Here is a 57,671-nt window from a genome sequence, read left to right on the forward strand (position 1 = left end):
AGTAAATCCCATATTATGAATCCTCACGATCTAAGATCCATTCATGCGCTGGATCATTATAGAATTTCCATGTCCGTTTAGGACCTGCCATAACATTTAAATAGTAAGACGTATAGCCGTCTGGAACGCCAACTGGATGATAGCCTGCTGGTACAAGCACAACGTCTCCATGCTCAACGGTCATCGTTTCATCAAGGCTACGATCATCGGTATAAACCCGTTGAAAGACAAACCCTTGAGGCGGATCTTGTTCATGATAGTACGTTTCTTCTAAAAATGATTCATGCGGTAAATTGTCTTGGTCATGTTTATGGGGCGGATAGCTTGAGAAGTTGCCGCTCTCTGTATACACTTCAACAACTAAGAGTGAGTCCGCCACATCCAATGAATCAGGCAAAATATTGTGCACAGATCGTTGATTCATCTTTATGCCTCGATGTTCCGGATGAATGTCTTTACCAGAAAGCAGACGATTTTGTCGCTTTGTCAGTCCAGGTGCATAACAGAGCGCAATTCGTGCATCCGTTTCTGCTTGGACGCGATACGTTTCTTCTTTAGTGATGTATACACTATCCGTTGGTACTTTTTCAAACACACTCTTTCGTGTGCCAAGAGATTCAAACGTTTGCTCACCGGCTACCACCGTTGCTTTTCCTGTTAAAATAACTGCACAACACTCTTGGTTGGTTAGAGTCTCTTCAAAAACAGCTCCTTCTTCTAAGTCAATAACAGCAAAGCCTACATACTCTAGAGGTGTGTTTCCCTCTTTTACATCATGAACGATGCGTACCCCTTTTGATAACGCTCTTTGCTCTGGTTTTCGTAATAATTTGGCCATACGTACCTCCTAATCTTCAAAAACAGGATCTACAAGACGAGCTGTTACGACTTTTTTACGTGTATAGAAATCAACACTGTCTTTTCCATTCGCGTGGAGTGTTCCAAAAAAGGACGACTTCCAGCCAGAGAATGGGAAAAATGCCATCGGAGCTGGAACACCAAGGTTTACACCTAACATACCTGCATCAATGTTTTCACGGAAATAGCGAATCGCTTGCGCATCCTTTGTAAAAATACACGCACCGTTCGCAAATTCTGATTGATTGGCCGTCGCAATTGCTTCTTTAAGGTGCTTCACACGGACAACCGACAGAACAGGAGCAAAAATCTCCTCTTTCCAAATTTTCATATCCGTCGTAACGTGGTCAAAAATGGTTGGACCAACAAAGTAGCCTTCGTCACTTACTCGTTCTCTCCCATCTGTAAGGAGTGTCGCACCTTCTTCAACCCCAGATTCGATATAGGAGAGGGTTCGTTTCTTATTCTCTTCACGAATGACCGGGCCAAGAAAAACGCCATCATCCATGCCATTTCCAATTTGCAAGTTGTCTGTTTTTTCCTTTAAACGCGCAATAAATTCATCCGCTATGGCATCTTCTACTGTCACAACTGCACATGCCATACAACGTTCACCAGCAGAACCAAAAGCCGCTCCAATGATATCATTTACTGCTGTATCAAGATCCGCATCTCTTAAAACCACCGTGTGATTATTAGCACCTGTTAATGCTTGCACGCGCTTTAAATTTTCGCTCCCTCGCTTGTATACATACTCACCAACAGGCTTGGAACCAACAAACGAAATTGCTTTAATCTCCGGATGATCAAGAATCCCATTCACCACATCATGAGCACCATAAACGATATTGAACACACCATCAGGGAGTCCTGCTTCTTTTAGCAAGTCTGCAAATTTTTCGACAAGTAAAGGTGTACGCTCTGACGGTTTAAGAATAAATGTATTTCCAAGTGCGATTGCCATTGGAAACATCCAGCAAGGAACCATCATCGGGAAGTTGAACGGTGTGATCCCACCAACAACGCCAATTGGATAGCGATAGTTGCTCGCCTCTACATTTGTTGCAATGGCAGGCAAAGAATCCCCCATCATTAGTGAAGGTGCACTAGCGGCAAATTCAACGTTCTCGATGCCACGCTGTACTTCACCACGTGCTTCTGTTAAATTTTTTCCATTTTCCATTGTAATAAGTTGAGCTAATTCTTCTTTATGTTGTTGCAATAATTGTTGGAAGGCAAATAGCACCCGTGCACGACGCGGAACAGCGACATTTGACCACGTCTTAAAAGCTTCCGCCGCTATCTCAGTTGCATATTGAAGTTCTTCTTTTGTTGAGAGCGGAACCCGACAAAGCACTTCCTTCGTGGCCGGATTAACCACTTCCTCATACTCTGCGGTCTTACTATCGATCCACTCCCCATTTATGTAGTTTTTTAATGTACGAACTTTACTCACTGTTTCTGCCACCACAATCCCTCCATCTATAAAAAATTAATCGTAATCGCTTTCATTAAAACGACTGCAAAAAACTCAATTGATCACTTATTGGTTATATATTAATTAACTTTTGGGTATGTGTCAATGATTTAGAGAGATATTTTTTTGTTAATTCGTTTTTAAATATAGGTGTTGATTATGTTTTGGGTATAATGGTATAGTATGAGTTAAGAATTTGCGAAGTAGGGAGTAAAACGATGAAGGTAGTAAGAATTCAAGAAATGGAGAACTATATTTTGGCAAACGGTACCGTTTCCATAGACGATCTATGCGAACGTTTTGGTGTATCGAAAAACACCGTTCGTCGTGATATTAATCGTTTATCAGAAAAAGGTGTCATTGAAAAAGTGTATGGTGGTGTGACTGCAACGGAAAAGCAGTTAATCCCGTTTGAAAATCGTCATCACGTCTATAATGATGAAAAAGTTCGGATTGCTTTACATGCAGCATCTTTTATTGAAGATCAAGACTTTGTCTATATCGATTCAGGCACGACAACGAAATGGATGTTTGATGATTTCCCTGAAGATAAATCGATTACAATCTTAACCAATAATTTGGATGTGATTAATGCTGTATCTGAAAAAGAGAATATTGAACTGTTTGTATTAGGAAATCACTATCAAGTAAAGACCCGCTCCTTTGTTAGCATTAGCGGGTTATCCTTACTCAACAAATACAATGTGGACAAAGCCTTTATGGCTTGTACCGGGGCTAGTATAACAAAAGGGTTAACGAACGCAGATCTTCACGAATACGAAGTGAAAAAGAGCATTGTTCAGAAAGAAAATGAACTCTTTTTACTGGCAGATGCTTCAAAGTTCGGTCAATCAACGATGCTCACGTATGCCCCATTATCTCGAGCAGATCACATTATCACGTCTGCTCCTTTAGATGAAGCGTATGAAGCGTACTGCAAAACAGAGAACATCACATTACACATTGTTTAATCAAGCGTTTAATTAATGACGAAAGCGGCGAACATTAACGGTTCACCGCTTTTATCATGTAATCCTAAATATCAATACTAATTGATATCGTTGTTGATAATGCTGGCTGGACAACCAATGTTTGAATCGCGAAAACCGCAAGAATACGTGTACCGAGAATAATGTTTTGATTTGGTTCCACAGTCGTTTCAATAATCTGTCCCTCAACCACGGAACCTAATAATGCAAATAAGGCACCGCTTCCCGGAATCAATTCAAATGTGTACTGATCCGTTGTCGACCGATATAAACCAAAGAAAAAATTCCCATTGTACGGCGTTGCATTCTCAATGATTGCAGAATAATAAGCTGAATTTAGAAAACTATTCCGTGCCGCAACAAATGAATTGCGGACTAACGATTCATTTCCACCAGCTAACGAGATTGTTTGGGGAAGCCCGTCATCCGAAACACCTGGCTGTTCAAGTGAGTTTGAATTACCTAATCCAATAAATTGAAGTTCACTATTGTCACCTGGCGCTGTAAGTGGGCCGCCTGACGATACTAAAAGCAAAGCACCTGGACCCGTTGCTCCTGTTATTCCTGTGCTTCCGGCTATCCCTGTTGCTCCTGTTGTTCCTGTGTTTCCTGCTATCCCAGTTGCTCCTGTTATTCCCGTGTTTCCGGCTATCCCTGTTGCTCCTGTTATCCCCGTGCTTCCTGCTATACCCGTTGCTCCTGTTATCCCCGTGTTTCCCGCTATACCCGTTGCTCCTGTTATCCCTGTGTTTCCCGCTATACCCGTTGCTCCTGTTGTTCCTGTGCTTCCTGCTACACCCGTTGCTCCTGTTGTTCCTGTTATCCCCGTGTTTCCTGCTATCCCTGTTGCTCCTGTTGTTCCTGTGCTTCCTGCTACACCCGTTGCTCCTGTTATTCCTGTGTTTCCTGCTGTACCCGTTGCTCCTGTTGTTCCTGTGTTTCCTGCTATCCCAGTTGCTCCTGTTATTCCCGTGCTTCCTGCTATCCCAGTTGCTCCTGTTATCCCTGTGTTTCCTGCTATACCCGTTGCGCCTGTTATTCCCGTGCTTCCGGCTATACCCGTTGCTCCTGTTATCCCTGTGTTTCCTGCTACACCCGTTGCTCCTGTTATCCCCGTGCTTCCTGCTATCCCCGTGTTTCCGGCTATACCCGTTGCTCCTGTTGTTCCTGTGTTTCCGGCTATACCCGTTGCTCCTGTTGTTCCTGTGTTTCCCGCTATACCCGTTGCTCCTGTTTCTCCTGTGCTTCCTGTTGGTCCAATTGGTCCTCTTGCTCCTGTTTCAGCGGTTGGACAAACATAGGATGGCTTTCGATTTTGTAGATTACGATCAAAGTATTGAATCGGAGAACAACCACAATTTATTTTGCTATTCTTACATCGCTTGCACGACAATTCCTTCACTCCTTTTGAGTCTTTAGAATCAATCTATGCGTTTATCATAAAATTTCTACAGATCAAGAACCAAATTTAAGATTATTCAAACGAACCATCTGTTTTTTACAAATCATGCAAAGAAAAAAAGCGGCAACCATAGTTGGTTCGCCGCTTTTTCACTTACTCTAATTGACTTGATTCAAACACCATTTCCCATTCATCGTCCATGGAAAAGACCACAACAAACTCTTCCCATTCGGTGGTTAAAGTCCAAGTACCTATTGCCTCCAAATCAAGGGATGCCCCATTTGATGATATGGATGAATGACTATTCAGCTCTTCCCATTCCAAATTAGGTACTGATCCACTTAAATAAGAATTTTCTTCAGACACATCTGTAAAAGCTGCCACTGTGGATGAACCGACCTCTGCGTCCGTATCGTAAGCGAAGCTAATATGTTTATTAATATTGTCGTAGTCAACGTCTGGGTTAAAACTGTCCCCAGATTCGTAGGCAAATGTATAGGTTTCTGTAGCAGTGCCCGATTCTGCTATTCCGGCAGGCTCACTTTCTTCAGCATGCCAATTTTCTTCATGAATCATCGCATCCATTAAATGTGCTTGATCCTCCAAAACATCTAAAAACTCCTCAAACGTTAAATCGGTATCCGCAGAAGTTTCTACTTCTTCTACTGTGTATTTCACGCCATATTCCTCTTCAAGCTGCGCTAGATGTTGCTCCAATTCATCCACTGATCCACTGCTACATCCTGACATCATTACCATCGCCGCAAAACCACTAGACATCCAAATAAATTTTCTCAAAACAACCTCCATTAAAAAAGATGGTAATTTTCAGATACCCTTTATTTACATAAATAAACATATGTAGAATCAAAAGGAATTTTTAGACTTTTACAATAACCTCTTTTTATTTTAGCTGCTTTATAGTATGCTATTCCTTGTTTATAAATGGGAGGGATTATAGTGAAACGAGTTGATGTAGTCTATTCGTTGCTTCTAGATGAAACAAAGAAACAAGTACTCATGGTCTATAATGTTAGTGGAAGATGGTCTCTACCAGGCGGTGCCGTTGAGCAAGGCGAACATTTAAAAGAAGCAGCTACCCGTGAAGCAAAAGAAGAAACGGGCTTATCCGTTACAGTCGATGACCTCGTCGCAGTGAACGAAGCCTTTTTCACTGAAAAAGGCCATCACGCTGTATTCTTCACGTTTGCTGCACAAATTGTAAAGGGTACCCCCGCTATTCAAGATGAAGAGGAAATCTCCAAAGTTGAGTGGGTTGATTTTGCTACAGCAAACGAACGCATGCCATATTATAAAGACGGGATCGACAAGTTGCTTCAATCTGCTGCTCCCTATACGTTGCAGAAAGAACACGAAGCAGTAAAAAAGCGCTAAAACAAAACGTTTCAGCGTTTTTCCATCGTCAATCGCGCGGAATGAATTTACATATAAGGTAGCGATATCGCTAGCCGACGTTCGATGCACACCAATAGGTATGAACAAGGACAGTTAATAAAATTCGGTCAATCATGCGATCATCTAGCATGTTGATGACAATTTTTCTATTGAAAAACATCCCGCTCGTAAACGTTTCTCCTAACCATCCACCATTAAAGTAAATGTCTGCTTTAGAACGATTGTGAAAACGTATATCTACGTTTTTCTCAACATCCTGATTTGTTAGTCGTACTTCAAGTCGGTGATGAGATGGAATGACAGTCCTCGGCATAAACACCTCACCGATACATTCTCCATTCTTTTCAATTGCCCAATGTTGACCGTTGCGAAAACTTTCTTTCGTTTGCCTAATCGTATATTGGCCTCTTGCGTCTTCTATTGTGAGATAGACATTACTCGTTGCTACACGAGGTCTTGAAGTAGCGGCGTCTTGGGTTTCAGGAAACCAGCGATACTTTTTGGCGATAACACGGCCTGCTTCTTTTACCTTTCTTGATCCTGTCGAAGCATAAAACAAAGGACGTGGATACTCCATTACAATCATCTGTTTCCCTCCTATTACACATATATGTACCCCCACGCTAGATTGCTTACACGCAAAAAAAGCTCCCTTAGCGGAAGCTCTAAATCATTGATTTGCTATGCGTTCATTCCAATCTTTTTCCACTGTGGGAATGTGGAGCACATGAGATTTACTACACCCCCTGTACTGGCAACGGCCTCCCGCATGCTAATAATTGATAGAAGCTCTTCTTTTCGACTTCTACGTTCTACTTCTGTTTCATCATGCGGGAAAGCTCCAATATAGTAGTGGCTTATACCTTCATACAGTGAAACGTGCTTCGCTTCTTCCATTTCGCTTTCTAGATGCAATAGCCAACCTTCTTTACTTTTTACAGGTTGGACAAAATATAAATCAAATGATTTGAAATTCCCTTGCAATCGATCGATCGGGTTTCCTTGTCTATCATCAAATCTACCAACATCAATTAACATTCAGCCTCGCCTCCGATTCTGCTTTTCTTTTTAGTATTTACGAAGTTTCTTATTTTCATACGTAAAAACCAGCACATTAGCCCGTGTGCTGGTTTGCCTTCTTATGTTTCAGAAGTAAATAGATAATAAAGATGATCACTAAACCGATGCCAAACGGAAGCAAATACTGACTTACCACTCCTTTTACTTCTGTCCAGTTTTCACCGAGCTGAACACCAAAATAAACATAGAAAAACGTGATCGGAGCCATTGCGAGAAACGTATAGAGTGAGAAAATCCATGGATTCATTTTCGCCATCCCACAAGGCACAGAAATTAAGGTTCGAACGCCTGGCAAAAACCGTGCGGTAAACGCAACAAATGCACCGTGTGATTCAAAAAAACGATCCGCTTTCTCTAAATGATCGGCGCTCATGAAAAGATATTTTCCATATTTTAAAAGTAATGGTCTCCCACCGAACCTCCCTACACAATATAGCGTTAGTGGCCCGACAACACCACCTACAGAACCTGCTGCAACTACTCCCCAAAACAACATGTCCCCTTCCGAAACCCAAAAACCAGCAAGTGGCAACACTACCTCTGCCGGAATAAATTCGATAGAAAGTGCCATAAATATGCCCAAATAAGATAAGTCTTTAAACCAATTCATCATATCTAGCAATAACTGTTCCATTTTATCCCTACCTACTCCATTTTATGCCTTCATTCCTCATCTTCTATATAGCAAGAAAAGCCTGTCTAAATCTATACTTTCAGTAATCTTCCACGAGTTTTCCGATATCTTAGCAGAGCTTTCTACAACTATATGCAGTTATAGGGTAATCATGAGTAGAAGCGCACGATTAAAAATAGGAAATTCAATTGAATCATATAACCATTTTGTTACATTATAGGTATTTTGAGTTATCTTGAAAGTTTTAGTTTACATATAGTATCTCGTAAGCAGACGAATACAAGTTTTCGCTTAGAGAGAGGGAGTTTTCAGTATGGCGATTGCACTTCCAATTCCAGGATTAGGACAAGTAACGATTTTAGTCGCTGAGGGAGACCTTGTGACGTTTGAATGCCCACAAATAAATGATCAGGCAGATTCTCTTTTACAACTTCGACCGGGAAGCTTAATTAGAGTGACATGTCCTTCTGGTGGTCAAGTTTTATGCGTGTATTTAACAAATTTTGCTGATTTGAACCTCATTAATATAATTGAACAGATTCTTGATTTAAGTATTGAAAATGTTGTACCTGAGACAGAAATTACGACAATTATTGCGTCAGGAGTTGAGGAATAATGGGTTTTAATTATTATGATGATGGAGTAGGCTTTGTTCGAGTTATAACAATGCCAAATGATGTTGTCGTCGTCAGCTGTCCACTTCATCAAAATCTTTTTAACGTAACTGTGCCACCTAATACCCGATATCGTATTACCAACTGTGGGTTCGGAGCAACTCAATTTGTTGTTTTTTTAGAATATATGGAAGGTCCACTCGACACAATCGAAATTAGAAGACGTGTAAATGCATTACCTATTACAGAATATTTCGGTAACGCAAGGAGAATCAATTTTACTGGCCCGGTTGAGGATGATTAATTCCACACAAAAACAGTCTTGCTTTTAGCGAGACTGTTTTCTTCTTATACACCCACGTGTTGTTTCAAAAATGAAAGGGCTTCTTCTGTATTTATGAAATGCGTTTCCGTATTATGCTTTGCTTCTTTAGCCGTTCGTTTTAACTGCAGTTTTGCGACATTGCTCTTTACAACGACCGCCGCTTGGACCATTCCTCTTCTCATTAACCATTCTTGGTGCGCAACGATTGCTTTTTGCGTCTCTGGTTTGAAAACCACAACATCTCTCATATTCACAATTAGGTGAAATCGGTTAAATTTATGTGTTTGCACGAGTTGATTAATTTCTTCATTTGCTTGATTAATGGCTTCTGGTGTTAAGTTTGATTCCCATTTGACGCCAATAATTCTGTGTTCTTTATCTTCTAATGTAACTTGATACATGTTTTTCCTCCTCGTATTCGCAGTAATGACATATACCACACTTAGAAGGTTATGAAACTTTTGAACCACGTCTATAGATACAAATAAAAAATCTTGTTAAGCTACAATTCAAGCAACTCAACAAGATTTCTCACAGTTATTTATTCTCTTTTTCAATTTCAACATGTGTTACATTCGATGAACGAACGAGAATTTCATGTTCATCAGTTGTTCCAAATGAAACGAAGCAATTATTTGCAAGCGCCTCATCAATCGATCGAGATACTTTTTTTCCACTTTCTTCAACTCTTGTTTCTTCAACAATTGGGGTTTCACGCCCAGTAACAAATACTTTTATTTTATGTGACAATTTATTTCCCTCCAAATCTTTCTTACTTCTCTTCTTCCCGATCTTTTTCGCTTTAACACATGAATTTTTAAGGTGAATTGACTTTTTTCTTCCAACCAGCTAAAATATGAATGACAGTCAGTCATTTAAGGATGTGTGTGAATTGGAAAAACGCGAGAGAATTATTACAGCAGCTATCGAAGCGTTTGGTGAAAAAGGGGTAGAGAAAACAACGATTTCCGATATTGTCAAACGAGCCAATATTGCTCAAGGAACTTATTATTTGTATTTCCCTTCGAAACTTTCTGTTATGCCCGATATTGCGGCTGTGTTTGTCGATTACCTTATGACCGAGTTAACAAATAACGTGACGTCATCTTCTTTTAAACAACAGTTAATCGAAATCGTCGACACCGTCTTTCGAACAACAGACGAGCACAAGAAACTTGCCGTCTTAATCTACTCTGGTTTGACGCAATCTGAACACCTTCAACAATGGGAAACGATTTATGCCCCGTTATACGATTGGCTTTCGGAACGACTGGAAACAGCAAAACAAGCTGGGACCATTCGACAGACCGTTCAAGCTGATTACACAGCTCGAATCATTGTTGGTTCCATTGAGTCAACAGCAGAACAGCTCTATTTATACAATCAAGAAGAAGATGCAAAAGCAAACGAACACAAGCAAGAGTTGATTCAATTTCTATCTTATGCTCTTGGTGCAAGTGATTAACATCGCTTGCTTTCTTTTCACACCGAAAATGACTGAATGTCATTCATTAACTAGATAGGAGAGAAACTAAATGAATAAAGGCTGGATTTTTGTCATCCTGACAAGTTTATTCGAATTGTTTTGGGTTTTCGGTTTTAATGTTGCTTCTACTTGGTGGCATTGGTTACTAATCGTCCTCATTATTATCGTTGATTTTTACTTTTTGGCTAAAGCCTGTGAAACGCTTCCAACAGGAACCGTTTACGCCATTTTCGCAGCTGCTGGAACCGTAGGAACAGCTTTGATGGACATTTATATTTTTGAAGGATCGTTTAGTTTAGTGAAAGGGTTCTTTATGAGCATGCTTGTTTTTGGCGTGATCTTATTAAAGCTGTCTGATAACGGAGCTACACAAGAGGAGGTTGCTTCATAATGGGTTGGTTTTTCGTATTTCTTGCTGCATGTTTTGAAATTGCTGGTGTTGTTGGGCTTAAATCTTTTAGTCAAAGTAAATCTTTTAAAAACGCGCTACTCTTCTTTGGCGGTTTTGGTCTTGCATTCGTGTTCTTATATTTATCTTTTCTTTACTTGCAAGTAAGTGTTGCTTACGCTGTTTGGATTGGTATTGGTACCGCCGCAGCTGTGCTAATTAATATGATCTTTTTTGGAGAATCAAAAAGTCCCACTCGCATCATTAGTTTAATTATTATAATTGTAGGTGTCACAGGCCTTAAAGCTGTCTCATAAAAAGAGCAAAGGAAAAAGAATATGAACAGAATGAAAAGACGAACGATCCAATTTTGGATTTTACGTCTTTTCATTTTTTCATCTAAATTAGCGTAAGGAGGATCCGAGATTACGGGCTTTTATAATGAGAAACATTGGCCTACGAAGCTCATCTTTGTATGCGGGATGTTGTTCAAGCAGTTTCGGATCCGGCTTTGGTTCTTCGACTCTTTCAATCGCAAAGCCAGCAAACAGTAATTCATTTATATAAGTGGAAAGCGTACGATGATATTTTACGACATCTTCAGTTAAAAACGCCGTTGAGCGTATGCACTCATCTTGATAATGATCCAGTGGCCAGTGGCTTATTTCGCCGTTCGCACGATAGATCCAGTCTTGTTCTGCTCTTGCAGTAAAGATCGGGTGCTCAACAGAAAAAAGTAACTCTCCATTTGCGACCAGTAATTCTTTCACCTTATCCACAAAGCCTTTGTAATCGTTCACATAGTGAAGCGCTAAAGAACTAAAGATAAAATCAAACGAGCTTGGCTTGAAAGAGACCTCTTCAATTGCTCCTTGTACAAAATTAATTTCTTTTGCGGATGTCATCTGTCTTGCTTTTTGAATCATGTTTTCGGAGAGATCTACGCCGGTAACGTGGGTTGCTCCTTGTTCATTAAAATAACGTGAGTGCCAACCAAACCCACATCCTAAATCTAATACTTGTTTGTCTTTAAGTTTTGGTACTAGTTCCTTTACTATATGCCATTCCCCTGCGCCTTCTAGTCCATTTAAAGAACGAGGCATCTGACTATACGCTTTGTAAAAGTTAGGGTCATCGTATTTATTTTGTCTCATAAAATAGCCTCCTAAAATTGTTTTCTTCTTAGGAGGATTTCTTCTCCGACGGACCAACCGTATCTCCTCCATTAGATTGTCTCATTTTATCGTACTGAAAATGGGCAGGCAAGTTCGTTGACTTCCCCTCCCCCCGCCTTCTACCATAGGAAGACAATGAATTGGAAGGAGATCGTTATGACATTTAATGCATTCGTACTACGCAAAGAAGATATGCTCGAAGGCCATGTTGAACAGTGGGATTTAGAGGAACTAATTGAAGGTGACGTCCTGATTGACGTTGCGTATTCAAGCGTGAACTACAAAGATGCAATGGTTGTGAAACAAGGCAATCTTGCGGAACACTCTCCACTCATTCCTGGAATTGATTTAGCAGGTACGGTTGTTGAGTCAAAAGATAGCCGCTTTACAGAGGGACAAGAAGTCATCGCAACAAGTTATAAAATCGGAACCGGTCACCATGGTGGATATGCGGAATATGCCCGTATCCCTGGCAACTGGATTGTTCCGCTTCCAGAAGGGCTGACACTTCGAGAAGCGATGGTGTTAGGAACGGCTGGCTTAACTGCAGCACTTTCTATTAATAAGCTTGAACAAAATGGCTTACACCCTGATCACGGAAAAGTTGTCGTACCAGGCGCAACCGGTGGTGTTGGCAGTCTGTCTGTTGAAATGTTAGCCAAGCTTGGCTATCACGTTGTTGCTGGCACAAATAAATTGGAAGCACACGACTGGTTAAAACAACTTGGTGCATCAGAAATTGTTAGCAGAGAAGACCTAGAAGAAGAGGAAAAAGCCCCTATCCGACAAGGAGAATGGGCTGCAGCAATTGATGCTGTTGGTGGGAAAACAACGTCTTACCTTCTCACAACACTCAAACGAGGTGGATCGATTGCCTCAAGCGGACTTACAGGCGGAATTGAAGTGGAAACGACGGTCATGCCATTTATCGGTCGCGGTATTAATTGGCTCGGCATCGACTCAGTCACTTGCTCCATGGAAGAACGGACTCACGCTTGGGAACGATTAGCAAGTGATTTAAAACCTTCTTTCTCTGACGAAGCTGTTCATGAAGTGACGCTTGATGAGCTAGACGAGGTACTTACCCAAGTCGTCGAAGGCAATGTTACTGGCCGAACAATTGTAAGACTATAATCCTTTACAAAAAGAGAGCGACTCAGTCGCTCTCTTTTTTACTTCGATAGCTGACTACATAGAGGTTGGTTACCCACGCGACCAAACTAACAACAATGATTAGTAGGAGCGCAATTTCCCAATGAAACAACGCCTCTCCGGTTCGCTCCGTTGGACTGAAAAACAGTACTAGAGAAAAAATGAGAATAAGTAAATAAAAACTACTGCCGATAAACGCCATTCGAATTGGTTGTGCCCCTCTATAGCCACGGTTCATAATCCCCCATGCCAACACACTCATAATGGTTCCAAATGCCATTGCAAACAGCGGACTCACGGCAAAATCAATCCAAACCGGTATGTATAACAAAACAACCGTAATCGTTAAGAGACTTGCATTAACCGCAAAAGTAAACAAACCCGCCTTCCAGGCATGTTGGAACCACTTTTGATTTCTTAAAAAATGAGCATAGAGATGATCTTCCAACATGTTTAAAAATGGCTTGGTAAAAAGAAGAAAAATGAGCACCCCCACTGAACCGATAAGTAAGATCATGCTCATTCAATCCCCTCCTTTTCATATTCCAAAATATCGCCAGGTTGGCATTCAAGCACATCGCATATCGCTTCGAGCGTTGAGAATCGAACCGCTTTTGCTTTCCCATTTTTCAAAATTGATAGATTCGCCATCGTCACACCAACACGCTCTGAAAGTTCCGTCATACTCATTTTTCGCTTTGCCAGCATTACATCTAGTCGAATGATTATTGCCATGCCTCACACCTCAAATCGTCAAGTCATTTTCAGATTTTAGGCGTACTGCTGAACGCAATAACTCTTGTAAAACCGATGCAAAGAACACAATGACAACCGTTATGAGCATGATGGTAAGCACAATCAGAACAAAACCAATATGTATCGCATCTAGCGCAAATAAGCTCATTAAGCCAACGCCGTACAGAATAATGATCGCCACAGCACAAAATTTAATATTGCCTAACGTTTTAATGGCCCAATCCGAAAATACATAATCATTTTCAATCAAACTTAACAATTGAAACGCTTGTTGCAAGGCGAATAAAAACGGAACAAGCGTCATATATACACCTGCTAAAACCGGAATTCGAAGGTAAGCAAAACTTGGGTTATCAAGAGCAATATAGCGCGAGAGTGGTGGTAAGACCCAAATACAACAAATAATCACGAGCACACCTATGCTAATCGTGACACCTTTTAAAAATAAAACTCTCCCTCGTTGCATAACACACCTCAGTACACTTTTTTTATCATTGTATAACATGAATTTATCGTTTATCAATAAAAAACACGAGAATCATCTAACATTTTCCCCGATCCTTCTCTATTCTGCAACCGATTTTGTTTGAAATCGTATATGGGAAATGAAGGAGGGCTAGGATGACGTACATCTGAGGAATCATTGAGATCAGAAAGGAGGTTATCATGAAGGTACTAACTGGGGTCATCAGCCTTATCTTTGCTTTTGCCTTTATTACCTACTTGTATGGGTTAAAACAAATTTATTCTGCTATGTATTCGCCTCTCCTGTTCACGTTTCCAGTCATCTTATTAGCGATTGCTAGTTACCTCCTCTATCATTCTTATATAGAAGAGTTAAAAAAATGAATTTTCTAATCATTTTTTGTATCGTTTGCTTTTTTTGGGACTATACTTAGAAGAAACCCACTGTCCTAGGTGAAAATGTTGATTTGACATTCCTCGCTCTGCTCTTTATACTAGGAATAATTCTAATAATTGATTCGATGACGAGACCGAGTACGATTGAATTCTTATCTACAGAGAGTTGACAGATATGCTGAAAGTCAACGTTAAGACCTTTCTGAAAATCTTCTCCGAGAAGCAAAGCTGAACCTCTTTTTTAAGCTTTGCCGGCTTCCTACCGATATGAAGGACGCGTATGTTGGTACGTAGTGATGATGACACGTTTTTAAACCACTACTTCTGTATGGTTTTTTCTTATGTCTACTGTTGAGTGAAGTACACCTCGATCCTGCGACCTGGATGGAGGTTTTTTTAATTTTATAAAGAAAAGGTGATGGCGCAAATGAGCGAAACGGCAAATGTTCGTGAGCAACGTGTACGCAAGCGTTGGGAAAATGACAACACATTTAAACAATCGATTGAAAAGCGCGAAGGAAAAGAGACATACGTCTTTTATGAAGGTCCTCCTACTGCAAATGGTATGCCGCACGCAGGCCACGCGTTAGGACGTACGATGAAAGATTTCGTTGCCCGCTACAAGACAATGTCTGGGTATCAAGTGTTACGGAAAGCTGGCTGGGATACACACGGGTTACCAGTAGAATTAGAAGTCCAAAAGCAGCTTGATTTAAAAGGAAAAGACGAGATTAAAGCGTATGGTGTTGAAGCGTTTATTGAGAAATGTAAAGAAAGTGTCTTTACGTATGAGCGTGAATGGCGTCAATTTACAGAAGCACTCGGTTACTGGGTCGATATGGATGATCCGTATGTGACGCTGCAAAACCCATACATCGAATCCGTCTGGAACATTCTTTCAACGATCCACCGCAACGATATGCTTTATAAAGGACATCGTGTCGTACCATATTGCCCAAACTGTGAAACATCACTGAGTTCTCACGAAGTCGCACAAGGCTATAAAGACGTTACTGATTTATCAGCGACTGCAAAGTTTCGAATTGATGGCACTGAAAATGAATACCTTCTTGGCTGGACAACAACGCCTTGGACATTACCTGCTAACGTTGCCATTGCTGTTAATCCAGAAATGACCTATGTAAAAGTGGAGCAAGATGGTGAAGTCTACGTTGTTGCCGAAGCATTAGCCGAAAAGCTACTAGGTGAATCGCCAAACGTTGTCGCTACACTTCAAGGTTCTGAACTTGTTGGTACAACATACAGCCCACCATTTGATTTTCTAACATTAAATAGAGGCCATGAAGTGATTGGCGCATCGTTTGTTACAGATTCAAGCGGTACAGGTCTCGTGCATATGGCTCCAGCTCATGGTGACGATGACTACAATGCCATCCGCGAATCTGGCCTAGACTTTGTAAATGTTGTTGATTCAAAAGGTCGTTACACGGATGAAATTGGTCCACTTGCTGGCCGTTTTGTAAAAGATTGTGACGTTGATATTGTCAAAATGCTCGCCCATAACGGACGCTTATTCTCTAAAGAAAAGTACGAGCATAGCTACCCACACTGCTGGCGTTGTGACAGTCCCCTTCTTTATTACGCAATGGAAGGTTGGTTCATCGAAACAACAAAAATGAAAGACCAGTTGATTGCGAATAACCAAGAAGTGGATTGGCACCCAAGCCATATGCGTGATGGACGATTTGGAAAGTTCCTTGAGAATGTTGTCGATTGGAATATCGGGCGTAACCGTTTCTGGGGTACACCACTTAACGTTTGGGAATGCGAGGCTTGCGATAAGCAAGAAGCCCCTGCTTCTATCGCAGAACTACGTGAGCGCGCAGACCAAGATTTAGCTGAAGATGTTGAACTTCATAAACCTTATGTTGACGGGATTACCTTTACGTGTGAATGTGGCGGGACGATGCACCGCACAAGCGAAGTCATTGATGTTTGGTTTGATAGTGGCTCCATGCCGTTCGCTCAATATCACTATCCATTTGAGAATGAAGAGCTCATGAACAAACAGTTCCCTGCTGATGTCGTCATTGAAGGCGTCGATCAGACACGTGGTTGGTTCTACAGCTTACTTGCGGTGTCTACACTATTTACAGGTAAAGCACCTTATAAACGTGTCCTTTCTCTCGGCCACATCTTAGATGAAAACGGACAGAAAATGTCTAAGAGTAAAGGAAATGCTTTAAATCCAGTAGAGTTAATTGAAGAATTTGGAGCAGATAGCTTACGTTGGGCGTTACTTGCCGATAGCGCGCCTTGGAATAACAAACGTTTCTCGAAGAAAACCGTTAGCCAAACAAAATCGAAAGTATTAGATACACTTGCAAATGTGCATTCTTTCTATAAAATGTATGCAGACATCGATGGCTTTGATCCAAACACAGTCGAAAGTGGCACGCAAACAAAACTGGATGAGTGGGTTATTTCTCGACTCAATACAGTGATTGCTGAAGTGACTCAAAGCTTAGACGCATACGATGTCACAAAGGGCGCACGTACAATTGCTTCATTCTTAGATGAAATTAGTAACTGGTACATCCGTCGTTCACGTGCACGTTTCTGGGCTAGTGGAATGGATGCGGACAAACGTGCTGCTTTCCATACACTGTATGAAGTCATCACAAAAACAACGCAGTTAATGGCCCCATTCGCTCCATTCTTATCTGACGAAGTGTATTATGACTTAGCCGGAAACAGCGTTCATCTAACGGACTATCCAACAGCTGACTCCACTAAAGTGAACGTTTCTCTTGAAGAAGAAATGGATGCAGTCCGACAAGTGGTTGAATTAACACGATCAATCCGTAACCAAACGAGCTTAAAAACGAAGCAACCTCTTGCACAATTAGCGGTTGTACCAGTCAAGCAATCGGCTGATCTTGAAGCGTATAAAGGCATTATTGCAGAAGAAACAAATGTCAAAGCAATTCTGCTTGATGCGAATCAAGACCAATACGTGTCGCAACAAGTAAAGCTGAATTTCCCTGTCGCTGGACCCAAACTCGGAAAATCGGTTGGCCTTGTTCAAAAGATGATTGCTCAGTTTGGTGACACCCAAACTCAACAATTCCTTGATGCTGGCAAAATGGTGTTAAATTTGGACAACGATCAAGTTGTTGAAATTGAAAAAGAAGACGTTCTTGTTGAAAAGAACCCATTACCAGGCTTTGAATTTGCTGAAGGCGATGACTATCTTGTTGTACTTGATACAAATGTCACTAAAGAGCTGAAAGAAGAAGGATTTGTTCGCGAAGTCATTCGTGCGGTTCAAGTCTATCGTAAAGAACTAGATCTTCCAGTTGAAAAACGCGTGCATTTAACCATTCATGCTTCTGAGCAAGTTCAAGACATCTTACAACGCTTTGAAAGCTTTATGAAGAATCACGTACTGATTGACCAGCTTTCATTTGCGAAAACAGACGACATGAAATCGTTCGATGTAGAAGGCGAAACCGTTTCGTTAAGCATTGAAAAATAAAGCGAAAACCCTTTGGACATAAAAAGTTCAAAGGGTTTTTTTAGGTAGACATCACATTTCATCTTGCGAAAATGACGTAAGTTCAACTTAAAATGGCGCACGCTTTCACCACAGGCACAAGCGCGACATCCGTTTGCGCTTTCCCTCGCAGTGTCTTCTTTGCCATGGGCACGGCCTCAACCATTTCGCAAAAAGCGCTTCATTGTCTTCGGACACGTGCTGTTCCCATAGGAGTCGTCGCCATTTAATAAGACGAATGCTTTAAAAGATATTTCTATTATTATTTGTAAAATGACGATTACTTTTCATGAGAAAATTCATTCAAATACCTGAGATTTTTCTTCCTAATCGCAATATTCTCATTAGACGTCCCTATAATCAAATGCTAGACTAAGATTAATACGAGATAGGAGTGATAGAATGGTAGATTCAATTCCAACACGCACGTTACATGACGGATTACTCGTTCCTTCCATTGGTTATGGTACAGCTCAACTCAAAGGCCATGCTTGTGTTCATGGCATTCAAAGCGCCATTGACGTTGGCTACCACTTGATCGATTCAGCCTTTAATTATGAGAATGAAGGTGCTGTCGGGGAAGCCATTCGTCGTAGTTCCGTTCCACGCGAACATCTGCGCATTACCTCTAAGCTTCCTGGCCGACACCATGCTTACGGCAAAGCCATTGAGACCATTCAAGAATCCTTGCTTCGAACAGGGCTTGATTATTTTGACCTCTATTTGATTCACTGGCCCAACCCAAAACAGGGGTTATTTGTAGAAGCGTGGCAAGCACTGATTGATGCAAAACGTTGGGGTCTAATTCGCTCTATTGGGGTTAGTAACTTTTTACCTGAACACCTTGATCAAATTATTAACGAAACAGGTGTGACACCGAGTATAAATCAGATTGAGCTTCACCCTTATTTTTCTCAAGAAGAACAGAGAGCCTACGATAAAAAATTAGGGATCGTTACGCAAAGTTGGAGTCCGCTCGGCCGCCTTCGTTCCGACAGTGTATATAGCGACCATACAATTGATGACATCGCAAATTCCTATGGAAAATCTAAAGCGCAAATTATTTTACGCTGGCAAATTCAGTTAGGAGCTCTTCCACTTGTCCGTTCCTCAAATGTGTCGAGACAATTTGAAAACCTTTCGATCTTTGATTTTGAACTGGATCAAAAGGCTATGGACAAAATTAGCAGCCTCACTCGAGTAGACGGTCGAATTGACAATCAAAACCCAAATGAATACGAGGAATTTTAATCCTTCACATTGAATTGCTCTTTCTCACCTGTTTCACGACAGGTGTTTTTTTCATGCATCTAAGACAATAGCTTGTAAAAGTCATTCTACATATATGTTCCGTATTCCTTGCTTATCACATTACGTTACCATGTATACTTCAGGTCTAGAAAAGCAAGAATGTAGTAAAATAATGATAGTAACAAATCTGTCAGATTTTCCGTTTCTATTCGCGCTATAATAGATATGAACGATCTTACTATATCAGGAGTGTTCCCCTTCATGCTTAATAAACTATGGTTTCAACTAGGGATTGGTATTCTTCTACTTATTCTTATTGTAAAGAATTTAGTAGAAATCCAATGGCTGTTTGAACCAATTCTCATTGTAGTGACAACCATCTTAATACCTGTACTACTAGCTGGCCTTTTATTTTATATCACAGAGCCTTTACAAAAACGATTAATGACACGAATGCCTCAATGGGCAAGTGCGTTAAGTATTTTAGTGCTTGTAGGAGCGGTTTTATTTGTTGGGTCCATGTTCATTTTAGACCCTCTTATTGATGAGGCAAACAAGCTAATTCAAAATGCCCCAGTTATTTTTCAACAGCTGGAACAATTCGTCATGCATTATCTTAATGATAACGGCAATGTACCGTTTGATTTTGAAGAGACAATTGGTTCATTACTTGATTCCATTGAAGACATCATTATCGTAGGGTCAGGATACATTATTTCCTTTTTAAGCGGTGCGGTTACAACCATTTTAACGTTAATTCTTGTCCCGTTTTTCTTTTTCTTTATGTTAAAAGATCACCATCGATTTGCCCCAGCAATTGTGCAATATTTTCAAGGTGAGACTAAAAAATGGGTAGCAAAGCTTTTAAATGAAGTTGATTTTGCATTAAAAAGTTATGTGCAAGGACAAGTACTAGCCGCGCTCATTTTGGCAATATTATTATTCATCGGCTATACGATCGTTGGATTAGAATATGCATTATTGCTTGCTTTGCTAGCTTTTCTTTTAAACATGATTCCGTTTTTAGGTCCTTGGCTTGCATTCTTTCCTGCTTTTATCATTGCACTTATTCAAGACCCAGTCTTGGCTATCTGGATATCCGTCATTACGTTAGCGGTGCAACAAGCAGAAAGCAATTTGATTACACCTAATATTATGGGCAAAAAATTAAGTGTGCATCCACTTACGGTTATTACTCTAGTTCTTGCGGCAGGAAATATTGCAGGATTCATCGGGATGATTATTGCAATTCCTACCTACGCCGTTGCAAAAGTAATCATCACCAATATCTATGAAATGCGGAAAAACATTAAGAAAGAAATCTTTAAAGATGTCACGTAAGTAGTAAGCGAGGGGCCTAACACGACTCTCGCTTTTTCTTATTGATTCGACAAACACTGGCTTCATTCCCTATTTTTTATTCCCCCGGAAATAATCCTTCAAATCGTGTCGATTTCTCCTTAATTTTCCTCTTCATGCATAATTTTTTTTTCACACTCACACACTATTTTTGCGAGGTGAAAAAAGATGCTTTTACAACCTATGCTCATTTTAGGCGCACAATTGCTTTATGTCCCACTAGTAGTATTACGAACATTAATGATGGTGAAAGGTGAAAAAGAGAGATCCGCATTGTTTGCAACTCTTGAAGGTGCCGTTCATGTCATTTCACTATCGATTGTGTTTAGTGACCTCTCAAATTATCTCAACATGGTCGCTTATTCCATTGGCTTTGGGCTTGGTATGTACCTCGGCTCCATCGTGGAAGAACGACTGGCGATTGGCTATGTGTCACTTCAAGTGAACACTTCCTTCCATCAGAAACCACTTATCGATCGCCTGCGAGACGCGGATTTCAGTGTAGCACTAACAACAGTCGAAGGGATTGAATCGATCAGAGTCCGTCTCGATTGCACAGCTAGAAGAGATCGAGAGCACGAATTTTTAGCCATAGTCAACGAATGCGACCCTGACGCATTTGTTGTCTCCTTTGAAACTCGAAATTTTCAAGGTGGCTATATAAAAAAGAAAGCACCCAAAAAACGATTATTTCGGCGAGAAACCCAGCCCGTTGTAGAAGAATAAAACAACTAGATGTTAACTCAAAAAAGCGTAAACGTTTGGATCTTCCTCCAACGTTTACGCTTTTTTATTCAATCCCATTTTTTAAATAATTGATCGATTTTCTTTCCGATTGTGTTTTCAGAAACCGTTTTTAATGTTCCGTTTGAAACGACTGTCTTGCCAGCAACAACAACGTCAGAGATCGCTGTTGGTTGCATCGAATAAACGACATTTGCAAAAAGCTCTCGTTTTGGAGCAAGAGACAAGTCGTTCATTTTTAAGGATACAAAATCTGCTTTTTTGCCGATTGCAAGCTCTCCGGTATTTACTCTTAATAAGTCTGCTCCAGTTTTCGTACCCATGTCAAAGACCTGTTTAGCAGTGACGCACGTACCATCTAACTTATTCACTTTTTGAAGCAACGAACACATTCGCATTTCTTCAAACACACTTATTCGGTTATTGCTACAGGCTCCGTCACTTCCAAGGCTAACACGTACACCTGATTGAACAAGGTCAGGGATATTGGTAATCCCATCAGATAAAAACATATTGCTAGATGGACAATACGCGAGACCGATTTTTCTCTTTCCTAGTAGCTCAATTTCTGTTTTATCTAGCCATACAAGATGGATCGCAATCATGCTGTCGTCTACAACACCTAGAGAATCGAGATAATGAACAGGTCTTTTGTTGTATTTCTCGAGCATCTCCTCTACTTCAAACATCTCTTCTGACACATGAATATGAAAAGGGGTTTGCAGTTCTTTAGCTAGCTTATGCCCAGCTTGAATCATTTCCGGAGAAGCAGCATGAGGACTATGAGGAGCTGGATGGATATCCACCATCGAGTGACCTTGGTATTTAATTGCTAGCTCCCTTGTTCGATTAACTGCATCTGAAACGGTTTCTTGATAACTTTTTGGCGCACCACCCCAATCGTACATCGTTCTTGCAAAAACCAGTCTAATCCCTACATCATTCGCCGCTTGAATAACCGCTTCGTCTGTTTGGGTTCCCTGATTATGAACGTAGAAAAAATCGCTTACTGTGGTAGCACCATACTTCAGCATCTCTCCGAAGGCAAAAAGAGCTCCTGTGTAAATCGCTTCTTCATCAAGGTACGGAGTATATTTATAAAGAGCTTGATCACGCCATTCAAGAAAAGGACGATCAACTGCAATTCCTCTCAAAAGGCTTTGAAACGAATGATTATGTGCGTTTATTGTTCCAGGAAGAATGGCTTTATCTAGCCAGTCCACTTCCAGAACACCTTTATACGTTTCTTTTAGCGCACGCGTTGGACCAATGTCAACAATCTTATCTTCATCGATCAAAAGCGAATACGCTTGTTTAAATGTGTCCTCCACATAAACGGAACCTGCATGGTATAGCTGTTTCACCTTTCTCCCCCTCCCTCATCAAGGCTAAATAACGTACGTAAAAACACGTTTGCTACATGTTCAATATCATCCATTGAACTCTCTTCTTCAGGACAATGACTTTTTCCATCAAGGCTCGGCACAAAAATCATTCCTGATGGCGTTAACGAAGCCATATGAGCGGCATCATGACCAGCCATACTACCCAACCGTATTGAGGATCGTCCGGCCTGTTTCGCTTCTCGTTCTATCACAGTAATTACATGATCGCTCATTGGTACAGGTTCCTGATCTAGCATGGTTTCTGATTCAATTTGAACATCTGACCGTTGTTCCAACTGACCTTTTTTTGTTTCAAATTCCTTCCGCACAGCTTGAATATCCGCTTCTGTTTCCCCACGAATTTCAACAGAAAGGCTGACTTCACCAGGTATGATATTCGTTGCATTCGGATGAACATGCAGTTGTCCAACCGTCCCAACGAGTTCTTCCTTAGGATAGCGGGTACAAATTTCTTTCAAAGAAGTAATCAATTCCGCTGCCGCTACAAGGGCATCTGTGCGATCGATCATGACGGTCGTCCCTGCATGATTCGATTCCCCTTTTACCGTAATGTGTTCACGGTAAATCCCCGTAATGGCAGTAACCACTCCTACTGGCACCCCTGCATGCAAAAGACGTTTTCCTTGCTCTATATGCACTTCGAGATATGCTGCAAAATCATTCACGTTTCGTAAACAATCATCAAAATGTTGCGGATCTCCACCAGCTCGTGCGAGAGCATCGACAAGCCGTGTTCCATTTGAATCTTGGACACCATCTAAATCGTTCTTCGTCAATTTCCCAGAAATCGCTCTACTTCCGAAAGTGGATAAACCGAATGGATTGGGCTCTTCTGCACTAAAAGAAACCAATTCGAAAGGATGATTCGTTTCGATTTCATTTTCATCAAGTGTTCGCAACACTTCCAATGCCATCAAGACACCAAGAGCACCATCATATTTTCCACCGTTCGGAACTGTGTCAATATGTGATCCGAACACAATGCTTTTCTGCTGTTTCCCTGCTCGTCTCGCCCATATATTTGCAGCTTCATCTGTATAAACGTCTAGCGATAGTTGATCTAATTGCTGCTTTAACCACTGTCTTGCTTGTAATTCTGCTTCCGTAAACGTCGTTCGATCTAAACCCCCGTCCTGATTCACACCAAACTGACCGAGTTCAAGAATAGAAGCTTCTAGTCGTGCACGATTTATTTTTATCGATGTTTGTTTCATATGTCGCTCCCTTGCTGCATGGGAATATGGACACCTTTCGCTTTGGCTACTTCACTTGCCCGCTCATAACCTGCATCAACATGGCGCACAATCCCCATACCTGGATCAGAAACGAGCACGCGTTCAATTCGTTCCTTCGCTGCTTGCGTTCCATCTGCGACAAGCACTTGACCAGCATGGAGTGAATACCCCATCCCTACGCCACCACCATGATGTACGCTAACCCAACTTGCTCCACCAGCCGTGTTAATTAACGCATTTAAAATAGGCCAATCTGCCACAGCGTCACTCCCGTCTTTCATTCCTTCTGTTTCTCGATTTGGCGACGCCACTGACCCACAATCAAGATGATCACGACCAAAAACAATCGGTGCATCTAGTTCACCGCTTGCAACCATTTCATTGACTCGTAGGGCAAAGCGGTCTCGATCCCCATAACCAAGCCAACAGATTCGAGCAGGTAACCCTTGCCACTTCACCATTTTTTGCGCCATTTCAATCCAGTTGACGAGTCCTTCATCATCACGAAACATGTCCATTGCGAGTTGATCCATTTTATAAATATCTTCTGGATTCCCAGAAAGTGCAGCCCACCTAAATGGTCCCTTTCCTTCACAAAACAACGGTCGAATATAGGCTGGAACAAATCCCGGAAAATCGAACGCATGATCAACTCCAGCTTGTCTTGCATAGGCCCGGATATTATTTCCGTAATCAAACGTTTCCGCTCCTGCTTTTTGCAAATCGAGCATTGCCTGAACATGGACGCCCATCGCTTGAATCGAGCGCTTCTCATATCCTTTTGGATCATTTTTCCGCAAATGACTCGCCTCTTGTACCGATAATCCATTAGGAATATAGCCATTGATTGGGTCATGGGCACTGGTTTGGTCGGTAACAAAGTCAGGTGTAACCCCTTTGCGCACCAACTCAGGGAGAATATCTGCACAGTTTCCAACGAGTCCGATAGACGCTGGTTCTCTCTTAGTTGTATACGTATCCACCAATTTCAGTGCTTCATCCAAATCCTCAACGAGAAAATCACAGTAACCTTCTTTAATCTTACGCTCGATTCGAGCTTTATCTACTTCCACAACGAGAATGACGGCTTTGGCCATTTTTCCTGCTAGCGGTTGAGCACCACTCATCCCACCCATTCCACCTGTTACAATAAAGCGTCCGGATAAATCTGAGCTACCAAATGCTTTTTTCCCGGCTTCAATAAAGCTTAAATACGTTCCTTGTAAAATTCCCTGTGCGCCAATATAAATCCAGCTACCAGCAGTCATCTGGCCATACATCATTAATCCTTTATCCTCTAATTCATAAAAGTGATCCCACGTTGCCCACGCTGGAACAAGGTTCGAATTAGCGATTAAGATTCTCGGTGCAGCTTCATGGGTACGAAACATCCCTACTGGCTTTCCGGATTGAATTAGCAACGTTTCATCATTTTCTAATTCTTTTAGCGATGCGATAATCTGGTCAAAACTATCCCAATCACGAGCAGCTTTCCCTATACCTCCATAAACAACCAAATTCTCTGGTTCTTCCGCTACCTCTGCATCTAAATTATTTAACAACATCCGCATCGCAGCTTCTTGCGCCCACCCTTTGCATTGCATTTCCTTTCCACGAGGGGCTTGAATTGCTTGTCGAGCTGTTTGTTTTTCCATAGGAACTGCCTCCTAATCGTTTAAATGACGACTCCATTGTTGACGACGAGTTTTCCTGCTTTGAACACTTTATCGACCATATTAACGCCTATATGATATTGTAAATACGTATAATTTGGTGCATTCCAAAAAACAAGGTCTGCCTGCTTTCCCACTTCAAGACTTCCCACACGCTGCTCTTCACCAATCGCACTAGCCGCATTCATTGTTGAAGCGGTGATTACTTCTTTAGGCGTCATTCCCATTGTTAAACATGCTAAATTCATCACAAATGGCATCGATTCTGTTGGGCTTGATCCAGGATTTCGATCTGTCGACAAGGCGACCGCCATACCTGCTTCTATCATTTTCCGTGCATTTGCTGGCGACTCCATTAAAAAGAATGCTGTTGCTGGGAGTAAGACCCCTACTACATCTGCAGCAGCCATTTTTTCAATCCCTTCATTCGATGCCTTCAACAAGTGATCAGCTGAAATCGCGCCTACCTCAGCCGCTAGTTCTGCCCCACCGTAAGATACAATTTCATCTGCATGAATCTTTGGAATCAGTCCATATTTTTTTCCAGCTTCTAAAATACGTTTCGATTGCGCTGGCGTGAACACTCCTTTTTCACAAAAAACATCGTTAAACTTAGCCAACTTTTCTGAAGCAATCGCTGGAATCATTTCATTGACGAGGATATCAACAAACCGGTCACTGTCCTCTTTAAACTCTTTTGGAACAGCGTGGGCACCCATAAACGTTGAGACAATGGTAATCGGGTGAGTTTGATTCAAATAAGCCGCCACCTGTAATTGCTTCCGTTCGTGTTCAAGCGTTAACCCATAGCCACTTTTTGCTTCAATGGTTGTAACCCCATGACGTAAAAACGTATCGAGCCTTTCTTTACTTTGCGCAATTAACGCTTCCTCTGTTGCTGCCGCCGTTGCTGAGGTTGTTCGATGAATTCCACCACCGGCATTCATAATATCCATATAAGCCGCACCTTTTAGACGCATTTCAAATTCATCTTCTCGACTCCCTCCAAATACAAGGTGAGTATGAGGATCGACAAGCCCAGGTGTAACAAGATGCTGACTCGCATCAATGGAAGTTACTAGCTTCGTTTGTCCGTGGTCACATACCGCTTTCCAAACGTCCTGATCAGAGCCTATTTTTTTAATAACACCATTTTCAATCCAGATGCCTCCATCTTTAATCACTTGAAGATTGTCTTCCATCTCTCGGCCTTTTAACGCCCGTGACGAATTATTTGTGACAAGTTGCTTCACATGGCGAATCACAATTCGATTCGAATTCAATGTAAACTCCCCCTTAGAACAATGAAGCCTTATTGTTCACCTACTATACAGTAACGTTTCGCTATAAAAACTTGATATCCTCTAACTCAACATTTTTTATAAAAAAGTTATTGACGGTCTCAATCGGTAATTATATAATTCAAAATGTTAACGTTATCATTTTGGGTCAGGATGGATGATTTTTATGGCAAACATGAAAGAAGTCGCTAAGGTTGCTGGTGTTTCTACAATAACAGTCTCAAGAGTGATTAATACTCCCGAACTCGTCAAAGAGAAAACGAGAGAAAAAGTTTTAAAAGTTATAGGTGAGTTACAGTACCAAGGAAATCAAGCTGCTAAAGCACTCGTTACGAAGAAAACGAGAGTCGTACATATTTTTATCTCGCAAGACATACAATTGACCAACCCATTTGCTATGCATTTTCTTGCTGGTGTCAGTGACGAGTTAAGCAAACAACATTATTCTTTTTTAGTTCGCAGGGAATGGGATTATCCTTATAAATGCGATGGGGTCATCGCCATGAGTGTGACAGCGGACCAAGAAACACTACTCGATGAAAAGTTTGATGTTCCGACTGTTCTTTTTGGACACTCCTTTCCCACTTATGATTGGGTAGATGTGAATAATTACCAAGGCGCTTACGAAATGGTAGAGTATTTAATAAAACTCGGACATAAAGAGATTGGTTTAATTGTCATAAATGAAAATAGGCAATTTGTCTCTGATCGAATTAATGGCTATAAGCAAGCATTATTAGATTATGAGCTTCCATTCTCCTCTGACAAAATCGAATTTGCTGAGAACAAAGAAGACGTTGGTTATATCAAGACAATTGAATTATTTGAGCGCACACAAATGACAGCCTTATTTTGTATGAGTGATGAACTCGCACTGGGAGCTATTCGAGCGGCACGACTTTTAAAGAAAAATGTACCGCATGATTTATCAATTACAGGCTTTGACGGCTTAGGGTATGAGCTATTAACTGATCCAAAAATTACAACCATTCATCAACCTGTCTATGAGGTTGGCAAAGAACTAGCAAATATACTTGTTCAGCGAATTGAACAACCTAATTTAACCTTAGTTCAAAAGATGATCAGCCCAGCCTTGAAAGTAAATAATTCTGTATTTCAAGTTATTCAATCTTGAAATGAGAATTATACCCAAAAATGATAACGTTAACATTTATTTGAAAGCGCTTTTATAAAAGGGGGGTTTATTCATTTGAAAGCCAAAACGAGTTTGCTAAAACGTTATAAGCAACAGTTGCCTTTACAGCTTATGGTCATACCAGGTGTTATTTTTATGTTGATTTTCACGTACATTCCTATTTATGGAATTGTTGTTGCTTTTAAAAGCTTTTCTGTCACAGATACAATTGCTTCTGCACCGTGGGTAGGTCTTGATAATTTCCGAATCGCCTTTAGTGACCCCTTCTTTTGGAGTGCAGTTCGCAACACGCTTGCTATAAGCTTTTTAAAACTCCTTATCGGTTTCACAGCACCTATCATCTTAGCAATCTTAATATTTGAATTAAAAGCCGGCTTATTTAAACGATCCGTCCAAACCATTTCATACTTGCCTCATTTCTTATCTTGGATTGTTGTCGGTGGAATGTTAACAAGCTGGCTTTCAACAACAGGTCTTTTAAACAGTTTCTTAATTACTATCGGTTTATTGGATGAACCAAGAAATTTTCTTGTTGAACCTCAGAGTTACTGGATGATTGCCGTGTTGTCAGATGTCTGGAAAAGTGTAGGTTGGGGGACTATTATCTACCTTGCCACAATGGCAAGTATTGATCCAACATACTATGAAGCTGCAAAGATAGACGGGGCTACCAAACTCCAACAAATATGGCATATCACGCTTCCGTTAATGTCTTTCATTATTGCACTTATGTTTGTATTAGCTGTTGGCGGACTTCTTGGATCAAATCTTGATCAAACATTGGTATTAATTAATCCATTAAATGCATCGAGAGCAGAAGTCATTGATTCTTACGTCTATAAAATTGGACTTGTACAAGGTGATTTCTCCTATGCAACAGCAGTCGGCTTAGCCATATCCGTCATTTCGTTAATTCTCGTTATCATCACCCACAAAATCACGAAGAAGCTCAACAATCGTTCGATCTTCTAAAAGGAGTGTGCTATGGCTGTTCTTCAACCAAAATCAAGTTTACCACCTAAACAAAAAAAGCCTGCTGGCATTAAGGAAAATCGAATTTTCAACATTGTAAATGTCATTTTCATGACGGTTTTCACGATTATCATTATCTTCCCCATTTGGGATGTCGTTGTAGGCTCATTTAGTAGCTCTGCTTCTGTTTCAAGCCCAGGAATCCGACTCTGGCCTGAACAATTTTCACTAGACGCATACCGAATTGTCTTTAACGACCCCACCATTTGGAATGCCTTTATTATATCCGTTTTAAAAACCGTTATTGGCGTCACAACTTCTGTGTTTTTCACAGCCATGGTTGCTTATGCAATGAGTAAACAAGACTTGATTGGAAGAAAATTATTTATTGCCTTAGGTGTTGGCACTATGTTTTTTAGTGGTGGCATGATTCCTATCTATTTGCTTATGCGTTCACTAGGGTTATTAGACAATTTTTTAGTCTACATCATTCCAGCCTTATTTAGCTTTTATAATATGTTAATTTTGATGAATTTCTTCAGGGAGATTCCCGTTTCTTTAGAAGAGTCTGCTCGAATTGATGGTGCTGGTGTTTGGCGTATATTTCTACAAATCATTTTACCCTTATCAACACCTGTACTCGCTGTTATAGCCCTTTTTAACGGTGTGTATCAGTGGAATGATTTTATGACAGCTCGATTGTATATTACTAATGAAGCTCTCTATCCAATTCAAATGAAACTTTACGAAATTATAGTACAACAACAAGCGGCAAATATGCAGAATGTGGTAGGTTCCGTTATCATTCCTACCTCTTCACAAACCATTCAGCTTGCTACAATCGTCGTCGCTACTGTCCCAATTGTTCTTGTTTATCCATTCCTACAGCGCTTTTTAATTTCTGGGATGATGATTGGAGCTGTGAAAGAATAGTAATTCATTTTAAGGAGGCGTTATTGTTGAAAAGAAAAGTATTGGGTTTTATTTCCATTATTAGTCTTGCTGCTTTTGCTGGTTGTAGTGGTTCGGGTGCAGAAATTTCAATTGATGAACTGGAAGAACCCCGTTACGAACTTGATGAGAACACACCTGCGTGGCAACTTGATGAAGAAGAAAATGTTGAACTGACTTGGTACGTAAATGCTGAATGGTTTGATCGAGCATATGGTGAAGATGTCATTACAAAAAAACTGAAAGAAGATTTAAACCTTGATATTAATTTCGTTACTGGAGATGATTCCAACTTAAATACTTTATTTTCAGGAGGCGATTTACCGGACCTCATTACCATATTTGATGGTCAATCACAATCTGCTTTACGCGCGCCAACCTGGGCATTACCACTTAGAGAATTAGCCGATCAATATGATCCTTTCTTTCACCAAGTTGCTCAAGAACAAACACTAGATTGGTACCAGCTTGAAGATGGATACACATATGGATACCCGAGTTATTCAAATACCATTGATGATTATGAAGCGGACATTATCCCTGGTTCTGATGCGTTTATTATTAGAGAAGATATCTATCAAGCGATTGGTGAACCAGAAATGTCAACACCAGAGCAATTCTTAGAAGGCTTGCAATTGATCAAAGAAGAATTTCCAGAAGTTGTACCTTTTGCTTTTAGAGGATTTGGTTCTGATGGTGACGTTGGATCGATTGGCGAAACATTCCAAAATCATCTAGGCGTCCCGATTGTCGATGAGAGCGGCGAGTGGTACAACCGCAATTTAGATGACAGTTATTTAGAGTGGATTCGCACATTTAACGAAGCGTACCAAATGGGTCTTATAAGCGATGATAACTTCTCAGACGATAATACCGTCTTTGAAGAAAAAGTGGAGCAAGGAAAATATGGATCAATCTTCGCAAGTGGTATTGCTCAATTATCTGGCTCCTTGCAGACTAATGTAGCTCGTGATGCAGACCAGCGTTATATTGCAATTGATGGTCCAGAAAACCAAGAAGGAAATGAGCCTACTCTAAATCAAGCTGGGCTTTCAGGCTGGACCGTTACGTATATTACGAATAAAGTATCAGACCCTCAGAAAGCGATTCAGTTATTTACGTACCTACTAAGTGATGAAGGTCAGTATTTAACGACATTCGGTGTCGAAGGAGAAACGTTTGATTTTAATGAAGAAGGAAAAGCGGTACTACGTGATGAGGTCTTACAGATGCGAAATGACAACCCTGAAGAATATAAGAAAAACTATCGTTTAGGTGAATTTTGGTTTTTCGGGCACGATGGATTTGCTTTAGAGCATGGTGAAAATGAAGCATCTGTAGCAGTAGACCAAATTCAAAAATGGACGAAAGGAAAATTAAAACCTCAGTTTTTAATTGAGAATACCGCCCCTGATCAAGGTACAGCTGAAGCCCGATCTTTAGTCAATATTAATTCTACATGGGCGACAACATTGGCAAGTATGATTCGTGCAAAAGACGATGATGATTTCGATCGACTCGTCAATGAGTATGAGGACTTCCTTGAAACTAATAATTTCTCAGCTATTGAAACGATCCGTAACGAAAAAATGGATGAAAATCGTGAGCGTTTAGGAATATAAAATAAAGAAGCGGGCATTTTGTCCGCTTTCTTATTACGAGGTGGGTAACTGTGGAAGAACAATATATTGAAGGAACATTAACAAGTACATTTTCATTTAGTAACGATTCTATTCCATATCAAAATAACATCGTTTACCCTTCGTTCGATCCTCAAGAACGGAAAACAATCTCCCTTTCTGGCTCTTGGAAAAAGAAACGATTTAACGCAAACCATAATTGGTCTTTACAAGCCCGCACGGAAGAATGGATACTCAAAACAGCGCAAGAAGGCTTCACACTTTTATCCTATGACGATTCAGATTGGGAATTAAAATTATTGCCTTCACCCGAAAACCACCTTACTGGGAAAGAAGAGATACATGCGGCAGAAACATATGAAGACGGTGTATGGTACCGAAAATGGATCTACTGGCCTGAAGAATATGTCAATCAAGTGGTTACACTAAAATGTTTAGGTGTTTCCTACATTTCTGATTTCTGGATTAACGAAACTTATATTGGACATCACGAAGGTGGTTTTACACCATTTGCATTTGATGTATCTCAACACTTAAAACCTGGTGAGAATCTAATTGCTGTACGAATAGATAACCCTCCATGGACTACTCGTTTAGATACTGTTCCCGCTGTAAATAATGATTTTTTTAATTATACTGGCATTATTCAGAATCTTTATTTTGAAATTGTCCCTAGCCTATTAATTTCCAGGGTTGATGTTGTGCCACTCAATGTTAACGGCTTAATTCAAGTAGAATATGTGATTGAAAATCGTACGAATAACGAACAACGTGCTTTTGTCGACCCAAAATTTTACTCAACAGATTTTCATGCATCTGACTGGCTTAAAAACCCACAAGCAAAAAGCATTTGTAAAGATGAACTAAGTATAAACGGTCTTTCACCTTGTACGTTGACCATCACAGCTGGTGAGAGCAAGAAGGTAAAAGAAACGATCATGATACCAAACCCCAATTTATGGAGCATTCGAGAACCTCATCTTTATGTTTTAGGTCTTACTCTTTTACAAGAGGAGATCGAAATCGATGCTTTTTATACTCAATTTGGCTTTCGTACATTAATTACTGAAGGAGCTCACATTAAACTAAATAATAAATCTGTGTTTTTTGCCGGAGTAGCTAGGCATGAAGAATGGCCAGAATATGGTCGCACCGCTTCCTGGGATCGTATCGTTGATGATTTCACAACCATTGCTGATCTCGATGTTAACTTAGTCAGAACGGCTCATTACCCAAATCATATTGAAACATTCATTGCTCTCGACCGCTTCGGTATTCCGAGTATGTCAGAAATCCCTCTATGGCAATTCGAAACGGAACATTATGCAGTACAAGAAAGAAGAGGCATTTCTTATCAAATGTGGAGAGAAATGATTTTATCCAGCTATAATCGTCCATCAATTGTAATGTGGAGCACGCAAAATGAATCAAAGGATATTACCTTAAGAAAGCATTATAACGAACAGTTGGTTAACGAAACAAAGACCATCTATCCTGACGGACGCCTCCTCACTCAAAGTTCAGCTGCTGATCAACCGGGTTTTCATGATCCATCAATGGAACCTCTTGATGTAGCAGGTTGGACAATGTACTTTGGTATCTTTCACGGTAGTACACCGTACGAAGGAACAAAGCATTTTGTTGAGGAAGCGAGTAAAGCTTGGCCAAACAAACCTATCATAAACACTGAGTACGGCATCTGGAGTAACGCAGATGAAAGTAATTTAGAAAAGCAAGTTGAAATTTATCGTGATGTTCAGCTTGCGTTATTAGAAAAAGCAACAGTTGCACCTAATGGCTCGCTAAATTCAAATGGCTATGTTGCAGCAATCGATTATTGGACAGCCTTTGATTGGTTTGTTAATCATAATCAATTTTATCAAACAATGGGCATCTATCATATGGATCGTAAAACAAAGAAACCCCTTTATGACTATTTTAAACGTGACCATAAGCGCTTATTAGATCAAACGAATGGTTTCGCCATAAAAGAAGAAATCCCAGCGGAAAGTATAGAATTTAACAGTCATAATCAAGGTCGTACAAAGTTGAAACTGACTTTCAACGATCGTCTTGACCTTACTGATCTTCCTTATTTAATCATTCGATTGGGTCAGTTTACTCAACCAGATCCTATTCATATTTATTTCCATTCGAATAACCAACTTTCCAGCTTTACGACATTTACTCTAGAAAAAGATCTTATCATTCCGATATGGACACTTAATAAAGACATTAGTAACGCGGTTGACTCCATCTCTATTGAATATAAAGAAGGACAGTCTCTACGGATCGAAAATCTTTTTAAAAGTTACACTGGTGAACTTAATTAAACGTTTGTTTAACCACCCTCAAAAAGAACCTAGTTCACTTAAATCATGCTGAACTAGGTTCTCCCCTCTCTATAATTGAACAGGCTTTTTTTGTGCAGATGCTTGATAAATGCCTTCAAGAATTCTCATAATCTCTAATCCGTCTTCTACAGGTGCTAGAGAAGGGCCTCCCGTTATGCAGGCATCCACAAAGGCATCGATTTGTTTTTGGAAGGCATTATCAAAATCAAAGGTGCGATGGTCGATTTGTGGTTCAACATTTAAAATCGTGTTGTTTTCTTCCATTACAAGCATTAATTCTGGTTCGAGCTCCGCCCCACCTTTTGTGCCAAATACTTGCATGGCAAGTTGATCCTTTTTCGTGTGGAGAGAATAAGACACATCAACCATTAATGAACTCCCGTTCTCAAACGTAATAACAGCGTTCGCTAAATCTTCCACTGTGTTTGAAGATGCATCGTAATCAGCAGTTTTGTAGAACGAGAGGTTCTGAACGTTACCTCGGTTTCCTAATTGATCGTAGACGTGTCCTGTAATCGACTTCACTTTCGGTCTACCCATTAAATACCAACAACTATCAATAATGTGTACACCTAAATCGATTAACGGTCCTCCTCCTGATCGGTCTTTATCAGCAAACCAGCCTCCTGGATTTCCAAGCCTTCTTAACAAAGATGCTTTTGCATAATAAATGTCCCCGAGCTTCCCCTGATCAATGAACGATTTTAATACTTGAGCGTTTGTTCCAAACCGTCGGACAAACCCAACTTGCAACAATTTCCCTGTTTCCTTCACAGCAGTTTGAACCTTTTCCGCTTCTGCCACAGTCATCGAAATCGGCTTTTCCACTAAAACATGTTTCCCAGCACGTAGCGCTCGAATGGCTAGATCCGCATGAGTCTGATTCCAAGTACAGATGCTAACTGCATCGACTTCTGGATTTTGAAACACTTCTTCAGGATCAGTAAATACGTGTTTCACATCATAATGAGCTGCTTTTTCCTGCGCCCTCGCTTGATTTTTATCACATAATCCGACTAATGAAACGCTTGGATTTTTCTGATACGACTTAATATGCATTTCTGAAATCGATCCTAATCCAATCACGACAACATTCATCATTACGCTCTCGCCCCTTCTACTGACTTCCAGCCATCTACCGTTACTTCATTCCAAAGTCGCTTTAAGTTATTCATACTAATGCGCGACCCGAGAAAACAATCTTCCATTCCTTCAAATTCAATAACGAGGTAACCATCATAACCTGCTACTTTAAGTTGTCGGATAATCTCTCGAATTGGTAGCTCGCCATGACCGAGAATCGCTCCACGCAAATAATGGCCATTTGAGCTTCTAAACCATGCGCCTTCACCAGGGTTCTCATAATAAGGTCGAATATAGAAATCTTTGAAATGAACGGTAGCCGCATACGGAAGATTTTTCTTCACTCCAACTAACGGATCTTCATCCGCACATAAGAAGTTGCCAATATCCAAGGTTGTTTTAAAATTATCGCGATTTACCGCACGTAACACCCGTTGAACCCGGTCACTCGACTGCACGTTAAAACCGTGATTTTCAATTGTGGTCGTAATGCCTAAAGGTTTCGCGTAATCGGCAATGAGCTGACTCCCTAAAACCATTTCTTCAAAATGATCATCAAAATAGTGAATTGACATCTCATCAGGCTTCATCGAAAACGCCGTTACATCATGACGCAAGATTTTAATTCCCATATGATGCACGACGTCAACGTGCGCTTTAATTCGCTCCACTTCTTCATCAAAAGCCGCTTGCGTTGGTTGAATGAAATTTGCAGGCATACAATAAGCAGAGAGCTCAATCTTTGCCTTGGCAGCTTGTTCTTTAATTTGATTAGCTAAATCATAGTTGTCTACAACCGTATAGCCATAAGGGACGAGTTCCATATGAGTCCCACCTTGCTCTTTCACCCAATCAATTGCTTCAAGAATTGTTAATCGACCATCATTCAATGCCTGAACTAAACTGTATGAACTCAAACCTATTTTCATTCTAATCTTCACGCTCCTTTTACACTTCGCTATACATAACGTTTCGCTAAAACGCTTCCATATCCTCTATTAAATTACGCAAGACCATCAACGAACATGACCCTTTCAATATGTCAAATTCTTGGTTTTGGATCAGATTTGCACGTTGGAATGAAACTTTTTCTTTTTTTATACGTTTTCTATAGGAGGAAAGGCGGGGTTAACACGTGAAAGATTACGAAAAAGCTTTTACTGATGTAAAGGATCGCATGCGACTATACGAGAAATGGCGCGGACATGAGGCTCGAATTATGCTTTATTTAGAAGAAAGAAAACAAGAAGCGCAGAGATTAAAAGAAGCTCTAACAGAAAAACAAGAGAATGTGGATCGCTTAAAAGGCTTAACATTTTCTAATTTAATTCACACAGTTACAGGAAGAAAAGCTGAAAAGATCGACGAACGATCAGAATCTGTGCTTAAAGCTCAGTTGAAATACGAAGAGGCTGAAGCAACTATTAACGATTTACGCGAGGAACTTCAAGAGATCCATGTATATCTAGATACGTTAGGAACACCAGAGGATGAGTACCAAGACTTAATTCAACAGAAGAAACAACATCTTTTAACAGAGAATCATAAAGCTTTGCACGCTCTAATTGAGGCTGCTTCAACAGCCGAAGTACAAATGAATGAAGTGCTAGAAGCAAAAGAGATCGGACTTCAAGCAAAAGAAGCGTTAGCGCAAACCCTTCGATCTTTGGATAAGGCGAGTGATTGGTCCACTGCCGACATGTTTGGAGGCGGGTTTCTCACAACTGCGTTTAAACATAGCTATGTAGATGATGCAAGATCTGATATTCATGACGTTCAACGTTTATTAAGAAAGTTGGAAGAAGAACTGAAAGACGTCAATCAATTTACTTCTTTTCATATTCAAATTGATGGATTTCTCACATTTGCCGATTATTTCTTTGATGGGTTAATCGTTGATTGGATGGTCCATGGCGAAATAAGAGATTCGTACGACAAAGCCTCGTCCCTCTTAAAAGAAGTGAAGTCGGTCTTAACGCGTCTAAATCAAATGGAGCAGGAGTTACTAGCTGACCTGCAAGACGTAAGAAGAAAGAAAGAATCTTATATCGTAGATGCATGAGAACTTCCTTCTTCATGCAACAGCGGGCGACCCTAAGCACGTGTGAGTCGCTCGGCATGACCAAGTGGCTCACATGTATGCTCTTCATAGGATCGCCGCCATTTTTATGAATGATTGACCTAATTTATCATATACAATTTTTCTTTAGCTTTTCTTAAATCGTGCTTGTATCAATAACGAAACGGTAGCGAACATCCGATTCAAGTACACGTTCGTACGCTTCATCAATACGGTCTGCTGAAATCACTTCAATTTCTGGGAGGATGTTATGCTCTGCACAGAAATCCAACATTTCTTGTGTTTCCTTAATGCCACCAATCATTGAACCGGCAAAAGATCTTCTTTTACTAATAAGAGAAAATGCATTCACCTCTAGCGGCTCGCTTGGTGCACCGACATTTACTAATGTGCCGTTTAAAGCTAATAGATTTAAGTAAGCACTCATATCTAGCTTTGCACTTACCGTATTAATAATTAAATCAAAAGAACCGGCAAGCTTCGTCAATGTTTCTGGGTCACTTGTGGCATAATAATTTTTTGCGCCAAACGTCAGACCATCTTGTTCTTTCTTCAATGTTTGTGATAGAACAGTTACTTCCGCTCCCATGGCATGTGCGATTTTCACTGCTAGGTGACCTAGTCCACCAAGACCAATGACAGCCACTTTTTTCCCTGTATCGGCTTGCCACTTTTTTAACGGAGAGTAAGTGGTAATGCCTGCACAAAGAAGTGGTGCCGCAGCATCAAAAGGGATAGAATCTGGGATTCGTAGAACAAACCCTTCTGTCACAACAATGTGCGTCGAGTAGCCACCTTGCGTATGCTCCCCGTGCTTATCAATTCCACCATAGGTTTGAATATTTCCTTCCTCACAGTATTGCTCTTCTCCTTCACGACAGCTTACACACTTTCCACAAGAATCGACCATACAGCCAACACCGACGCGATCGCCTACTTTAAAAGAAGTGACGTCACTCCCTACTTCCGCCACAATCCCAGCAATCTCGTGCCCAGGAACTAAAGGATAATGAACGTCGCCCCACTCACCTCTCGCTGTATGGATATCAGAGTGACAAATTCCCGCATACTTAATTTCGATTAATACATCATGTTGATCAAGGTTTCTCCGTGAAATCTCTGTCTTTTCAAATGCTTCTGTTGGACCATTCACTGCTCTTGCTTTTACATTCATTTGTAAAATGCCTCCTTCAGCAGATTGCTTTTTATAACGCTTGTATGAACCATTCCCGCATCTTCAAATCCTATAACGTCATTTTTCCGATGATGGCAGCAGCGTTTATCCGATCATAGCTCTTGGAGTCCACTATAGGTCAAGCGTTTTGGACATAAAAAAAGAAGCTCTAATTCTCATTAGAACTTCCTATACTTCGTCTTACTTTAAACCTTCTACAATTGCCTTCGCAACGGACGTTGTGCGTCTCGCTTGGTGTTCTACAGCTTCTTTCACATCTTCGACCATTTTTCCATCTCCATCGACCGTTACACTTGTTCCGTAAGGGTTTCCACCTGCTGCAAATGTAACGGGGTCTGTGTAAGCTGGTGAAGCAACAATAGCTCCCCAATGATACATTGTGGTGTAAAGAGATAAGATCGTTTGCTCTTGGCCGCCATGCGCATTCGCTGCAGAAGCCATACCACTGACCACTTTATTAGCAAGCTTTCCTTGGCCCCAAAGCCCGCCTAATGTATCAAAAAATTGCTTCGCTTGTCCAGGTACTACGCCAAAACGGGATGGCACGCTGAAAATATAGGCATCTGCCCACAGCATATCGTCAGCCGTAACCTCTGGTATATGTTTCGTCGCTTCAATGTGTTCACGCCATGCTGGATTTGAATCAATCGCTTGATCTGGAGCTAGTTCTGGAAATTTCACTAGTTTCACTTCCGCCCCATTTCCCTCAGCTGCTTCTTTCGCCCACTGTGCAAGTTGATAGTTTGTTCCTGTTGAACTGTAGTAAATTACTGCTACTTTTGTATTAGCCATTTTATAATCTCTCCTTTTATTGTAGATCGCCTTATGACTCTATACCCGGTTTTCTTAGATTTAAAAGATTAATTTGATTTCTCCTGTATTTATTGCGAGACGCATGCACCTTTATTCATAGTTTCAAAGAGCTTTTACAAGCCCACCGTCTACTATCAGCGCTTGTCCAGTCACGTAGGTATTCGCTCCAGAGCATAGAAAAACAAGTTGATTTGCAAATTCTTCCGGAGTTCCATAGCGTCCTAGCGGAATTGACTGTTCTTCTTTCATTCTTACCTCTTCACGTGACTGATGAAGTTGCTCTGCCTTTCTATCATCTAGTTCAAGTAATCGATCTGTAGCAATTCTTCCCGGGCCGATTGTATTAATTAAAATGTTGTCTTTCGCAAGTTCTTGCGATAAACTCTTGGAAAGTCCTGCTACGCCTGCTCGAAACGTATTTGATAGCAACAATGACTCTAATGTTTGCTTTATAGAAGACGATGCAATGTTCGCGATATGGCCACCACCTTGCGCCTGCATATGTGGAACGACTTCTCGAATCGCGCGAACATAGCTTAATAGATTTAATTCATAAGCCCGTTGCCAGTCTTCATCCGTAAATTGCTCAATTCCGCCTGCTGGAGGACCGCCAGAATTATTTACAAGCACATTCACTTTTCCTAACATATCAACTGTAAAGGCTACCAGTTGTTTAATGTCTTCTCCTTTTGTAATATCGCATGTTTTTGTATAAAGATTTGGATTCCCCGTACGCTTAGCAATGTCATCAGCCACCTTTTTTAGCTCGTCTGAACGTCTGCTCGCTAACACAACTTGAGCGCCTTCTTCCGCAAATTTTTCCGCAACAGCCCGACCTAACCCTTTACTAGCCGCTAACACGATAACAACCTTTTCATGTAAATGTAAATTCATGCTTTACGCCTCCTTTTCTACTAGTGTAATTGATATTCAAATAAGAAACGAATCTTTCGCGCTATTCTTTCTCTTCTTGATCATGCTATAATGGCAAAAAATTGAAGAATTAAAACTTTTAGGAGGGATTCATTTGAGTACGCGAGAGTTCATTCTTATTCAGCTCGGTGTCATTCATGATCAACAAGGCTGGTTCGTCCCGTTAAACCATGCCGTTAAAGACATCACACCTGAACAAGCAGCCTGGACAAGTTCAGATCAATCAAATAGTATTTGGGGGATTGTGGAGCATCTAATTTTTTATAATGAGCGCTACTTAGATCGATTTCAAAAGATATCTGTACACCGTGAGCCTGTTGACTCCATAGCGGATACGTTCAACATAAGTAATCAACGTTCATGGCCTGAAGCGGCAGCTTATTTGAATGAATTAATGCTTAAGTGGCGTGATGCCGTCAAGGAAGCAAAACCAGAAGATTTTACTGAGGCGATGACTGATCTTACCCACCTCACACTTCATAATGCGTACCACATTGGTCAAATTGTCAGTATTCGAAAACAACAAGGAAGTTGGCGTACAGACTTAGGCGTCACGTAAGATAGGAGGTTTCTATGCAAATCCCGATTCAAGAGCCATTTGATTTTAAAGATGCGGTTACTTCTCATGGTTGGTGGATGTTAGCGCCCAGTCACTGGGATGCAGAAAAAGAATCGTTTTATCGACCGCTTGTGTTAGAAACAAACAAAATTGTCGTCGCGAAAATTTCAATGGACGGTATGAATTTGTCCGTTGACGTCAACACCAATTTGACTGAATTTGAACAAACAGAGGTAAGGAATCAAGTGAGCTGGATGTTTCGCTTAGACGAAGCGTTCCAACCTTTCTATACACTGTGTGAAACTTATCAAGAATTAGCGTTTCTACAAGAGCATAAACGAGGACGGTTGCTCCGCTCTCCTTCGTTATTTGAGGATATGATAAAGGTTCTCTTTACAACAAATACGCGCTGGCAGCAAACGATCCAGATGAGCGAACTGTTGACGAGTCAATTAGGCAATCGCACAAATGGGTTTGGTCGAACGTTCTATACGTTTCCATCCCCTGAGACGATCTTAGATGCAGGCGAATCATTTTTGCAGAAATATGTACGAGTTGGTTACCGCAGTCGCTACATTCTTGATGCGGCGGAAAAAATACTCAACCAGCCCGAACGCTACCTCCATACGGCTTCAGCTGACGTGTTTAATGAAATCAAAGGTGTCGGCCCCTATGCACGAAATTCTCTAGCAATGATTATTGGTCGGTATGACGGCGTTCCAGTAGATTCTGAATACAAAAGACATGTCATTCAAACTTATTTTCAAGGCGTAGCGCCTTCAAAAAAAGAATTAGAAAGCGTATACGACAAATGGGGCGACTACAAATATTTAGCGTATTGGTTTGATTACAACCAAAAATGAATGAAGACTTTGGTTGAAAAAAAGAATGTTCATGAGCGCAACAACATCACTCACGAACATTCCTTTCGCTTGGAAACGATCGTTAAGATGAAGCGTTGTTAATCGATGTAACAATCAGCTTGCCTTCTTCATCAAATTTCGTTGTAAACGTAATAGGTGTTCCATAGTCATAAAGAGTCATATCATATAAGGATGGTGCTAAATCGTAAATTACTTCTTGATGAGGAATGTAGATGCGAATGGCTTTCTGATTATCATCAGCATATGAAAGGTAGGTTCCTTCCAATTTGTCTTCTTCTATTGCATCCTCAGGTTTATACGTAATAAAAAAGTCTGTTACAACGTTCATATTGTCGACCTCTTGATAATAAACGCTGACCGCCATATTTGGTTTAAGCTGGTTTATCGTTTCCGTTTCATCAACAACAAACCATTTATCTCCATATTCTGTCTCAATCGCAAAACGTGTTTGTTCTACATAAACGACTTTTCCGTGGTTGTTCCACTTGACCAATGGCTTCGATTCTTCCTTATTAAGTTCGTTGTTCGAATCTTTAACTGTTGCCGCTTCTTGAATGTTTTCCGTTTGCTCAATACCCAATTGATTGTCTTCACCTAAATTCTCCTTGTTCTCTTTCTCATGTAGCTGATCCTGATCTCGTGCGTTTAAAGGATCCACGTTTAAAATTGCTTCTTTAGATGGTTCAGAGCGCTCTTCATGATTGGTTGTGGATGACTCAATAGAAACTGTCTCTTCCTCAACTACATGCACCTTAGGAAGTGGATCTTCCAGCGTACCAGTCTGCTTATTGCTTGTGAAGGTCCATTTGTCTGTTTTTTCGTCATTCGTGTTTTTAAACCCATATACTTTGATTTCGTGGTCGAGTCGATCATATCTATACATAGAATATAAGTAATTTGGATGCGTTTCTTTTTTATGTTCATCCATGTCTTTGTGGCTCAGTGGTATGCTTTGATTGGTTGGCATAAGTTCCCCTTGTGCCGATGCTTGAACACATCCTGCTAACCCTAATGCAAACGTCGTGATTACCCCTGTACGTATTAACTTAATACGCTGATCTCGTTTTTCTACTCTAATTTTTTCTACTCTAGATAGTCTTGTCATCTTATAATAATGCCCCCCCTGTGTCCTATACACTATGAGAGAATACCGTTTAATGAAAACCGTTTCAATAGTCCGGATACCATAGTTAGAAAGTCTATACTCTTTTTGGCATACCGTTTTTTGGATCTTTTGTTTAATACAAGAAGGGAAACCATGTATGCGAACTCTTCTACCCCATTTTCAATTGGTGTGCATCATGAAAATAACGGTCTATTGACGCAGGTCTTTCGTTATTGAAGATAAAAATCATGCTAAATGATACACACCTTTATAACTACTAATCATTCATAGCTTCTCTTAAGAACAAAGGGATTTCAGCCTTTTTCCGCAGTCATTATAGATGAATAATATCCATATAAAAACAGGAACAACCATCTTTTTTCCTTAGACTTTCTTCACACCTTTTGCTTTCGTTCTAAATACTATCAATACAAGCCTGCTTCGTGTTCTCATGAAAACGACGAGCCAAACCTTGTAACAGCTTTCACTGACTGGTACTGTTAAGGGGAAAGGCGAGGTGTTCTATGAAGAAGAAACATTCTTATATGATGTGCGGCACACTTACGTTTTTTCTATTAACCGCATGTTCGAATTCAGGAGAATCCTATAACGGAGAAAAACTGTCGCAAAAATTGTACTTTGAACAGTCAAATCAAATGGCTGTCCTAGCTGAGGAATGGATCGAGCAGTTAGAGGAAGAAAACACAGAAGAGGAAGAAGATGCGGAGACAGAGGAAAACGATAAAGAAGAGGAGGAGATTGAAGAGTCGAAGGAAGACGAAAGCGAGTCTACTTCAAATGAAGCAACAGACGCAGAATCGGAACAAAGCGAGAGTGAAGAGACTAATTCAGAAGAAGAGACAACGTCAGCATCTGAGGAAGAGACCCAGGCTCCAGCTATTACAGAAACTCCGGTAAGTGATCCTTATCCAGCTTCTCCTACGGTCTACGGCGAAGTTGGCGAAACGATTCACCACGAGACAGGCACTTATACGATACATAAACAACGGACGAAATTAGGACCTTATCAATCGGGCCCACTCTTCTATCAAATTGATCAAATTCAGTTAGTTAGTGGCGAGGTAACCGAACCCGATCTTGCTGGAGTTGCAGGAGATCATGTTGAATTTATACAAGTAGATCTTGTCTTACAAAACACAGGAAGCACAGCACTACAAAATACAGCCCATTTACTCGTTCTTGAAAGTGGTGGGCACGAATTTCTCCCACATTCCATGTTTAGCGGATTAGGCGTTGGTTACGACGCGTTAGAAGACTCTACCCCACAACGGGTTTCGCTCTTATACATGCTAGACGGATCCATTCCTGTTACAGATATTTACTCGATCTATGGTGTTTTTTCCGGAGCGCGAGACCACTCTGGTAATCAAGTAGGAGATTCCGTACGCTTTAACTTTTCATTTTCAGATGGATAAAAAAATTGCAGCTAGCTCACAGAGCTAGCTGCTTTCTTAAATCGAGAGCGACTTTTGGGTAATCTGTCATGATGGCTTTAACGCCTTTTTGTATGAGTGCCTTCATCTCTTCTTCATCATTTACTGTCCACACCCGCGATTGCTGCAGCATCCTCGCTTTTTCAAACGAAGAGTGTTCAGCAAGTGCTATTTTTTTTGAGATGTGAAACAAATCAATGTGATACGTATTCAAATAATCGACTGGATAAGGAACGTCAAACTTTACTAACCAAGCAAGTTCTACCTTCTCGTTTACTTGGCGCATCCGTTGCAATAAAGGTAGATGAAACGAAGAAAAGTTAATCGTTACATCATTTGTAAATGGTTGCACAGCGTCCAGTAACGCTTTCTCCACTCCCTTTTTTTCGGAAAGGTTCGGCTTTAGTTCAATATTTACTTCAATCTGATAAGATGCCATCATCATGAGCGCTTCTTCCAAAGTTGGTATAGTAATCGTCATCCAACTCTCATTATACTTCTTTAAATGCGTGAACGGCTCTCCTGCACTAAGACGCTTTACTTCTTCGAGTGACATCTCATTCACATGACCTGTGCCATTCGTTGTTCGGTCAACGGTTGGATCGTGTAACACGACAAACTGATTATCTTTCGTTAATTGAACGTCTAATTCAATGCCCTCCACACCATTTGCCAATGCTTCTTGAAAGCTAGGTAGCGTGTTTTCTGGATAGATCCCCATTGCTCCACGATGTCCATAGATGGCTGTCAATTTCTGTCATCCCTTTCTTTTAGCTAGCCTTATGATAAGTATATCGTTTCAGACACTCACTTGTATGCTATGCGCTCACTTTTAAGAAAAGCTTAACAATTTTAATGCGTGTCTTTACTCAAATATGATTCGAAAAAGACAGACGTTCTTTTTAAAATGGCGACCATTAACAATTGTGAAATCGATTAAACGATCCCCTGTTACCCTTTTTAAAAACGTTGTAACAAATTGTTCACTTTTTCACAAGTTTAGATCTCCTTTGTTACTGGGTAGATATACTTAGAGATTTGATCGAACATGTAAAAAAGACATCTTAGATTTTTAAGGAGGAACGCATTCTCATGCAACAAACTTATTTACGTACATTACTCATGGTCGTTGCCATTGCTTTCTTTGTACTTGGTTTTACTGCTTTATTCTTACCAGCAACAACATTACTCACGTTTACAATTGGGTTAGGTGTCATTATGCTCGTAAGCGGAATTATCACCACCATTACGTACATCCTTGACCGAAATGAGATTAAACGATCAGGGTGGGTGTTGGCAGATGGGATTTTATCCTTTATCTTAGGTATCCTCATCTTAATTAATGCCTTTGTCGGCATCATTGCTGTTATTTTCTTCTTAGCGATGTGGCTTATTTTTTCCGGCGTTCTTCGAATTTCAGGATCGCTTCAATTAAAAGAATGGGACGTTAATCAATGGGGTTGGATGATGGCTTTAGGTATTCTCAACATCGTCATCGGTGCCATCACCATGTTTTATGCGATGTTTGGCGGAGTCGAGTTCTTCCTATTCCTTGCGCTATCATTCATGGTACTTGGTCTTAACGGCATCTCTATGTACGTACTCTTTCGTAATTTTGAAATTAAGCGAACGGGACGAAACAACGAACAGATTGAGGTTAAAGAAAGAGAAGAATAAGTCCCTTTTCTCACTACCTGGCTGAGGAGAATGGCGCATCAACATGAATTTAAAAAAACGAGGGGCATCCCCCTCGTTTTATTTTTGCATATGCTCTGGTAAACGGTATGCACCGTCTTCATCATGAATTTCTTCTCCAGTAGTTGGCGGATTAAATACACAAACCATGCGCATATCCGTTGTAGCACGTAAATAATGCTCATCGTGCTCGTCTAAGACGTAGCACTCAAATTTTTTCACAGGCCAAATCTTCCCGTCTTTAATGGTTTCAATTTCACCTTCACCTTCAATGATATAAACCGATTCAAGGTGATGTTTATACCAAAGATGTGTTTCCGTACCTGCACGAATCTGCGTATCGTGTAGCGAATAACCCATTCCATCTTTTTCTACAACAATTCTTTGACTTCTCCAGTTACCACCGTCAACATCGCGTTCTGTATTTAAAATATCTTCTAGTTTTACAACTTTCATTTGAAAAACCTCCTACAAAAAATTAATTTAGAATCGGTTCTTTAACACCTAGAGACGCTCGCACGCTCTCTTCAATAATAGCGAGACCTGCTTTTAACTTGTCCTCAGGGATGGTCACCGCTGGGAACAATTTAAACACTTCATCTTCAAAACCTGCTGTTTCCATAATGAGTCCTCTTGAGAATGCTTCAGCCGCAATTTTCCCTGCTATAGCCGGCTCTCCACACCCTATTCCCATCATTAACCCTCTGCCTTTTACGGTTCCATTTAATTCTGGGTATTTTTCAACAATCGTAGTTAGGAATTGTTTTACAAGCTCGGCTTTTCTCTGAATTGATTCTTGAAAATCTGGTGATTTCCAGTAATCTAATGCAACAGTTGCCGTAACAAATGCATGATTGTTCCCTCTAAACGTCCCGTTATGCTCACCTGGATCCCAGATGTCTAGCTCTGGTTTAAACAATGTTAAGGCTAATGGCAGACCATATCCGCCAATCGATTTTGATAAACAGACAATATCCGGCTTCAATCCAGCTTCTTCAAAGCTAAAGAAAGAACCAGTCCGTCCAATTCCTGCTTGCACATCGTCAATAATCATCAAGATATCGTGCTCTTTACAAATACGCTCTAATCGCTGTAACCATTCCGTACGCGCAGCATTGACGCCACCTTCACCTTGGACGGTTTCAAGAATAACTGCTGCTGGGATATCAACTCCTGAACCACCTTCAGTGAGGAATTGTTCGAGATAGTCAAGTGTATCTAGTTCTTCCGTAAGAAAATTGTCATACGGCATCGTTACAACATTAGTTAGTGGAATACCTGCGCCTTTTCGCTTAAACGCATTACCTGTGACTGAAAGTGAGCCTATCGTCATTCCGTGGAAACCATTCGTAAAGCTAATAATATCTGTTCGGCCTGTTACTTTACGCGCAAGCTTTAACGCAGCTTCTACTGTATTTGTTCCGGTTGGTCCTGGAAACATAACTTTATAGTCTAACCCTCTTGGCTTTAAAATCGTTTCATTGAAAGCTGATAAGAAGTTTGCTTTCGGGGTAGTCGCCATATCAAGAGAGTGAGTCATGCCATCACTCATAATGTAATCAACAAGCGCTTTTTTCATATTTTCATCATTATGACCATAATTGAGTGCCCCAGCACCTGCAAAGAAATCAATGTATTCGTTGCCTTCTTCATCCCACATTGTCGAACCTTTAGCTTTCGTAAATACAGTCGGGAAGCTTCTACAATAGCTTCTTACCTCAGATTCTCTTTCTTCAAAAATCTTCATATCTGTTTTATTCACGGTTTTCCTCCTTAAATTCTTAACCTTTAATCGGTCCAATGCGAAACGTTTTTTCTTCTTCATGGTTATCACCAGGAAATAGTTCTTCTCCAAAACAATCAGAAATGTTGCAAGCTGTGCCTTGGCTACGAGCAAGCTTCTTGAATAGTGATTGAGAGGCTTTATTAGAAGGTGTAACGGTTGCTTCTACATATCTAACGTCTCTACAAACATCACGCTCAATGAGACGCTCCAATAGATCTAAAGCAAGTCCTTTACCTCTTTGGGATTCTGCTACCCCAACTTGCCAAATAAACAGTGTATCCGGCTGCTTTGGCGGAATAAATGCGGTAATAAAACCAACAACTTCGTCACCTTCACGTGCAACAATACACGTTTCGTCAAAATATTCGCACATCATAATGTACTTGTAAACGGAGTTTGAATCCAATGTCGATGTTTCAGCTAGTTCCCACATCGCAGCACCATCTTCAACAGTTGGTTTTTGCAGAGTCAATACTGATGACTGTTCCATGTCTTCCTCCTTTATTCAATTTATAACATTGGTGTTCGTCTTTCTTTTACCCGCTTGGATTTAAACGAAACCAATATTTTCAAATTCAACTGTATTTTCTTAACCCTTTTATATAATAGGATGATCGCGTTTTTTTCGCAAACAGCGTTAACTTAGATTATGTATCAAGAAGGCGTTTGAACGTTGTTAAGCGTAATCAGTGCTAGAATTTCTTCCATATCCTCTCTAATCATCGTAATTGCTCTTGTTTTCAAAATAAAAAGAAGAGAAAATGATTTCTCTTCTTTCTTTCTTCTTTATACACATTGGAATGCACTGATTCTTCTCGTATCAATGCCAAAATAAACCCACCTAAAGATAAACCAACGATAGCCAGCAACAGAGTTTCTGCCTACGAACGTTGGATAAAACCAAAACTGATCCCCATTGTTTAACCGTATATATGTGTAGCGAAATAAACACCCATTTATCGCTCCAGGATCAACAGCAAAAGCACTTACTGATTGAAGTTGTGGCGGATTCCCTGGTGGTGGGCCTGGTGGTTCTCCACTCTGTCCTTGCGAGCCACCGCCCCCTGGTGGACCCGGCTGCGGATAACCTGGTCCATCGTGACCTGGAAATGGCCCCCAACCCGGTGGTCCTCCGCCTGGCGGACCTTGTGGGAATCCTGGACCTCCTTGCCCTGGGAATGCCCCTCCGCCTGATGGACCTTGTGGGAATCCCGAACCTCCTTGTCCTGGGAATGTCCCTCCACTACCAGGAGGAAAAAAAGACGAAACAATTCGATGATGTTGCATACCGTTACCTCCCCTTTATATCTTTTTATATCCTACGCAAATGCCCATTATTGGTGCATCCTAATCTCTCTGCATAAATCACAAAACACGTTACAAACTACATCTATCTTGTACATAAAGGACAATTTTCTATGGCCTTACTAACAAATCGTTTAAAAGAAAATGCAGCACTCATTCGTCAAACCTTTCACAACCCAAATACAATACGATCGCTTAATGTGATGATTGGGGTAGACATTGACGCAGAGCTCCTCTATCTCCCGAATACAGTTGACGAACAAAAAATTCACCTGTTCTTACTAGAACCTATCCAACAATTTGTAAAAGAATCCATTTCCTATAATCAACTCGGTACACTTTTTAAAGATGGTGAGCCAAACGAAGCGACAACTGTAGAAGAATGTGTGGATGGCCTACTTAACGGTAAAGCGATTTTACTTTTTAATAAAGATCAAGCGTATCTTTTTAATTGTTCAAACTGGAATGTTCGAAGTGTTGAAGTTCCGTTAAGTAGTAGTGTTTATGAAGGTCCAGCTTCCGGTTTAACGGAGGATATTTCGGTTAATTTAAACTTATTGCGGAATTATTATCGCAGTCCGAATCTTGTGGTCGACACCTTAACGATTGGGTCAGAGGCAAAAAAAGAGATATCAGTCCTGTCTGTCCATAACGTATCCGATCCCCAACTCGTTGAGGAAGTAAAAAAGCGTTTACGCGATATTAAAGTGAGTCAAGCCATTATTAATCAATTAGCAACAGATGCATTAGAAGGAAAAGGGATGTTATTTCCGCGCACAATGTCCATTGATCGACCAGATGCCTGTGCTATGGCTCTTGCTGCGGGAAGGGTCATTATTCTTGTGGAAGGCTCTCCTTTAGCTCTACTCGCCCCTAGCGTGTTTTATCATTTTTTTCAAAATCAAGATGACTACCTTTCAGACTTCGGAAAATACGGGGCACGACCGTTACGCTACTTTTATTTTTTAACTGCAACGTTTATTCCTGCCATTGCAGTTGCGATTGAGCGGTTTCATTTACAGGATATCCCGGCTAATTTAAGGGAACAGTTAGCCAAAACCCAAGATACGTTAGCTCCTTTTCCCATTGAGTTATTGTTTGTCATTTTGCTTATGCAGCTCATTATGGATGGGTCTTACCGATTACCTGGAAATGCGATTTTTGCTGTGACATTTATCGGTGCTATGCTTATTAGTGACGTCGCTACCGAAGTAAACTTATTTCACCCAGTAACCATTGTTATTATCGGGATTTGTTATATTACAAGCTTCCCAGTACTGCATCGCGGACTGCTATCGCCTATTTTCTTCATTCGCATTTCCCTTGTTTTTCTTGCTCACTTCTTGGGATTTACTGGGCTATTTTTAGGCACAACCGTCCTTCTTCTTTTGACCGTGCAACTTCATTCAGTCGGCGTCCCATACTTATATCCACTCTTTCCTTTTCAGCCAGATAAATGGAAAGATATTTTGTTTAGACCAAGTTTAAAAGAAGTCATTAACAAACCAAACCCGCTTCCTTTTAACATCAATCAAGCAAAACAAGATCGAAAACAGAACATTTAATTGCGGTTGCTCTGGGTTCATCCTAAAGGTATAGTATGGGTATGAAAACGAATAAAGTAAGTAAACGTGAGTTCGCATATCGAGCGATTAGAAAACGGATTGTAGACGGACGTTACGGCCCTGGTCAACGTATTGTCATTGATCAACTTGCAAAAGAATTAGGCTCTAGTGCCATCCCCGTTCGTGAAGCCATTCATCAACTTGAGTCTGAGCAATTACTTAATTATGTACCGAACGTCGGACCTGTTGTACGTTCTTTTGATCATGGACGCTATAAGGAAACGTTGGAGGCCGTTGCGATTCTTGAAGGATATGCTACACGATTAGCAGTTCCATCTTTAAAAGTGCCCGAGCTTCAACATCTCGTTCAACTGAACGAGGATATGAAACAATCATTGGCTCAATTCGACCTACAGCATGTCAGTCAATTGAACCGCACCTTTCATCACTTCATTTATGAACATTGCCCAAATGCATTAATTGTTCAAAGCATTGAACAATACCGCGAACGACTAAATACCATTCATCAGACAAGCTTTTTGCGTAACCCTAAGCGTGCACCGTATTCTTTAGCGGAACACGATAGACTGATTGAATTAATCACGAGCAAACAGGATGAAACAGAAATTGAATTGTTTGCGCGGCAGCATAAGTTAAACACGCTCGAATCTTTTGAGACAAGAGAAAAAAAGTAAGACATCTGATTACGACGTCTTACTTTTTTGACGATTTATCTTTATTCATCATTCAAGAACGGGGAACGCTCTCACCAGAGGAAATCATCCCATACTTACCCGAATAAAACGTTAGAGGGTCCGCATCTGTCACAACGACATCTCTCACTTTTCCAATGTATAACGTATGATCTCCTTGAACCGTTGTGTCATAGACGTCACACGCCACACTTGCTAGGGCATCGTTAATTACCGGTAAGCCAGCAAACGTTGAAAACGTAGCCGCACGATCATCTTTTATTTGTCCAGCGAACTGTTTTGATACATTTTCCTGTTCATGAGATAAGACGTTCACCGCAAACATCCCTGCTTGATCAATGTAGCCTTTCATCTTCGCTTGATTTCCGACTGATATTAAGATGAGCTTTGGATCAAGGGAGACCGACATAAACGCATTCGCTGTCATCCCACGAAATTCGCCATCAATTTCCGTTGTAATAACCGTCACACCAGTCGCAAACTTGCTCATGGTTGTGCGAAATAAACGATCATCCATCGTCTTTTCCCCTCCTTAAATCACAAATTGTGGCTTTCCTTGTTTAATCGTTGGCTTCTTTGTCTCCACCGGTTGACTTGTTGTCACATCTAACACGATTGATGCTTCATTAAACCAGCTATCAGGTGCTTCATGACCCCAGAACGTTCCACGCATTGGATCATTGATGCTCCAACGTACTGGCTTGAAATCAGGATCACTTGTTAAATAATCACCATTGTATAGTTCAATTCGATGTCCGTCTGGATCACGAACGTATAGGAAAAATGCATTCGAAAGCCCATGACGACCTGGCCCTCTCTCAATACTAGGCGCATAGCCTTTTGCAGCTAGCACATCACAAGCATGAATGAGCGCAAGTGGTTCGCTCAACCAAAAGCCAACGTGATGAAGCCTTGGCCCTACCCCATTCATAAACGCGACATCATGTACAGATGGCTTACGATGTAGCCATGCCGCCCATATCCGCTCTTCATCTGTTGCCGTATACTCCGAACAAGCGAATCCTAATTTTTCTGTATAAAAGCCATACGCTTCTTCTACATCCTGAACCATGTTGTTAAAATGGTCGATGCGCTGAACCCTTGCGCCTTTGTATAGATCGTAGCGCTGCAGCAATCGATCCACTACATCCATTTCTGCATAATATTCAATGGGTAAACCTGAATGGTCTTGCACACGCAACGTTCTTCCGATGGCATGCTGTTCACCTTTTTCCACCCAAATCGGTTTAAGCCCTTCTTGTGTCAACTGTTCATGAAGCACGTCTAAATCCGATTCAGCGTATACTTTGTAGCTCATTACTTCTACAGCTGCAACATTTTTTTCTTTCAACAGCAACGAATGATGATTATGTTCTTCTAAGCCACGCAGGTATAATTCTGTTTCCGTTGATTCTGTTTCAATAAACCCCAGACTATCAATGTAAAAATCTCTTGCCTTTTCTAAATCCTTAACATGCAGTACAGCTCGCCCGGTTCGAATGATGTTTGCTTCGTTCATCTTAAGCGCCCCCTACCATTTCCGGTTTTACTCCAGGTATGCTTTTTAAAAATTCGTCAACCTGCCCTTTGTATGACTCTTTTTCAAATTGATCAAAATACGCCATTCCCATTCGAACGGGATCACCAAAGAAATAATACTCATAGTGCATCTGCCGACTGCCAAACGCGCTCATCGTCATATCCCAAGCAAGTCTGAATAATTGTACTTTTTCGTACCCTTCAAGGTTCTTTCCTTGTAAGCCTCTGTGTAAAATCGGTCCGATCTCACTATGATGGAAGTCCGCTTCTGTTGGTATGCCCATTAATCCTGACGCACCTAGCACACGCAAAATTTCATTTAACCTTGGATAAACCCGCGGGTACCAGTTACGCGCTGCATTTAATGCTTCAAAATCAGGTGTCATCGTTCCCCACTGATCCAGTTTTGCGCTTTGCTCCGCTCGATAAAGATGTGACTTCATCGCTTCAAGGGTTAACATGATTTCAGTTCCTTTGTCTTTTACATGTTGGAATCCGTCAATGCCAATCGCGTCCATTAATTTAAGCACAACACCTAATAGAAACTCCGTTTTGACCACGTTTTTTGATACAACTTGATGAGACATATGAACAACCGCATTTGTATCGCGGAACGTTCGATTACAAATGGAAGAATTTCCGCAAACAAAGACTCTATCCCACGGTACAAATACATTCTCAAACGAGACAATTGCGTCTCCTTCTTCAAACTGTGACGACAGCGGATGATCCCAAGCGCTCCTCCCATAATCAAATGATTCACGACTTAGAAATTTAAGCCCTGGTGTATTGTTCGGTAACGCAAACGCAAGGGAATACGGATCATCTTTTTCACCTGCTGGCTTAACCGTTGAGGGGAAGACTAAAATTTCATCTGTGATCCCGCCCTGAGTAGCAAGTAGACGAATGCCATCAACAATAATGCCATCTTTCTGCTTCTCAACTAAATGGAGCGCAACATTCGCATCTTTTTGCTCATGTTGTGCTTTTTCTCGATTTACCTGTGGATGAATGAGTGTATGAGTTAAGCTAATGTCCTGTTCACGAGCAAAGTCATAGTAATTTTTTGCGTTATCTGCAAACCGTTGCTCATCTTCAGCAAACAATTCATTGGAGACACCCATCGCCATTACTTCAGCGTTTAAGTAATCAGGTGAACGCCCCATCATACCTCCGGAAATGCGTGCCCATTCCTGAATTGCTTCACGACGCTTCACGAGATCTTCAATTGTTTTTGGTCGCAGAAACGTCATTCCGACTTGCTCGCCTGTTTGATCGGACGTGTACAACATTTTCTCTTTTTTCTCGTATTGACGATCATATAGTCGCGCCATAGATTGAACGACGTTTTTCGTTGCCGCGTGCTCCGTTACGTCTTCAATTCGCTCTCCATGAATGTAGACATTATTATTTGCTTTTTTCAATCGATCGATATATTGCTGGCCTGTTTTTGCTGGCATGTGGAGCGCCTCCTTTTACTTTTTTCCGAACTGTGGAATGTGATGGTCCCCTAACGCAATATGAATCGCTTTCGGCTCTGTATAAAATTCAAACATCGCATAGTGACCACCTTCGCGACCAATTCCACTCGCCTTCATCCCGCCGAATGGGATTCTTAGATCACGAACATTTTGCGCATTTACCCAAATCATTCCAGCATCTACTGCTTGCGCGACACGGTGTCCTCGCTGAATATCTCTTGTCCACACGTAACCAGCAAGTCCGTACTCTACATCATTTGCCGCATCAATTACTTCTTGCTCGTCTTCAAATTCAATAACGGCTACAACAGGACCAAAGATTTCATCCTGACAAACGCGCATATGATTTTCCGCATTCAACAGTAACGTTGGCGGAACAAAGTTTCCTTCTTGTAAATGAGTCGGCACCGCGCCCTGGTAAACCTCACAACCTTCTTCTTTGGCTAGTTCGATATAGCTGTTTACTTTGTTCATATGGTCTTTGCTAATAAGTGGCCCAAGTTGAGTTGATGAGTCCATCGAATCACCAAGCGTTAAATTGTCTACCCGCTCCTTCATGGCAGCGATAAACGAATCTCTAATGTTCTTATGAAGAAAAACCCGTGAATTTGCCGTACAGCGCTCCCCATTAAACGAGAAAATTCCCCATACCGCTGCATCTAGCGCGCGATCCACATCTGCATCATCAAACACGATTAATGGCGACTTCCCACCAAGCTCCATCGACGTCTTTTTCAACGTATCCGCAGCATTTTTTAGGATCGTCGTACCCGTCGTTGTTTCCCCAGTAAAAGAAATAGCTGCTACATCTTTGTGGGCAACAAGAGCCGCTCCAGCCGTCTCCCCATACCCATGCACCACATTAAAGACGCCAGCTGGTAATCCAGCACGATCGATGACTTCTGCAAGCTTGTTCACCGTTAAAGGCGATAATTCTGCCGGCTTTAAAACAACAGTATTTCCAGTCGCTAAAGCAGGCGCAACTTTCCATGTTTCCAGCATAAACGGCGCATTCCACGGTGTAATCAGACCGACCACACCAATCGGCTTATAGACGGTATAATTTAAAAACGTATCATCAACCGGAAACGATTCTCCGTGGAGCACCGACTGAACCATTCGTGCGTAAAAGCGAAAATTCTCTGCGGCACGAGCAGTCATTTTTTTTGTTTGGCTAATGGGAAGACCCGTATCCAGTGCTTCTAAATGCGCAATTTCCTCGATTTCTTCATCAATTAAATCTGCAATTCGATTGATGTACACCATTCGTTCTTCGACTTTCATCGTTCCCCAAGCATTTTTCATTGCGTGCCGAGCTGCTTCAACCGCTTGTTCAACCTCTCGTTCATCCCCTGAAGCCACTTCATTAATCGGTTCATTTTTAAAAGGATCGATATTTGAAAACATCTCTCCACTATGTGATGAAACAAAGGTGCCATTAATATAGTGCTGGATCGTATCTACTTGAATCTCTTCTCGATTCCACGTGCGCTTCGTTTGTTGTTCCATTATGCTGATACTCCTTCCTTCATTAAGAATGTGACGCAACTTGGACATAATCTGCCAAAACGGTCTTGATCTCCTCTTGCAATGCTTCCGTCGGCAATGCCATTGGCTTACGTAAAACAGGTTCAATCTTGCCCATCATCCCCATCGCTGCTTTTAATGGAGCTGGATTTGTATCTTTGAACAGGACGTCGTTAAGCGGTAGAAGTTCAAAGTGTAAATCGAGCGCCCGCTTCACATCGCCTTTTTCCCAAGCATTGTAAATCTCAGCAACTTTATCAGGGACAATGTTCGCAGTGGCACTAATATGACCAGCTCCACCAATCGCCAGCATCGGATAACAAAGCAGTTCAATGCCTGAATAGAGGAGGAAATCACGCCCGCACTCATGCAGAACACGGTTTACATGTTCGAAATCTTTATTCGACTCTTTCACGCCAATAATGTTGTCACAGTCTCTACTTAACCGAGCCAGCGTTTTAACATCCAAATTCACTGCGGTTCTACCTGGAATGTTGTAAATAATAATCGGAATGTCAACCGCATCCGCAATCAACTTGAAATGATTATACAGCGCGTGTTGTGACGGGCGATTATAGTAAGGAACAATGATTAAAGCCGCGTCAGCACCAAGCTCTTGTGCTTTTTTTGTTAAAAATAATGTCTCGTTATGATTCGTTGACCCTGTGCCCGGAACGAACGGTACACGTCCGTTAATATGCTTGACCGCAGCTTCCATCACTTCAACGCGCTCTTCTACCGTAAGGGAGCTCGGTTCACCTGTTGTACCTGTCACCGATAATGCATGGCTTCCACTCTCAATATGCCAATCAATTAACGAACGAAATGCTTCAAAATCAATGGACTCATCTTCTTTAAATGGTGTAACGACTGGGGCTACAGAACCTCTTAACTTCTTCTTTACGTCTTCATACATATTAATCGCTCCTTTTTTAATAAGAATAAATCTGCTCATAATTAAAAATGTCTTTGAGGAATACTGCTTACATCTCATGAGCCAATTTCGCACGAATTTCAGTTGATCCAATCTTTTTCCTTCGTACTTTCTTCTCTTCAACAATCGATACATCAAATTGCTACTGTCCGTGCTGATATAATTGCTGTGCACCATCAAAGAAACCAAGCACACATACATGAGGTGTTACACGTGTTATGAAAGGATGCTTTTCACCCATTTGAAACTGTTCCAATCGTTCAAACCACATTTTGAATGCGCTTACAAAAATATCTTGCATTTACTGTAGCACGTGGTAAAGTATAGGGAAAATATTGATAAAATATAAAGTTCATACTTTTTTGATATACGAATCAATTTTATAATCCTACATCGTGTCAATATCATAGGTGATTATCTAGAACTTTTAGTATTACATCATCATCGATCGTTCGTTCCTTTCTCTTTAAAAACTCACACATATAGCATTGGACAAAAATGGAAGATTCCAGGAGGGCTTAACGTTGGACTTGAAACGATTGCGTTACTTTCGAGAAATTGCTGAACATGGTCAAATTACAAAGGCAGCAAAAAAACTTCATATGGCACAGCCACCTCTCAGTCAACAACTTCGCCTTTTTGAAGACGAGCTAGGCGTCACGCTTTTTGAACGGACTGGGCGCCGATTATTGCTGACAGAAGCTGGTGAAGCGCTCTATCGAAAGTCCGAACGAATTTTGGAGGAACTTGGAGAAGTAGAGCGAGAAATACGTGAAACGGGAAAAGGGTTAAAAGGAACCTTACGAATTGGTGTGGTCAAATCTTGCTTTGCGTCTCTTCCAAAGCAA

61 protein-coding genes (2 of these 61 cut by a window edge) are annotated in these 57,671 nt (G+C 40.9%); 26 read left to right on the forward strand and 35 right to left on the reverse strand.

Annotated features, from left to right (window positions below):
- The 3 genes in view from iolC to iolA are tightly spaced (at most 9 nt apart) and all read right to left on the reverse strand, a layout consistent with a single transcriptional unit that may run on beyond the window.
- Positions 1 to 12, reverse strand: partial view of a 5-dehydro-2-deoxygluconokinase gene (iolC, locus tag ACE1TH_RS12455; protein ID WP_375079152.1) — the 5' end (the start) only. 975 nt of this gene lie to the left of the window's left edge; 12 of the gene's 987 nt are visible here — the first part of the coding sequence; it begins with the start codon at positions 10 to 12; its stop codon lies off the left edge, out of view.
- 1 nt (position 13) lies between these two features.
- The gene (gene iolB / locus ACE1TH_RS12460) at positions 14 to 838 is read right to left on the reverse strand and encodes a 5-deoxy-glucuronate isomerase (protein ID WP_375079153.1); all 825 of its coding nucleotides are present in this window, start codon (positions 836 to 838) and stop codon (positions 14 to 16) included.
- Positions 839 to 847: 9 nt separating this feature from the next.
- Positions 848 to 2,314, reverse strand: a complete 1,467-nt coding sequence (iolA, locus tag ACE1TH_RS12465; RefSeq protein ID WP_375079288.1) for a methylmalonate-semialdehyde dehydrogenase — start codon at positions 2,312 to 2,314, stop codon at positions 848 to 850.
- A 239-nt stretch (positions 2,315 to 2,553) separates the two neighbouring features.
- On the opposite strand from iolA, the gene ACE1TH_RS12470 reads away from it, so the two are divergent.
- Positions 2,554 to 3,306 carry a DeoR/GlpR family DNA-binding transcription regulator gene (locus tag ACE1TH_RS12470; RefSeq protein WP_375079154.1) on the forward strand — a complete coding sequence of 251 codons (753 nt, stop codon included), beginning with the start codon at positions 2,554 to 2,556 and terminating at the stop codon, positions 3,304 to 3,306.
- A gap of 64 nt (positions 3,307 to 3,370) precedes the next feature.
- Here the strand turns inward: ACE1TH_RS12470 and ACE1TH_RS12475 are convergent, their stop codons facing one another.
- Positions 3,371 to 4,717, reverse strand: a complete 1,347-nt coding sequence (locus tag ACE1TH_RS12475) for a hypothetical protein (RefSeq protein ID WP_375079155.1) — start codon at positions 4,715 to 4,717, stop codon at positions 3,371 to 3,373.
- Positions 4,718 to 4,879: 162 nt separating this feature from the next.
- Entirely contained in the window at positions 4,880 to 5,524 is a 645-nt protein-coding gene (locus tag ACE1TH_RS12480; protein ID WP_375079156.1) for a hypothetical protein, read from the reverse strand.
- A gap of 162 nt (positions 5,525 to 5,686) precedes the next feature.
- Here ACE1TH_RS12480 and ACE1TH_RS12485 point away from each other — a divergent pair, with 162 nt between their 5' ends.
- Entirely contained in the window at positions 5,687 to 6,121 is a 435-nt protein-coding gene (locus ACE1TH_RS12485) for an NUDIX hydrolase (protein WP_375079157.1), read from the forward strand.
- A gap of 70 nt (positions 6,122 to 6,191) precedes the next feature.
- On the opposite strand, the gene ACE1TH_RS12490 is transcribed toward ACE1TH_RS12485, so the two are convergent.
- From ACE1TH_RS12490 to ACE1TH_RS12500, 3 genes are all read right to left on the reverse strand, one after another.
- Entirely contained in the window at positions 6,192 to 6,728 is a 537-nt protein-coding gene (locus ACE1TH_RS12490; protein ID WP_375079158.1) for a hypothetical protein, read from the reverse strand.
- A 95-nt stretch (positions 6,729 to 6,823) separates the two neighbouring features.
- Positions 6,824 to 7,180: a hypothetical protein gene (locus ACE1TH_RS12495; protein ID WP_375079159.1), complete on the reverse strand. Its 357-nt coding sequence runs from the start codon at positions 7,178 to 7,180 to the stop codon at positions 6,824 to 6,826.
- Positions 7,181 to 7,256: 76 nt separating this feature from the next.
- Positions 7,257 to 7,856, reverse strand: coding sequence for a DedA family protein (locus tag ACE1TH_RS12500; RefSeq protein WP_375079160.1), 600 nt, complete (start codon positions 7,854 to 7,856; stop codon positions 7,257 to 7,259).
- A 313-nt stretch (positions 7,857 to 8,169) separates the two neighbouring features.
- On the opposite strand from ACE1TH_RS12500, the gene ACE1TH_RS12505 reads away from it, so the two are divergent.
- Positions 8,170 to 8,472 carry a hypothetical protein gene (locus tag ACE1TH_RS12505; protein ID WP_375079161.1) on the forward strand — a complete coding sequence of 101 codons (303 nt, stop codon included), beginning with the start codon at positions 8,170 to 8,172 and terminating at the stop codon, positions 8,470 to 8,472.
- The gene (locus ACE1TH_RS12510; RefSeq protein WP_375079162.1) at positions 8,472 to 8,774 is read left to right on the forward strand and encodes a hypothetical protein; all 303 of its coding nucleotides are present in this window, start codon (positions 8,472 to 8,474) and stop codon (positions 8,772 to 8,774) included. The genes ACE1TH_RS12505 and ACE1TH_RS12510 overlap by 1 nt, the downstream gene beginning before the upstream one ends.
- 44 nt (positions 8,775 to 8,818) lie before the next feature.
- Here the strand turns inward: ACE1TH_RS12510 and ACE1TH_RS12515 are convergent, their stop codons facing one another.
- Positions 8,819 to 9,196: a hypothetical protein gene (locus ACE1TH_RS12515; protein ID WP_375079163.1), complete on the reverse strand. Its 378-nt coding sequence runs from the start codon at positions 9,194 to 9,196 to the stop codon at positions 8,819 to 8,821.
- Positions 9,197 to 9,332: 136 nt separating this feature from the next.
- Entirely contained in the window at positions 9,333 to 9,545 is a 213-nt protein-coding gene (locus tag ACE1TH_RS12520; RefSeq protein ID WP_099303039.1) for a hypothetical protein, read from the reverse strand.
- Positions 9,546 to 9,687: 142 nt separating this feature from the next.
- Between ACE1TH_RS12520 and ACE1TH_RS12525 the strand changes: the two genes are divergently transcribed.
- The 3 genes from ACE1TH_RS12525 to ACE1TH_RS12535 all read left to right on the forward strand — a co-directional run bounded on the left by ACE1TH_RS12525 (position 9,688) and on the right by ACE1TH_RS12535 (position 10,986).
- Positions 9,688 to 10,260 (forward strand): TetR/AcrR family transcriptional regulator, encoded by a 573-nt coding sequence (locus ACE1TH_RS12525; protein WP_375079164.1) that lies wholly within the window; start codon positions 9,688 to 9,690, stop codon positions 10,258 to 10,260.
- 70 nt (positions 10,261 to 10,330) lie between these two features.
- On the forward strand, positions 10,331 to 10,672 hold the full coding sequence (locus tag ACE1TH_RS12530; protein WP_099303043.1) for a DMT family transporter: 342 nt from the start codon (positions 10,331 to 10,333) through the stop codon (positions 10,670 to 10,672).
- On the forward strand, positions 10,672 to 10,986 hold the full coding sequence (locus ACE1TH_RS12535) for a DMT family transporter (RefSeq protein ID WP_099303045.1): 315 nt from the start codon (positions 10,672 to 10,674) through the stop codon (positions 10,984 to 10,986). The genes ACE1TH_RS12530 and ACE1TH_RS12535 overlap by 1 nt, the downstream gene beginning before the upstream one ends.
- A gap of 87 nt (positions 10,987 to 11,073) precedes the next feature.
- Here ACE1TH_RS12535 and ACE1TH_RS12540 read toward each other — a convergent pair whose 3' ends face one another.
- On the reverse strand, positions 11,074 to 11,823 hold the full coding sequence (locus ACE1TH_RS12540) for a class I SAM-dependent methyltransferase (protein ID WP_375079165.1): 750 nt from the start codon (positions 11,821 to 11,823) through the stop codon (positions 11,074 to 11,076).
- A 177-nt stretch (positions 11,824 to 12,000) separates the two neighbouring features.
- Here ACE1TH_RS12540 and ACE1TH_RS12545 point away from each other — a divergent pair, with 177 nt between their 5' ends.
- Positions 12,001 to 12,978 carry an acrylyl-CoA reductase family protein gene (locus ACE1TH_RS12545; RefSeq protein WP_099303049.1) on the forward strand — a complete coding sequence of 326 codons (978 nt, stop codon included), beginning with the start codon at positions 12,001 to 12,003 and terminating at the stop codon, positions 12,976 to 12,978.
- Between the two features lie 22 nt (positions 12,979 to 13,000).
- On the opposite strand, the gene ACE1TH_RS12550 is transcribed toward ACE1TH_RS12545, so the two are convergent.
- The 3 genes from ACE1TH_RS12550 to ACE1TH_RS12560 are packed head-to-tail and all read right to left on the reverse strand — an operon-like array spanning position 13,001 to position 14,218.
- Positions 13,001 to 13,519 (reverse strand): hypothetical protein, encoded by a 519-nt coding sequence (locus tag ACE1TH_RS12550; protein WP_375079166.1) that lies wholly within the window; start codon positions 13,517 to 13,519, stop codon positions 13,001 to 13,003.
- Entirely contained in the window at positions 13,516 to 13,731 is a 216-nt protein-coding gene (locus ACE1TH_RS12555; protein ID WP_099303053.1) for a helix-turn-helix domain-containing protein, read from the reverse strand. Before ACE1TH_RS12555 ends, ACE1TH_RS12550 begins: the two co-directional genes overlap by 4 nt.
- A gap of 10 nt (positions 13,732 to 13,741) precedes the next feature.
- Positions 13,742 to 14,218, reverse strand: a complete 477-nt coding sequence (locus tag ACE1TH_RS12560) for a DUF2975 domain-containing protein (RefSeq protein ID WP_176554385.1) — start codon at positions 14,216 to 14,218, stop codon at positions 13,742 to 13,744.
- Positions 14,219 to 14,418: 200 nt separating this feature from the next.
- Here ACE1TH_RS12560 and ACE1TH_RS12565 point away from each other — a divergent pair, with 200 nt between their 5' ends.
- The 5 genes from ACE1TH_RS12565 (at position 14,419) to ACE1TH_RS12585 (ending at position 21,466) form a co-directional block, all read left to right on the forward strand.
- Complete coding sequence (locus ACE1TH_RS12565) at positions 14,419 to 14,601, forward strand: hypothetical protein (RefSeq protein ID WP_099303057.1); 183 nt, start codon at positions 14,419 to 14,421, stop codon at positions 14,599 to 14,601.
- Between the two features lie 439 nt (positions 14,602 to 15,040).
- Positions 15,041 to 18,112, forward strand: coding sequence for an isoleucine--tRNA ligase (ileS, locus tag ACE1TH_RS12570; RefSeq protein ID WP_099303061.1), 3,072 nt, complete (start codon positions 15,041 to 15,043; stop codon positions 18,110 to 18,112).
- A gap of 420 nt (positions 18,113 to 18,532) precedes the next feature.
- Positions 18,533 to 19,381 carry an aldo/keto reductase gene (locus ACE1TH_RS12575; RefSeq protein WP_099303063.1) on the forward strand — a complete coding sequence of 283 codons (849 nt, stop codon included), beginning with the start codon at positions 18,533 to 18,535 and terminating at the stop codon, positions 19,379 to 19,381.
- 261 nt (positions 19,382 to 19,642) lie between these two features.
- Complete coding sequence (locus ACE1TH_RS12580; protein ID WP_255224498.1) at positions 19,643 to 20,722, forward strand: AI-2E family transporter; 1,080 nt, start codon at positions 19,643 to 19,645, stop codon at positions 20,720 to 20,722.
- A gap of 186 nt (positions 20,723 to 20,908) precedes the next feature.
- Positions 20,909 to 21,466, forward strand: a complete 558-nt coding sequence (locus ACE1TH_RS12585; RefSeq protein WP_099303067.1) for a DUF2179 domain-containing protein — start codon at positions 20,909 to 20,911, stop codon at positions 21,464 to 21,466.
- A 68-nt stretch (positions 21,467 to 21,534) separates the two neighbouring features.
- Here the strand turns inward: ACE1TH_RS12585 and ACE1TH_RS12590 are convergent, their stop codons facing one another.
- The 4 genes from ACE1TH_RS12590 to hutI are packed head-to-tail and all read right to left on the reverse strand — an operon-like array spanning position 21,535 to position 27,081.
- On the reverse strand, positions 21,535 to 22,848 hold the full coding sequence (locus ACE1TH_RS12590) for an amidohydrolase family protein (RefSeq protein ID WP_255224497.1): 1,314 nt from the start codon (positions 22,846 to 22,848) through the stop codon (positions 21,535 to 21,537).
- A complete protein-coding gene (locus tag ACE1TH_RS12595) occupies positions 22,845 to 24,104 on the reverse strand; it encodes a M20 family metallo-hydrolase (RefSeq protein ID WP_375079167.1) in 1,260 nt (419 codons plus the stop codon). Before ACE1TH_RS12595 ends, ACE1TH_RS12590 begins: the two co-directional genes overlap by 4 nt.
- Entirely contained in the window at positions 24,101 to 25,780 is a 1,680-nt protein-coding gene (hutU, locus tag ACE1TH_RS12600) for a urocanate hydratase (protein WP_375079168.1), read from the reverse strand. Before hutU ends, ACE1TH_RS12595 begins: the two co-directional genes overlap by 4 nt.
- A gap of 20 nt (positions 25,781 to 25,800) precedes the next feature.
- Positions 25,801 to 27,081, reverse strand: a complete 1,281-nt coding sequence (gene hutI, locus ACE1TH_RS12605) for an imidazolonepropionase (RefSeq protein WP_375079169.1) — start codon at positions 27,079 to 27,081, stop codon at positions 25,801 to 25,803.
- A 184-nt stretch (positions 27,082 to 27,265) separates the two neighbouring features.
- On the opposite strand from hutI, the gene ACE1TH_RS12610 reads away from it, so the two are divergent.
- From ACE1TH_RS12610 to ACE1TH_RS12630, 5 genes are all read left to right on the forward strand, one after another.
- Positions 27,266 to 28,234, forward strand: coding sequence for a LacI family DNA-binding transcriptional regulator (locus ACE1TH_RS12610; RefSeq protein WP_176554386.1), 969 nt, complete (start codon positions 27,266 to 27,268; stop codon positions 28,232 to 28,234).
- Between the two features lie 75 nt (positions 28,235 to 28,309).
- The gene (locus ACE1TH_RS12615) at positions 28,310 to 29,227 is read left to right on the forward strand and encodes an ABC transporter permease (protein ID WP_375079170.1); all 918 of its coding nucleotides are present in this window, start codon (positions 28,310 to 28,312) and stop codon (positions 29,225 to 29,227) included.
- 111 nt (positions 29,228 to 29,338) lie between these two features.
- Positions 29,339 to 30,160, forward strand: coding sequence for a carbohydrate ABC transporter permease (locus tag ACE1TH_RS12620; RefSeq protein ID WP_373454107.1), 822 nt, complete (start codon positions 29,339 to 29,341; stop codon positions 30,158 to 30,160).
- 26 nt (positions 30,161 to 30,186) lie between these two features.
- The gene (locus ACE1TH_RS12625; protein WP_375079171.1) at positions 30,187 to 31,800 is read left to right on the forward strand and encodes an extracellular solute-binding protein; all 1,614 of its coding nucleotides are present in this window, start codon (positions 30,187 to 30,189) and stop codon (positions 31,798 to 31,800) included.
- A 50-nt stretch (positions 31,801 to 31,850) separates the two neighbouring features.
- Entirely contained in the window at positions 31,851 to 34,151 is a 2,301-nt protein-coding gene (locus ACE1TH_RS12630) for a glycoside hydrolase family 2 TIM barrel-domain containing protein (protein ID WP_375079172.1), read from the forward strand.
- 69 nt (positions 34,152 to 34,220) lie between these two features.
- Here the strand turns inward: ACE1TH_RS12630 and ACE1TH_RS12635 are convergent, their stop codons facing one another.
- Positions 34,221 to 35,270: a Gfo/Idh/MocA family protein gene (locus ACE1TH_RS12635; RefSeq protein ID WP_099303469.1), complete on the reverse strand. Its 1,050-nt coding sequence runs from the start codon at positions 35,268 to 35,270 to the stop codon at positions 34,221 to 34,223.
- Between the two features lie 2 nt (positions 35,271 to 35,272).
- Entirely contained in the window at positions 35,273 to 36,184 is a 912-nt protein-coding gene (locus ACE1TH_RS12640) for a sugar phosphate isomerase/epimerase family protein (protein ID WP_255224493.1), read from the reverse strand.
- Between the two features lie 206 nt (positions 36,185 to 36,390).
- Here ACE1TH_RS12640 and ACE1TH_RS12645 point away from each other — a divergent pair, with 206 nt between their 5' ends.
- Positions 36,391 to 37,317 carry a hypothetical protein gene (locus ACE1TH_RS12645; protein WP_099303087.1) on the forward strand — a complete coding sequence of 309 codons (927 nt, stop codon included), beginning with the start codon at positions 36,391 to 36,393 and terminating at the stop codon, positions 37,315 to 37,317.
- A 154-nt stretch (positions 37,318 to 37,471) separates the two neighbouring features.
- Here ACE1TH_RS12645 and ACE1TH_RS12650 read toward each other — a convergent pair whose 3' ends face one another.
- The 3 genes from ACE1TH_RS12650 to ACE1TH_RS12660 form a co-directional block, all read right to left on the reverse strand.
- Positions 37,472 to 38,509: an NAD(P)-dependent alcohol dehydrogenase gene (locus tag ACE1TH_RS12650; RefSeq protein ID WP_375079173.1), complete on the reverse strand. Its 1,038-nt coding sequence runs from the start codon at positions 38,507 to 38,509 to the stop codon at positions 37,472 to 37,474.
- Between the two features lie 201 nt (positions 38,510 to 38,710).
- Entirely contained in the window at positions 38,711 to 39,322 is a 612-nt protein-coding gene (wrbA, locus tag ACE1TH_RS12655; protein ID WP_099303091.1) for an NAD(P)H:quinone oxidoreductase type IV, read from the reverse strand.
- Positions 39,323 to 39,445: 123 nt separating this feature from the next.
- A complete protein-coding gene (locus ACE1TH_RS12660; RefSeq protein WP_375079174.1) occupies positions 39,446 to 40,237 on the reverse strand; it encodes an SDR family oxidoreductase in 792 nt (263 codons plus the stop codon).
- A gap of 133 nt (positions 40,238 to 40,370) precedes the next feature.
- On the opposite strand from ACE1TH_RS12660, the gene ACE1TH_RS12665 reads away from it, so the two are divergent.
- Both ACE1TH_RS12665 and ACE1TH_RS12670 read left to right on the forward strand, forming a co-directional pair.
- On the forward strand, positions 40,371 to 40,835 hold the full coding sequence (locus ACE1TH_RS12665) for a DinB family protein (protein WP_176554388.1): 465 nt from the start codon (positions 40,371 to 40,373) through the stop codon (positions 40,833 to 40,835).
- A 14-nt stretch (positions 40,836 to 40,849) separates the two neighbouring features.
- A complete protein-coding gene (locus tag ACE1TH_RS12670) occupies positions 40,850 to 41,698 on the forward strand; it encodes a DNA-3-methyladenine glycosylase family protein (protein WP_099303097.1) in 849 nt (282 codons plus the stop codon).
- An 82-nt stretch (positions 41,699 to 41,780) separates the two neighbouring features.
- Here the strand turns inward: ACE1TH_RS12670 and ACE1TH_RS12675 are convergent, their stop codons facing one another.
- The gene (locus ACE1TH_RS12675) at positions 41,781 to 42,824 is read right to left on the reverse strand and encodes a hypothetical protein (protein ID WP_375079175.1); all 1,044 of its coding nucleotides are present in this window, start codon (positions 42,822 to 42,824) and stop codon (positions 41,781 to 41,783) included.
- A 524-nt stretch (positions 42,825 to 43,348) separates the two neighbouring features.
- On the opposite strand from ACE1TH_RS12675, the gene ACE1TH_RS12680 reads away from it, so the two are divergent.
- Positions 43,349 to 44,260 (forward strand): hypothetical protein, encoded by a 912-nt coding sequence (locus ACE1TH_RS12680; RefSeq protein WP_099303101.1) that lies wholly within the window; start codon positions 43,349 to 43,351, stop codon positions 44,258 to 44,260.
- Between the two features lie 16 nt (positions 44,261 to 44,276).
- On the opposite strand, the gene ACE1TH_RS12685 is transcribed toward ACE1TH_RS12680, so the two are convergent.
- Positions 44,277 to 45,029, reverse strand: a complete 753-nt coding sequence (locus tag ACE1TH_RS12685) for a glycerophosphodiester phosphodiesterase (protein ID WP_375079176.1) — start codon at positions 45,027 to 45,029, stop codon at positions 44,277 to 44,279.
- Between the two features lie 341 nt (positions 45,030 to 45,370).
- Between ACE1TH_RS12685 and ACE1TH_RS12690 the strand changes: the two genes are divergently transcribed.
- On the forward strand, positions 45,371 to 45,955 hold the full coding sequence (locus tag ACE1TH_RS12690) for an HdeD family acid-resistance protein (RefSeq protein ID WP_099303105.1): 585 nt from the start codon (positions 45,371 to 45,373) through the stop codon (positions 45,953 to 45,955).
- Between the two features lie 78 nt (positions 45,956 to 46,033).
- Here ACE1TH_RS12690 and ACE1TH_RS12695 read toward each other — a convergent pair whose 3' ends face one another.
- From ACE1TH_RS12695 to ACE1TH_RS12710, 4 genes are all read right to left on the reverse strand, one after another.
- Positions 46,034 to 46,429 carry an ectoine synthase gene (locus ACE1TH_RS12695; protein WP_099303107.1) on the reverse strand — a complete coding sequence of 132 codons (396 nt, stop codon included), beginning with the start codon at positions 46,427 to 46,429 and terminating at the stop codon, positions 46,034 to 46,036.
- 22 nt (positions 46,430 to 46,451) lie between these two features.
- On the reverse strand, positions 46,452 to 47,735 hold the full coding sequence (ectB, locus tag ACE1TH_RS12700) for a diaminobutyrate--2-oxoglutarate transaminase (RefSeq protein WP_176554389.1): 1,284 nt from the start codon (positions 47,733 to 47,735) through the stop codon (positions 46,452 to 46,454).
- Between the two features lie 19 nt (positions 47,736 to 47,754).
- A complete protein-coding gene (gene ectA / locus ACE1TH_RS12705; RefSeq protein WP_099303109.1) occupies positions 47,755 to 48,249 on the reverse strand; it encodes a diaminobutyrate acetyltransferase in 495 nt (164 codons plus the stop codon).
- 296 nt (positions 48,250 to 48,545) lie between these two features.
- Positions 48,546 to 49,046, reverse strand: coding sequence for a hypothetical protein (locus ACE1TH_RS12710; RefSeq protein ID WP_255224489.1), 501 nt, complete (start codon positions 49,044 to 49,046; stop codon positions 48,546 to 48,548).
- A 131-nt stretch (positions 49,047 to 49,177) separates the two neighbouring features.
- On the opposite strand from ACE1TH_RS12710, the gene ACE1TH_RS12715 reads away from it, so the two are divergent.
- The gene (locus tag ACE1TH_RS12715) at positions 49,178 to 50,629 is read left to right on the forward strand and encodes a spore germination protein (RefSeq protein WP_099303113.1); all 1,452 of its coding nucleotides are present in this window, start codon (positions 49,178 to 49,180) and stop codon (positions 50,627 to 50,629) included.
- Positions 50,630 to 50,670: 41 nt separating this feature from the next.
- The gene (locus ACE1TH_RS12720) at positions 50,671 to 51,324 is read left to right on the forward strand and encodes a GntR family transcriptional regulator (protein ID WP_375079177.1); all 654 of its coding nucleotides are present in this window, start codon (positions 50,671 to 50,673) and stop codon (positions 51,322 to 51,324) included.
- Between the two features lie 52 nt (positions 51,325 to 51,376).
- Here ACE1TH_RS12720 and ACE1TH_RS12725 read toward each other — a convergent pair whose 3' ends face one another.
- The 6 genes from ACE1TH_RS12725 to ACE1TH_RS12750 form a co-directional block, all read right to left on the reverse strand.
- Positions 51,377 to 51,859: a flavin reductase family protein gene (locus tag ACE1TH_RS12725; RefSeq protein ID WP_255224486.1), complete on the reverse strand. Its 483-nt coding sequence runs from the start codon at positions 51,857 to 51,859 to the stop codon at positions 51,377 to 51,379.
- A 15-nt stretch (positions 51,860 to 51,874) separates the two neighbouring features.
- Positions 51,875 to 52,861: a 3,4-dihydroxyphenylacetate 2,3-dioxygenase gene (gene hpaD, locus ACE1TH_RS12730; protein WP_375079178.1), complete on the reverse strand. Its 987-nt coding sequence runs from the start codon at positions 52,859 to 52,861 to the stop codon at positions 51,875 to 51,877.
- 1 nt (position 52,862) lies between these two features.
- Entirely contained in the window at positions 52,863 to 54,341 is a 1,479-nt protein-coding gene (gene hpaB, locus ACE1TH_RS12735) for a 4-hydroxyphenylacetate 3-monooxygenase, oxygenase component (protein WP_375079179.1), read from the reverse strand.
- Between the two features lie 15 nt (positions 54,342 to 54,356).
- Positions 54,357 to 55,871: a 5-carboxymethyl-2-hydroxymuconate semialdehyde dehydrogenase gene (hpaE, locus tag ACE1TH_RS12740; RefSeq protein ID WP_375079180.1), complete on the reverse strand. Its 1,515-nt coding sequence runs from the start codon at positions 55,869 to 55,871 to the stop codon at positions 54,357 to 54,359.
- A 22-nt stretch (positions 55,872 to 55,893) separates the two neighbouring features.
- On the reverse strand, positions 55,894 to 56,844 hold the full coding sequence (gene hpaI, locus ACE1TH_RS12745; protein ID WP_375079181.1) for a 2,4-dihydroxyhept-2-ene-1,7-dioic acid aldolase: 951 nt from the start codon (positions 56,842 to 56,844) through the stop codon (positions 55,894 to 55,896).
- A gap of 121 nt (positions 56,845 to 56,965) precedes the next feature.
- Positions 56,966 to 57,124, reverse strand: coding sequence for a hypothetical protein (locus tag ACE1TH_RS12750; protein WP_255224482.1), 159 nt, complete (start codon positions 57,122 to 57,124; stop codon positions 56,966 to 56,968).
- 223 nt (positions 57,125 to 57,347) lie between these two features.
- Between ACE1TH_RS12750 and ACE1TH_RS12755 the strand changes: the two genes are divergently transcribed.
- Positions 57,348 to 57,671: the beginning of a LysR family transcriptional regulator gene (locus tag ACE1TH_RS12755; RefSeq protein ID WP_255224481.1), read on the forward strand. 573 nt of this gene lie beyond the right edge of the window; the window shows 324 of its 897 coding nt (coding positions 1-324); it begins with the start codon at positions 57,348 to 57,350; its stop codon lies beyond the right edge, outside the window.

It is taken from the genome of Shouchella sp. JSM 1781072 (assembly GCF_041949915.1).
Classification (GTDB): Bacteria; Bacillota; Bacilli; order Bacillales; family Bacillaceae_D; genus Shouchella.

Coding starts and splice junctions, on each gene's coding strand:
- iolB (WP_375079153.1), bottom strand. CDS start 838: ATGGCCAAATTATTACGAAAACCAGAGCAAAGAGCGTTATCAAAAGGG.
- ACE1TH_RS12470 (WP_375079154.1), top strand. CDS start 2,554: ATGAAGGTAGTAAGAATTCAAGAAATGGAGAACTATATTTTGGCAAAC.
- ACE1TH_RS12490 (WP_375079158.1), bottom strand. CDS start 6,728: ATGATTGTAATGGAGTATCCACGTCCTTTGTTTTATGCTTCGACAGGA.
- ACE1TH_RS12495 (WP_375079159.1), bottom strand. CDS start 7,180: ATGTTAATTGATGTTGGTAGATTTGATGATAGACAAGGAAACCCGATC.
- ACE1TH_RS12500 (WP_375079160.1), bottom strand. CDS start 7,856: ATGGAACAGTTATTGCTAGATATGATGAATTGGTTTAAAGACTTATCT.
- ACE1TH_RS12505 (WP_375079161.1), top strand. CDS start 8,170: ATGGCGATTGCACTTCCAATTCCAGGATTAGGACAAGTAACGATTTTA.
- ACE1TH_RS12510 (WP_375079162.1), top strand. CDS start 8,472: ATGGGTTTTAATTATTATGATGATGGAGTAGGCTTTGTTCGAGTTATA.
- ACE1TH_RS12515 (WP_375079163.1), bottom strand. CDS start 9,196: ATGTATCAAGTTACATTAGAAGATAAAGAACACAGAATTATTGGCGTC.
- ACE1TH_RS12530 (WP_099303043.1), top strand. CDS start 10,331: ATGAATAAAGGCTGGATTTTTGTCATCCTGACAAGTTTATTCGAATTG.
- ACE1TH_RS12535 (WP_099303045.1), top strand. CDS start 10,672: ATGGGTTGGTTTTTCGTATTTCTTGCTGCATGTTTTGAAATTGCTGGT.
- ACE1TH_RS12540 (WP_375079165.1), bottom strand. CDS start 11,823: ATGAGACAAAATAAATACGATGACCCTAACTTTTACAAAGCGTATAGT.
- ACE1TH_RS12545 (WP_099303049.1), top strand. CDS start 12,001: ATGACATTTAATGCATTCGTACTACGCAAAGAAGATATGCTCGAAGGC.
- ACE1TH_RS12550 (WP_375079166.1), bottom strand. CDS start 13,519: ATGAGCATGATCTTACTTATCGGTTCAGTGGGGGTGCTCATTTTTCTT.
- ACE1TH_RS12555 (WP_099303053.1), bottom strand. CDS start 13,731: ATGGCAATAATCATTCGACTAGATGTAATGCTGGCAAAGCGAAAAATG.
- ACE1TH_RS12560 (WP_176554385.1), bottom strand. CDS start 14,218: ATGCAACGAGGGAGAGTTTTATTTTTAAAAGGTGTCACGATTAGCATA.
- ACE1TH_RS12565 (WP_099303057.1), top strand. CDS start 14,419: ATGAAGGTACTAACTGGGGTCATCAGCCTTATCTTTGCTTTTGCCTTT.
- ileS (WP_099303061.1), top strand. CDS start 15,041: ATGAGCGAAACGGCAAATGTTCGTGAGCAACGTGTACGCAAGCGTTGG.
- ACE1TH_RS12575 (WP_099303063.1), top strand. CDS start 18,533: ATGGTAGATTCAATTCCAACACGCACGTTACATGACGGATTACTCGTT.
- ACE1TH_RS12580 (WP_255224498.1), top strand. CDS start 19,643: ATGCTTAATAAACTATGGTTTCAACTAGGGATTGGTATTCTTCTACTT.
- ACE1TH_RS12585 (WP_099303067.1), top strand. CDS start 20,909: ATGCTTTTACAACCTATGCTCATTTTAGGCGCACAATTGCTTTATGTC.
- ACE1TH_RS12595 (WP_375079167.1), bottom strand. CDS start 24,104: ATGAAACAAACATCGATAAAAATAAATCGTGCACGACTAGAAGCTTCT.
- hutU (WP_375079168.1), bottom strand. CDS start 25,780: ATGGAAAAACAAACAGCTCGACAAGCAATTCAAGCCCCTCGTGGAAAG.
- ACE1TH_RS12610 (WP_176554386.1), top strand. CDS start 27,266: ATGGCAAACATGAAAGAAGTCGCTAAGGTTGCTGGTGTTTCTACAATA.
- ACE1TH_RS12620 (WP_373454107.1), top strand. CDS start 29,339: ATGACGGTTTTCACGATTATCATTATCTTCCCCATTTGGGATGTCGTT.
- ACE1TH_RS12635 (WP_099303469.1), bottom strand. CDS start 35,270: ATGAATGTTGTCGTGATTGGATTAGGATCGATTTCAGAAATGCATATT.
- ACE1TH_RS12640 (WP_255224493.1), bottom strand. CDS start 36,184: ATGAAAATAGGTTTGAGTTCATACAGTTTAGTTCAGGCATTGAATGAT.
- ACE1TH_RS12650 (WP_375079173.1), bottom strand. CDS start 38,509: ATGAATGTAAAAGCAAGAGCAGTGAATGGTCCAACAGAAGCATTTGAA.
- wrbA (WP_099303091.1), bottom strand. CDS start 39,322: ATGGCTAATACAAAAGTAGCAGTAATTTACTACAGTTCAACAGGAACA.
- ACE1TH_RS12660 (WP_375079174.1), bottom strand. CDS start 40,237: ATGAATTTACATTTACATGAAAAGGTTGTTATCGTGTTAGCGGCTAGT.
- ACE1TH_RS12670 (WP_099303097.1), top strand. CDS start 40,850: ATGCAAATCCCGATTCAAGAGCCATTTGATTTTAAAGATGCGGTTACT.
- ACE1TH_RS12675 (WP_375079175.1), bottom strand. CDS start 42,824: ATGACAAGACTATCTAGAGTAGAAAAAATTAGAGTAGAAAAACGAGAT.
- ACE1TH_RS12680 (WP_099303101.1), top strand. CDS start 43,349: ATGAAGAAGAAACATTCTTATATGATGTGCGGCACACTTACGTTTTTT.
- ACE1TH_RS12690 (WP_099303105.1), top strand. CDS start 45,371: ATGCAACAAACTTATTTACGTACATTACTCATGGTCGTTGCCATTGCT.
- ACE1TH_RS12695 (WP_099303107.1), bottom strand. CDS start 46,429: ATGAAAGTTGTAAAACTAGAAGATATTTTAAATACAGAACGCGATGTT.
- ectA (WP_099303109.1), bottom strand. CDS start 48,249: ATGGAACAGTCATCAGTATTGACTCTGCAAAAACCAACTGTTGAAGAT.
- ACE1TH_RS12710 (WP_255224489.1), bottom strand. CDS start 49,046: ATGCAACATCATCGAATTGTTTCGTCTTTTTTTCCTCCTGGTAGTGGA.
- ACE1TH_RS12715 (WP_099303113.1), top strand. CDS start 49,178: ATGGCCTTACTAACAAATCGTTTAAAAGAAAATGCAGCACTCATTCGT.
- ACE1TH_RS12720 (WP_375079177.1), top strand. CDS start 50,671: ATGAAAACGAATAAAGTAAGTAAACGTGAGTTCGCATATCGAGCGATT.
- ACE1TH_RS12725 (WP_255224486.1), bottom strand. CDS start 51,859: ATGGATGATCGTTTATTTCGCACAACCATGAGCAAGTTTGCGACTGGT.
- hpaD (WP_375079178.1), bottom strand. CDS start 52,861: ATGAACGAAGCAAACATCATTCGAACCGGGCGAGCTGTACTGCATGTT.
- hpaB (WP_375079179.1), bottom strand. CDS start 54,341: ATGCCAGCAAAAACAGGCCAGCAATATATCGATCGATTGAAAAAAGCA.
- hpaE (WP_375079180.1), bottom strand. CDS start 55,871: ATGGAACAACAAACGAAGCGCACGTGGAATCGAGAAGAGATTCAAGTA.
- hpaI (WP_375079181.1), bottom strand. CDS start 56,844: ATGAGCAGATTTATTCTTATTAAAAAAGGAGCGATTAATATGTATGAA.
- ACE1TH_RS12750 (WP_255224482.1), bottom strand. CDS start 57,124: ATGCAAGATATTTTTGTAAGCGCATTCAAAATGTGGTTTGAACGATTG.